Origin of the sequence: uncultured Veillonella sp., assembly GCF_963551295.1 — a bacterium.
Classification (GTDB): Bacteria; Bacillota; Negativicutes; order Veillonellales; family Veillonellaceae; genus Veillonella.
The window spans coordinates 1-51,785 of record NZ_CAUVFT010000015.1; the positions used below are offsets into that span (position 1 = coordinate 1).

48 protein-coding genes are annotated in these 51,785 nt (G+C 40.7%); 2 read left to right on the forward strand and 46 right to left on the reverse strand.

All coding sequences use genetic code 11. The features are described 5' to 3' along the window. From RYO55_RS05495 to rpsD, 46 genes are all read right to left on the reverse strand, one after another. A partial coding sequence (locus tag RYO55_RS05495; protein ID WP_314984511.1) for an aldolase/citrate lyase family protein occupies nt 1–370 on the reverse strand: 370 nt, incomplete at its 3' end. Continuing rightward, nucleotides 370–639 carry a citrate lyase acyl carrier protein gene (citD, locus tag RYO55_RS05500; RefSeq protein WP_004696923.1) on the reverse strand — a complete coding sequence of 90 codons (270 nt, stop codon included), beginning with the start codon at nt 637–639 and terminating at the stop codon, nt 370–372. The genes citD and RYO55_RS05495, both read right to left, overlap by 1 nt. Before the next feature lie 103 nt (nt 640–742). After that, nucleotides 743–2,167 (reverse strand): DASS family sodium-coupled anion symporter, encoded by a 1,425-nt coding sequence (locus RYO55_RS05505; RefSeq protein WP_314984512.1) that lies wholly within the window; start codon nt 2,165–2,167, stop codon nt 743–745. Between the two features lie 394 nt (nt 2,168–2,561). Next, on the reverse strand, nt 2,562–3,473 hold the full coding sequence (locus RYO55_RS05510) for a LysR family transcriptional regulator (protein ID WP_195394847.1): 912 nt from the start codon (nt 3,471–3,473) through the stop codon (nt 2,562–2,564). 13 nt (nt 3,474–3,486) lie between these two features. Beyond that, a complete protein-coding gene (locus RYO55_RS05515; RefSeq protein WP_004696809.1) occupies nt 3,487–4,230 on the reverse strand; it encodes a Bax inhibitor-1/YccA family protein in 744 nt (247 codons plus the stop codon). Nucleotides 4,231–4,265: 35 nt separating this feature from the next. After that, nucleotides 4,266–6,014 (reverse strand): pyruvate kinase, encoded by a 1,749-nt coding sequence (gene pyk / locus RYO55_RS05520; protein ID WP_314984513.1) that lies wholly within the window; start codon nt 6,012–6,014, stop codon nt 4,266–4,268. A gap of 93 nt (nt 6,015–6,107) precedes the next feature. Further along, nucleotides 6,108–9,515 carry a DNA polymerase III subunit alpha gene (locus tag RYO55_RS05525; protein WP_314984514.1) on the reverse strand — a complete coding sequence of 1,136 codons (3,408 nt, stop codon included), beginning with the start codon at nt 9,513–9,515 and terminating at the stop codon, nt 6,108–6,110. A gap of 12 nt (nt 9,516–9,527) precedes the next feature. After that, on the reverse strand, nt 9,528–10,295 hold the full coding sequence (locus RYO55_RS05530) for a SprT family zinc-dependent metalloprotease (protein ID WP_314984515.1): 768 nt from the start codon (nt 10,293–10,295) through the stop codon (nt 9,528–9,530). A gap of 161 nt (nt 10,296–10,456) precedes the next feature. Continuing rightward, nucleotides 10,457–10,846 carry a hypothetical protein gene (locus tag RYO55_RS05535; RefSeq protein WP_314984516.1) on the reverse strand — a complete coding sequence of 130 codons (390 nt, stop codon included), beginning with the start codon at nt 10,844–10,846 and terminating at the stop codon, nt 10,457–10,459. A 46-nt stretch (nt 10,847–10,892) separates the two neighbouring features. Next, nucleotides 10,893–16,925, reverse strand: coding sequence for a hemagglutinin repeat-containing protein (locus RYO55_RS05540; RefSeq protein WP_314984517.1), 6,033 nt, complete (start codon nt 16,923–16,925; stop codon nt 10,893–10,895). 44 nt (nt 16,926–16,969) lie between these two features. Then, nucleotides 16,970–18,667: a ShlB/FhaC/HecB family hemolysin secretion/activation protein gene (locus RYO55_RS05545; protein WP_314984518.1), complete on the reverse strand. Its 1,698-nt coding sequence runs from the start codon at nt 18,665–18,667 to the stop codon at nt 16,970–16,972. 201 nt (nt 18,668–18,868) lie between these two features. Then, nucleotides 18,869–19,258: a hypothetical protein gene (locus RYO55_RS05550; protein WP_314984519.1), complete on the reverse strand. Its 390-nt coding sequence runs from the start codon at nt 19,256–19,258 to the stop codon at nt 18,869–18,871. Nucleotides 19,259–19,281: 23 nt separating this feature from the next. Continuing rightward, nucleotides 19,282–19,713 carry a hypothetical protein gene (locus RYO55_RS05555; protein WP_314984520.1) on the reverse strand — a complete coding sequence of 144 codons (432 nt, stop codon included), beginning with the start codon at nt 19,711–19,713 and terminating at the stop codon, nt 19,282–19,284. 156 nt (nt 19,714–19,869) lie between these two features. After that, nucleotides 19,870–20,757, reverse strand: a complete 888-nt coding sequence (locus tag RYO55_RS05560; protein WP_314984521.1) for an immunity protein YezG family protein — start codon at nt 20,755–20,757, stop codon at nt 19,870–19,872. A gap of 45 nt (nt 20,758–20,802) precedes the next feature. Beyond that, nucleotides 20,803–21,183, reverse strand: a complete 381-nt coding sequence (locus tag RYO55_RS05565) for a hypothetical protein (RefSeq protein WP_314984522.1) — start codon at nt 21,181–21,183, stop codon at nt 20,803–20,805. Between the two features lie 20 nt (nt 21,184–21,203). Then, nucleotides 21,204–21,632, reverse strand: a complete 429-nt coding sequence (locus RYO55_RS05570; protein ID WP_302498946.1) for a hypothetical protein — start codon at nt 21,630–21,632, stop codon at nt 21,204–21,206. 304 nt (nt 21,633–21,936) lie between these two features. Next, nucleotides 21,937–22,398, reverse strand: a complete 462-nt coding sequence (locus tag RYO55_RS05575; RefSeq protein WP_314984525.1) for a helix-turn-helix domain-containing protein — start codon at nt 22,396–22,398, stop codon at nt 21,937–21,939. 46 nt (nt 22,399–22,444) lie between these two features. Next, a complete protein-coding gene (gene hemL, locus RYO55_RS05580) occupies nt 22,445–23,749 on the reverse strand; it encodes a glutamate-1-semialdehyde 2,1-aminomutase (RefSeq protein ID WP_314984526.1) in 1,305 nt (434 codons plus the stop codon). A gap of 9 nt (nt 23,750–23,758) precedes the next feature. Next, nucleotides 23,759–24,733 carry a porphobilinogen synthase gene (gene hemB / locus RYO55_RS05585; RefSeq protein ID WP_008602583.1) on the reverse strand — a complete coding sequence of 325 codons (975 nt, stop codon included), beginning with the start codon at nt 24,731–24,733 and terminating at the stop codon, nt 23,759–23,761. A gap of 9 nt (nt 24,734–24,742) precedes the next feature. Further along, the gene (cobA, locus tag RYO55_RS05590; RefSeq protein ID WP_314984528.1) at nt 24,743–26,251 is read right to left on the reverse strand and encodes a uroporphyrinogen-III C-methyltransferase; all 1,509 of its coding nucleotides are present in this window, start codon (nt 26,249–26,251) and stop codon (nt 24,743–24,745) included. Then, complete coding sequence (hemC, locus tag RYO55_RS05595) at nt 26,248–27,186, reverse strand: hydroxymethylbilane synthase (protein ID WP_314984530.1); 939 nt, start codon at nt 27,184–27,186, stop codon at nt 26,248–26,250. The genes cobA and hemC overlap by 4 nt, the downstream gene beginning before the upstream one ends. A gap of 4 nt (nt 27,187–27,190) precedes the next feature. After that, entirely contained in the window at nt 27,191–28,462 is a 1,272-nt protein-coding gene (hemA, locus tag RYO55_RS05600) for a glutamyl-tRNA reductase (protein ID WP_004695233.1), read from the reverse strand. Next, complete coding sequence (locus RYO55_RS05605; RefSeq protein ID WP_314984531.1) at nt 28,431–29,078, reverse strand: bifunctional precorrin-2 dehydrogenase/sirohydrochlorin ferrochelatase; 648 nt, start codon at nt 29,076–29,078, stop codon at nt 28,431–28,433. The genes hemA and RYO55_RS05605 overlap by 32 nt, the downstream gene beginning before the upstream one ends. A gap of 57 nt (nt 29,079–29,135) precedes the next feature. Beyond that, a complete protein-coding gene (locus RYO55_RS05610; RefSeq protein ID WP_314984532.1) occupies nt 29,136–29,921 on the reverse strand; it encodes a YlmH/Sll1252 family protein in 786 nt (261 codons plus the stop codon). Between the two features lie 2 nt (nt 29,922–29,923). Continuing rightward, nucleotides 29,924–30,718, reverse strand: coding sequence for a pyrroline-5-carboxylate reductase (gene proC / locus RYO55_RS05615; protein WP_004695227.1), 795 nt, complete (start codon nt 30,716–30,718; stop codon nt 29,924–29,926). A gap of 26 nt (nt 30,719–30,744) precedes the next feature. Further along, nucleotides 30,745–31,242: a cell division protein SepF gene (locus RYO55_RS05620; protein WP_004695224.1), complete on the reverse strand. Its 498-nt coding sequence runs from the start codon at nt 31,240–31,242 to the stop codon at nt 30,745–30,747. A 53-nt stretch (nt 31,243–31,295) separates the two neighbouring features. Further along, nucleotides 31,296–31,982 carry a YggS family pyridoxal phosphate-dependent enzyme gene (locus RYO55_RS05625; protein WP_314984534.1) on the reverse strand — a complete coding sequence of 229 codons (687 nt, stop codon included), beginning with the start codon at nt 31,980–31,982 and terminating at the stop codon, nt 31,296–31,298. 176 nt (nt 31,983–32,158) lie between these two features. Further along, entirely contained in the window at nt 32,159–33,013 is an 855-nt protein-coding gene (locus RYO55_RS05630) for a polyphenol oxidase family protein (protein ID WP_314984536.1), read from the reverse strand. Between the two features lie 9 nt (nt 33,014–33,022). After that, complete coding sequence (locus tag RYO55_RS05635; RefSeq protein WP_314984537.1) at nt 33,023–34,750, reverse strand: TIGR03960 family B12-binding radical SAM protein; 1,728 nt, start codon at nt 34,748–34,750, stop codon at nt 33,023–33,025. Nucleotides 34,751–34,864: 114 nt separating this feature from the next. Continuing rightward, nucleotides 34,865–35,569: a DUF421 domain-containing protein gene (locus RYO55_RS05640; RefSeq protein WP_295816383.1), complete on the reverse strand. Its 705-nt coding sequence runs from the start codon at nt 35,567–35,569 to the stop codon at nt 34,865–34,867. A 12-nt stretch (nt 35,570–35,581) separates the two neighbouring features. Beyond that, a complete protein-coding gene (locus tag RYO55_RS05645; protein WP_314984539.1) occupies nt 35,582–36,043 on the reverse strand; it encodes a DUF3290 family protein in 462 nt (153 codons plus the stop codon). A gap of 172 nt (nt 36,044–36,215) precedes the next feature. Further along, nucleotides 36,216–37,223: a ketol-acid reductoisomerase gene (gene ilvC / locus RYO55_RS05650; RefSeq protein ID WP_004695212.1), complete on the reverse strand. Its 1,008-nt coding sequence runs from the start codon at nt 37,221–37,223 to the stop codon at nt 36,216–36,218. A 141-nt stretch (nt 37,224–37,364) separates the two neighbouring features. Beyond that, nucleotides 37,365–38,150, reverse strand: coding sequence for an ABC transporter ATP-binding protein (locus RYO55_RS05655; RefSeq protein ID WP_314984542.1), 786 nt, complete (start codon nt 38,148–38,150; stop codon nt 37,365–37,367). A gap of 11 nt (nt 38,151–38,161) precedes the next feature. Further along, entirely contained in the window at nt 38,162–38,650 is a 489-nt protein-coding gene (gene ilvN / locus RYO55_RS05660) for an acetolactate synthase small subunit (RefSeq protein WP_004695208.1), read from the reverse strand. Further along, on the reverse strand, nt 38,650–40,359 hold the full coding sequence (gene ilvB, locus RYO55_RS05665; RefSeq protein ID WP_314984543.1) for a biosynthetic-type acetolactate synthase large subunit: 1,710 nt from the start codon (nt 40,357–40,359) through the stop codon (nt 38,650–38,652). Before ilvB ends, ilvN begins: the two co-directional genes overlap by 1 nt. Nucleotides 40,360–40,377: 18 nt before the next feature. Continuing rightward, complete coding sequence (gene ilvA, locus RYO55_RS05670; RefSeq protein WP_314984544.1) at nt 40,378–41,601, reverse strand: threonine ammonia-lyase; 1,224 nt, start codon at nt 41,599–41,601, stop codon at nt 40,378–40,380. 42 nt (nt 41,602–41,643) lie between these two features. Further along, nucleotides 41,644–43,314, reverse strand: coding sequence for a dihydroxy-acid dehydratase (ilvD, locus tag RYO55_RS05675; RefSeq protein WP_004695202.1), 1,671 nt, complete (start codon nt 43,312–43,314; stop codon nt 41,644–41,646). Between the two features lie 536 nt (nt 43,315–43,850). Beyond that, nucleotides 43,851–45,254, reverse strand: coding sequence for a DASS family sodium-coupled anion symporter (locus RYO55_RS05680; RefSeq protein WP_314984546.1), 1,404 nt, complete (start codon nt 45,252–45,254; stop codon nt 43,851–43,853). A 16-nt stretch (nt 45,255–45,270) separates the two neighbouring features. After that, nucleotides 45,271–45,714 carry a cupin domain-containing protein gene (locus RYO55_RS05685; RefSeq protein ID WP_314984548.1) on the reverse strand — a complete coding sequence of 148 codons (444 nt, stop codon included), beginning with the start codon at nt 45,712–45,714 and terminating at the stop codon, nt 45,271–45,273. Between the two features lie 68 nt (nt 45,715–45,782). Then, nucleotides 45,783–46,091: a heavy-metal-associated domain-containing protein gene (locus RYO55_RS05690; protein WP_004696910.1), complete on the reverse strand. Its 309-nt coding sequence runs from the start codon at nt 46,089–46,091 to the stop codon at nt 45,783–45,785. Between the two features lie 14 nt (nt 46,092–46,105). Continuing rightward, on the reverse strand, nt 46,106–46,348 hold the full coding sequence (locus RYO55_RS05695; RefSeq protein WP_004695192.1) for a twin-arginine translocase TatA/TatE family subunit: 243 nt from the start codon (nt 46,346–46,348) through the stop codon (nt 46,106–46,108). A 36-nt stretch (nt 46,349–46,384) separates the two neighbouring features. Continuing rightward, nucleotides 46,385–47,140 carry a 6-phosphogluconolactonase gene (gene pgl, locus RYO55_RS05700; protein ID WP_314984549.1) on the reverse strand — a complete coding sequence of 252 codons (756 nt, stop codon included), beginning with the start codon at nt 47,138–47,140 and terminating at the stop codon, nt 46,385–46,387. Between the two features lie 170 nt (nt 47,141–47,310). Next, nucleotides 47,311–48,102, reverse strand: a complete 792-nt coding sequence (locus RYO55_RS05705; RefSeq protein ID WP_314984550.1) for an enoyl-CoA hydratase — start codon at nt 48,100–48,102, stop codon at nt 47,311–47,313. A gap of 186 nt (nt 48,103–48,288) precedes the next feature. Next, entirely contained in the window at nt 48,289–48,681 is a 393-nt protein-coding gene (gene rpsI / locus RYO55_RS05710; protein WP_004695188.1) for a 30S ribosomal protein S9, read from the reverse strand. Nucleotides 48,682–48,701: 20 nt separating this feature from the next. Next, the gene (gene rplM, locus RYO55_RS05715) at nt 48,702–49,142 is read right to left on the reverse strand and encodes a 50S ribosomal protein L13 (protein WP_008714963.1); all 441 of its coding nucleotides are present in this window, start codon (nt 49,140–49,142) and stop codon (nt 48,702–48,704) included. 214 nt (nt 49,143–49,356) lie between these two features. Continuing rightward, nucleotides 49,357–49,944, reverse strand: coding sequence for a 30S ribosomal protein S4 (gene rpsD, locus RYO55_RS05720; protein WP_008602541.1), 588 nt, complete (start codon nt 49,942–49,944; stop codon nt 49,357–49,359). Between the two features lie 297 nt (nt 49,945–50,241). Between rpsD and RYO55_RS05725 the strand changes: the two genes are divergently transcribed. Further along, a complete protein-coding gene (locus RYO55_RS05725) occupies nt 50,242–51,141 on the forward strand; it encodes a LysR family transcriptional regulator (RefSeq protein WP_004695178.1) in 900 nt (299 codons plus the stop codon). A 222-nt stretch (nt 51,142–51,363) separates the two neighbouring features. Then, complete coding sequence (locus RYO55_RS05730) at nt 51,364–51,687, forward strand: YnfA family protein (RefSeq protein ID WP_008602538.1); 324 nt, start codon at nt 51,364–51,366, stop codon at nt 51,685–51,687. The last annotated feature ends 98 nt before the right edge of the window (nt 51,688–51,785 follow it).

Genomic DNA, 51,785 nt, shown 5'->3' on the forward strand with positions numbered 1-51,785 from the left:
CGATTTCAACTTCAGAAACATCTTCAGTTTTAGGTAAACGAATCATATCAGGTTTAGCTGGAACGATGACATCAAGATCGTCATAGCCATAAGGAGTTTGTGTAGGATGGTTGATACGAACAACTGTTTCTGCACGGAATTTACGGGATTTCAATGCTTCTGCAGTTAAAAGACGAGCTGTGTCTTTTTCTGTAATTGGCACGGAATCTTCAATATCGATCATGATGGAGTCAGCACCGTGAATATCTGCACTGTTAATCATTTTAGGTGTATTACCCGGTACGAACATCATGGAACGAGACAAGCGTTTTTTAGCAGCCTCTGTTAATGGGTTTGTTTTAACTTCTGGGAATGTTTTATCGTTAGCCATTATGCTTTGCTCCCCCTTTCCAATGCACCTAATACGCGAGCTTTAATTGTGTAATCCCAAGCATTTTTATCTTGTACGATTACTTTTACGCCATCATAACCAGCTTCTTTCACTGTGTTCAAGATAACGGATTTAATTTGGTCGCCGTATTGGCGGATAACTTTGGATGTTAATTCAATTTCGATACCGCTAGCAATCGGTTCAACCGTTACTAATGCATCATTTTTTTCGTCGAAGCCAGCTTGTGCAGCTTTTACTAATTGTGCCATGTTGCATCCTTTCACTAATAAATATATCAAATGGCAAAGACCAGACGTGTCGCGAATGTCTGGTCCGTGCTGTTAAAACAATAATGATTATAAGATTGTATGATTAACCAATCATACCGATGAAAGTCCACCAAGGGATACCTACTACAAAGAGTAGAATCCAACTCAATACCGCTAAGATAGCACCAGCAGTCCACCAATCTTTCAAATTGTTATAACCTGCAGAGTAAATGATTGGACCAGGGGATGCGCCGTAGTGAGTTACAAGACCACCAAACGCATTTGTTGCAAGTAATACAAGCCCAAACATAACTGGGTCTACACCTGATGCCATACCTACAGTTAAGAATACTGGAAGCATAGACGCAATATATGCAGTACTGGAGGCGAACAAATAACGAATCACAACACTGATAGCGGACAGAATCAATACGACTACTAGAGGCGAAAAATCAAGCGCCAAGTTTGTTTGCATAAATGTTGCAAGCCAAGCAAAGAATTTAGCTTTAGTCAACGCTGTGGACAAACCAAGGATAGCACCGAACCAGATGAATGTGTTCCAAACAGCTTTAGTTTGAACCATGTCATCCCAAGTGATGATGCCGCTCAAGAATACGATAGTCATAGCTACTAAGGCTACTGCTGTAGGGCTCAAGTCAAAAGCGATAGCTGGGAAAAAATATCCGATAGAAGGCCATGCCCAACCAAGAAGAGCAAGGATGAATACAACAGCCAAGATCTTCTCGGATACCTTCATAGGTCCCAATTTAGCGAGACCGTCGGCAGCCAATTTCTTATTGTCGATTTCCACGCTTTCAGGGCGGTCAATCCAGTAACCGATAAGAGGAACAAAGATCAACATTACAAGGCCAGGAAGTGCCAAAGCCACTGCCCATTCAACCCAGTTCATAGTAAGGCCGGTAATCTTGGTAACGAAGTCCAGTGCCAACACGTTCGGAGCCATAGCAGTTAAGAACATGAAGGATGTAATCTTTGTTACGAAGTAGCCATTCATCAAGATAAAAGAACCGCCACGTTTCGCCGTATCGCCGGGATAGGAACCGATGGATTCGGCTATGGATAAGTTAATCGGATAAATAATACCAGCCGCACGTGCCGTGTTAGAAGGTGTTGCGGGAGATAGAATCAAATCAAGAAGTGCCGTTACATACCCTAAACGCAATACGGTAGAACCGAATGCACGAATCAGGTGATAAGCCACGCGGTGACCAAGGCCGGTCTTACCAAACGCTACGCTCAAGGAGAACGCAGCGATAATCATCCACAATGCCGTGGAGCCGTAACCTACTAAAATTTCTTTCGCATTGTCCAAGAATAATGCGGAAGCGGATAATACAGCTAATAAAATAATTTGAATTGGATACGGTTTTAAAATCAAACCTAAGATACCTGCAATGTAGAAACCAAATAGGCGCCAGGCGGTATCTGAAAGTCCTTCCGGTGGAGTTGTGAACCAGAGGATAACAGGGATTAGCACAATAAGTGCTAATTTTAAGAATCTTTCCATGTTTATTCCTTTCTTAAAAACATAGGCATATATATCATCCTAACACTACCCCAGAAATTCTTAATACGCGACTATCATCTATTGAACTCTAGGATTTTTTGTCTACACTCATTATATATGTTTAAAAGAAATATGAATAATAGATTACCTTTATAGGGGTTATAAAAACTTTTATATCTACTAATCATACTTTTTATGCATTTTGAGCATAGAATTGTAGTTCTAAATGAAAAAAATGCATGTATACCTCCCCAAAGGGGATATACATGCACTTACATGGTACTATATTGGTCTTAATCTATATTATGAGTTATTATATCGAAAAAGTCCAATGCTGAAACAGCATGGATAAACAGTTGGTAAACCTCATAGATATACTCTATTATAATGCATCCTATGCTTTATATTCTCTAAATATACTGTCATCCACTACGGTATGTTCTTTATAGTAATTACGGACATATTCGATAAATGTTTTAACTACAACCAGATTTTCCGCATCTTTTGTGTACACCATATTTGTATCACGGGTAATATATTCACCATCTTTGCTACGCAATGGACTCACATAGATATCTTTATCCTTACAAGATCCAAGTCCCATATAGGTCAAAATAGACCATCCTAGACCTGCGCGCACAAAGTGACGACACGTACTCATAGAGTTTACATCCATCGCCACACTTGGGGGCTCGTCAAAATGTTCTGCACACCAAGTTTCGATAATATTTGCCACCGATGCATCTGTTTGATATTTAATGAATGGTACTTTTACCAAGGATTCAGGTGGCACTAATTCTTTATATACTAAACAATATGGTTCTGCTAGTAACAATTCAGACTTGCCAGACACATCATAACCACCACGAGCAAAGGCGACCATACAGTCACCGGTATTAAACATTTTTACCACTTGATGGCTGAAAGCAGTCTTCACTTGAATGTGAACATCTGGATATTGTTCTCGGAAAGATCTCAATAAGGCTGGTAGTTCATAGTCTGCAAAGTTAATAGATGATGCGATTTTCAATGTCCCTTGAATCTTGCCAGAAGCGGAATTCATAGCATTCTCCAAGGCCTCTTGTTCTTGCATCATTCGCTTGCAGTAATCATAGAAAATTTCGCCTTGTGCCGTGAGGGCAATCCCTTCAGCAGTTCGCAACAACAGAGAATGGCCCAAGGCTTTTTCTATATGGCGCAACCGATAGCTCAACGCTGGTTGCGATAAAAATAATTTTTCTGCAGCCCTTGTAATATTGCCTTCATCGACAACAGTAACAAAGGTTTGCCATTCTCTATCGTCCATACAAACTCCTTTGTTATCGCTTATTACCAAAGATGCGTAATAAGGATAAGAATAAGTTAATGAAATCTAAATAAAGGCTCAAAGCACCAGTGATTTCAATGCGGTCTAAAATTGTTTCATCCTCCATGAGCGCCACTTGTGTCACATTATTTTTAATGCGGTTCACATCAATAGCTGTAAAGATAGAGAATACTACAACACCTACATAACCTAGAACTAAACTAACAGTATCACTAAAGCCACTGAGTACAGTCCAGTTAAAGAAGCGGGCTCCCATCATGACCACAGATACGATAATCATACCAATTAAGGCAGCTAATACATATGGTGTAAGGGATGATAAATTGCGCTTAGTTGTAGCCCCTACCACAGCAAAGCCAATAAAGAATGCTAACGTACCTACTAAGGCTGGAATAACTACATCAAACACATCATATCGCAAAGATACCAAGGTCAATGTGAGACCATTCAAAGCACTATAGAGGAAGAACATACCACGTAACGTCATTATATTAGCAGAATATGCACGAGCACTAAATAGGAATACCACACCAAGCTCTACTAATAAAATAATATTAAAGTTTTGATACGCAAAACGTAACCAGTTTGGATTTGCTAATGCGGCAAAGCCAACACCGATGGTCGTAAGCAAACCTACAACCATCCACAAGAAAGAGCCTTTTAATCGTTGGGATACGATACTTTCAACCTGTGCAACCTCAGCTGCAGTAGGTCCTGTTACATTATATGGATTCATACTATCCCTCCTTATTTAATTATCACTCATAGCGATTATCGAGCATTGGCAATGCCTGCAAACACCTTCCCACGTTCTCCATCGATAGTCACTTCTTGACCTTCAAGGAGCACTTCATGGGCATTTTTAGTGCCTAAGATAACAGGAATACCATACGTAATCCCCGCAATAGCACTGTCCGATGTATAACCATCTTCCACTGCGATAATACCGCCAGCACGTTTAGCAACGGCCATCAATTCAGGCTCCATTGTACCTACCACGAGGATATCGCCGTCTTTGAAGCTATCATAATTGCCCTTATGATTAGCAGCAATGTACACATTACCTGTAACGGATTTGCGTAAAATACCATTACCAGACAGGAGCACTCGACCTGCAATATGAACGCGAATCATATTAGTCGTACCTGTTGCACCTGATGGCACACCAGCAGTAACAACTACGAGGTCACCAGACTCGATGGCGCCAGTACCGAGAGCACCGGTAATAGCTTGTTTAACCATTTCATCAGAGTTGATGATTTCATGCCCCTTGATAGCCTCTACACCCCAACATAATTGCATACGACGGATAGTTTCCTCATGAGGTGTAACAGCGATGATTTTACAATCTGGACGATGACGAGCCACACTAAGTGCGGTGTGTCCAGATTCAGTACATGTCAAAATAGCTGTGGCCCCGAGGTTTTGAGCTACGCGCACGCTAGCCAAACATACAGCGCTTGTGGTAGTCATTTCTTCATCCTCACGAGCGCGACTATAACTATCGTAAATAGCAGCCTTCTCCGTTACCTCTGCAATACGAGTCATGGTCGCAACAGCTTCTACAGGATAGGAACCATTGGCTGTTTCACCAGACAACATAATCGCATCAGTACCATCCAAAATGGCGTTGGCTACGTCACTTGCTTCCGCCCGTGTCGGACGTGGGTTTTGAATCATAGACTCAAGCATTTGTGTCGCCGTAATAACGGGTTTCCCCAAGTCATTACATTTTTCAATCATCATCTTTTGAAGTACTGGCACCTCTTCTGCAGGAATTTCTACACCGAGATCGCCACGAGCAACCATGAGACCGTCAGCTACTTCCAAGATTTCATCGATATTTTTAACGCCTTCCGCATTTTCAATTTTCGCGATAATCTTGATATCTTTTTTCTCAGACTCAAGAATCCGTCGAATCGCCACAATGTCTTTACCGCGTTGCATAAAGGATGCGGCCACAAAGTCTACCCCTTGTTGACAACCAAAGCGCAAGTCTGCTTCATCCTGTTCAGATACGGGTGGCAAGCTTAGTGCTACACCTGGTACGGCTACGCGCTTGCGGTTACCGATTTCTCCGCTGTTTTGAACAGTTGTAACGATATTATTACCTTCGATAGCATCGATAATAAGTGTTACAAGCCCATCAGCCAAGAGGATTTTATCCCCTACGGACACATCGCCTGTAAGACCTTTGTAGTTCACGGAGCTAATCTCTCTTGTACCTTCTACATCATCTGTAGTCAACGTAAATTGTTGACCGGCTTCGAGGAATACCTTGCCCTCTTTAAATAGACCAAGACGAACCTCAGGACCTTTTGTATCGAGCAATAATGCGATTGGTTTATTCACAATCATCGCCGCATCGCGCACCATTTGCATGCGTTCTGCTTGCTCTTCATGGGATCCGTGGGAGAAGTTAAAACGAGCTACGTTCATGCCAGCCCGAATCATATCTTCTAAGATACCAAATTTATCCGTTCCTGGACCTACAGTACATACAATTTTTGTACGTTTCATAATCCCTCCTATGAAAGCAATCCCTAGATAGGATAGTTCATTTCTTATTATATCAATGTTGGTGAAAGCTATCTGTGCCCCACGCAACATATGTTACTGCACCTCTACGGAGCCCTCCCCTAGAATAGCTTCAATAGCCTTGATGGATTCATCACTAGGGTCAAAGCACATATTCGGTGGTAAATTAATGCGTTTCCGTTGACGGTGTAAATATAACGATGTTGGCACGGAGCCTGCTGTATTTACTAGCACACGTTTTAAGGCTTCACTATTTTCTGGCGTATCATATTGACTATAAATATGGATGGCCACCTGTTTTGCCTGATTATAGTTTACCTTTAATGGAGTAATACGGTCTGCAATGATTTGCACGCCCTTTTCATCCGCATCAACGCGACCTTTTACCTTAACGATCATATCGACCGCAAGGAACTGTTGGCTTTGACTAAAGACCTTAGGAAATGCCACTACATTCGCCGCACCAGAATAATCCTCGATGCGAAGAATGGACATAAGCTCATTACGCTTTGTCATGCGGTCCGATTTATTTTCAATGAGCCCCCCAAAGGTAATAGTTTGACCATCATATTGCTCTGGATTTTCTACAAGAGCACCCAGTTCAAAGAGACCTTCTAATTCCTTCGCATAACCTTGCAATGGATGACCTGTAATATAAAAGCCAGTGTATTCCTTTTCATCCTTTAACTTATCGTCTTCCGATAGATCCTCCACATTGGGAACTGGAATAAACTCTACCGCCTCTTCCATATCACCAAAGAGACTCATCGTGCCCATAGCGGCATCCTTTTGCTCTTTAGCACCAACGGCTTGAGCGCTTTCATACATGTGTAGCAACTGATTCCGGTTTTCCTGGAAGCCATCCATAGCACCGCAACGGATGAGACTTTCAAGAAGTCGTTTATTCACAACTCGATTATCTACCCGTTTGCAGAAGTCTAGAATATCCGTATAGAGGCCGTGCTCATTGCGCTCGCGAATCAAGCGATCAATAGCATTATCTCCAACGTTCTTGATACCACCAAGGCCGAAACGAATGGCGTCGTCTTGCACGGCAAAACTGCGTTCAGAATAGTTAATATCTGGACCTAGAACCTTAACATTGTGCTTCTTACAGGAGTTGATGTAATACGTCAACTTTTGCATGTTCTGCATGAAGCTCGTCATGGTAGCCGCCATGAATTCAGGGAAATAATGGGCTTTCAAGTACGCCGTTTGGTACGCGATATACGCATAAGCCGCACTATGTGATTTATTAAAGCCGTAACCAGCGAAGTATACGAGCAAATCGAATACTTCATTCGCAACGGACTCGGTAATACCGTTCGCTACAGAGCCTTGAATAAAGGACTCCCGTTGTGCCTTTAGAACAGATTCCTTTTTCTTGCCCATAGCACGGCGCATCAAGTCCGCTTGACCAAGGGAGAAACCACCCATGGCAGAGGCAATCTGCATAACCTGTTCTTGGTATAAGATTACACCAAAGGTATCTTTTAAAATCGGTTCTAAAATTGGATGTAAATAGGTAACCTCTTTTTTACCATGACGGCGGTCGATAAAGTCCGCCACCATCCCAGAGCCTAGTGGGCCTGGACGATACAAGGCTACCAATGGAATTAAATCTTCAAAATGCTCAGGCTTAAGGTCCATTACAAGCTTTGTAATACCTTCCGACTCAAGCTGGAATACACCAGAGGTGTCGCCTTTTGTGAGAATGTCACACGCCGCCTTATCATCAAGCGGAATGGCATCTAAGTCTAGGTCAATACCACGGTTCGCCTTGATGAGCTTTAAGGCATCCCCCATAACCGTCAAGGTACGGAGGCCCAAGAAGTCCATCTTTAAGAGGCCTAACTCCTCGATATTATCCTTATCGTACTGCGTAACAAAGCCTTCATCGTTGGCATTTTGTACCGGCACGTGGTCATCGAGAGGGTCTGCAGAAATTACGACGCCCGCCGCATGCGTGGACGAATTTCGCGCTATGCCTTCTAGCTTTTTACCAAAATCAAATAATTCTTTAACGTTTGGATCAGCTTCGTATAAAGCTTTTAACTCTTTGCCTTGTAAAGCCTTATCTAAGGTAATCCCCAGTTCATTGGGAATCATCTTAGCGATGCGGTTCACTTCAGCCAGAGGTAAGTCGAGCACGCGACCTACGTCACGAATTACGGCACGAGCCGCCTCTGTACCGAACGTAATAATCTGAGATACACGAGCTTGACCGTATTTTCTCGTCACATATTCGATAGCTTGACCACGCTTTTCATAGCAAAAGTCAATATCGATATCGGGCATGCTTACCCGCTCTGGATTTAAGAACCGTTCAAAGAGCAAATCGTATTTTAATGGATCAAGGCCTGTAATGCCTAAGAGATAGGCTACTACAGAACCTGCCGCAGAACCACGGCCTGGGCCTACTAAAATATCATGTTCCCGTGCATACCGCACATAATCCCATACGATGAGGAAGTAATCCTCAAAACCCATCGTACCGATAACATCTAACTCGTAGTCGAGACGCTTTTGTAACTCTTCAGACGTTTCACCATAAAGGCGTGGAATTTCTCGTTCACAAACCTTACGTAAATACGTTTTAGACGTTTCCCCTTCTGGCACATCAAAGTGCGGCAAGTGATGTTCATCAAAATTAAACTCTACATTACAGCGGTCTGCAATTTTTAAGGTGTTTTCAATGGCCCCCGGAATATGTCCAAATAGCTCTGCCATTTCATCCCCAGACTTGAGATAGAACTCATCATTTGGGAATTTTAAGCGGTCTATCTCAGCACGGCGACGACCTGTAGAAATACATACCTTTATATCCTGCGCGTCTGCATCCTCTTTTAAGACATAGTGAAAATCGTTAGACGCTACAATGCCAAGACCATATTCCTTACTGAGCTTAATGAGCTCCTCTTGGGCCTTTGCCTCTTCTGGCAAACCATGATTTTGAATTTCTAAGAAAAAATTATCCTTGCCGTATGTCTCGATATACCATTCGATGGAACGCTTGGCGCCTTCCATATTATCTTGCAAAATATACTGCGGCACTTCACCTTGAATACAAGCACTGAGGGCAATTATGCCCTTGCTGTATTGGCGCAACAAATCGCGGTCTGCACGGGGACGATATAACATACCTTCTGTAGATGCTTTCGATACGATTTTAACAAGATTACGATACCCTTCCATGGTCTCAGCCAAAAGGATAAGATGTTTTAGTCTTTCACGACTGCGACCTTCTGGACGATCGAATCGATTATTTTCCGTTACATATACTTCACAACCGATAATAGGCTTAACGCCTTGGGCCATACATTCTTTGTAAAAATAAATGGCTGCGTACATATTGCCGTGATCTGTAATGGCAAGGGCCGGCTGATTTAACTCCTTCGCACGACGTACCATGTCAGGCAAACGACTGATGCCGTCTAGCAAACTAAACTCTGTATGACTATGTAAATGTACAAATGGCTGCATGGTACACCTCCTTTAAGGGCGATGAGCAAAATACACGTTCAATGACTTCTTACGAGTCTTCCAATCCGGCAAAAACTGTGCCACAAGATTGTGAAAGTTCTTGGAATGGTCTAAATATTTAAAATGAGCAAACTCATGAACCATAACGTACTCAATATACGCCTGTGGTCCCTCTAACAAACGGGTGTTCATCTTGACGAGCTGCTTTGCAGGCGTACAAGAACCCCAACGACTCTTCATTCGCTGCTGTTTTATGATTGGCATAGGCACATCAATACCTTGCTTGTGAAATCGCTGATACACGACCTTTGCCCAATGAACAAAGACCTTCTCCCCTAAATTACGCCAATAACTTTGCATTAATTTATGTTTAGCTTCAAAGGTCGTACCACGAGGTACAACCATGGTAAGAATAGCTTTTCCGTCAAAACCGATGTGAGGCTTTCCATCCTGCTCAACTAGGCGCAACGTAACGGGAATGCCGAGGATGGATAAGCTTTCACCATTCACATACTGCAACGCATCGACGCGCTTGGCATTCAATGCATCAATCTTATAGCGAGCCCGCTCAATGGAGGGCATATTTTCGATAACAAATTTATCTATCACATGATCCGGTATGTACCCATTCGCCGACACATGGATCACACCATCCCTGGTAATGCGCATGTTCATGTTCTTCACACGCTTGATGGTTAACTCATATTCAATTCTGTCGCCATTATAGGTAATAGACCTAGTTGTTGAAGTATTCATACCTTTTATTTTATCATAAAACACTCATAAAAACGTAAAATTCTAGTGATTTTAATAGAATGACTTAGATTTTAAGTAATACTGATTTTTTATTATTTTGTAATATAAAAATGACACCTATACCAAACCCTTGTGGGTGGTATAGGTGTCATTAAAATAAAACTTATAATATTTACCTCTAAATATTATTTAAAATTATCAGTTATCACATTAAAAATAATCATAAGCATAAAAATAACTATTATAGGTATTACAGAATAAAAATCTCTTTTTGCTTTTTTCAATAGAATAGGCATTTTCTCTAAAGTAAGTGAAGAGTCAGACTTAATGGCCAAAATTCTCAACCACAATTCAAATACCCAACTCAATATACCTATAACAGCTAAAAGGTGAATTAAATTATCACCATCATAAGGAATATTAATGAGTATAAAAACTAGACAGCCTATTCCTATTTCCGTATATAACATGGATTTAGAACGTTTAACTTGTTCCTTTTCTAATACAAAATAAGGGTTCTTAATAAAATATAGACAATATATACATAATAAAAATAATGAAAGACCAATCTTCATATATAGCTCCATTTAATATTTAAAATAATTAACCCCTAATCCTACATTACATAGTAGTTGTATGCAATGCCTCCTCAAACCTTTTATCCTTATCTTTCTGTACAGCCTCTTTAGATAAAGGTGGTGCTATCTTATTTTTTGCATTATTAAATTCATAATCACTAAAGTGTACACCTATCGCATTTACAACAGGCTTCACTTTTTTCCCTACAAATAGCATACCACCTATATACGCAACATCCATTCTTACTCGTGCTTCAGCACCTGTAATACCATATTTTTCAACATCGGAATCAGCAGCAACCATACCTATATAGTTAGTAATTGTACCAATAGGTAAGTATTTATCAGCAATTTTACTAGCTTTGTAATCCAATGCAGTAGTTACTCCTGTCCAACTTACACTTAAGGGATTCAAAGCCTCTTTTAAATGATTTTCCATAGTAAATCCTAGTGACTCAAATACTCCTTTTTTTCTTTCTGTAAAATTTGATATCATTGGATCCATAGGTCTAACCTTTTCATTAGTTGGATTAGCACTTCCCTTTAGATTTCTATACTCTTCTAAATCTAAGATTGTTTTACCATAAACAACCCAACTAAAGCTTTCTCCCTTTCCTTGCTCCTTAATTGAACCATTATAATAAGCATCAGGCTTACCATCCCGATTTATCATCATTGTATATCCAATACCAGTATTATATTCCTTCTCCACCCAAATAACTAAATTACGAAGTTTTATATCATCACGATTGATTTCATTTCCATATTCATCAACATATTTATATGATCCGTCTGCATTTAAATATGCGGCAATTGGATATTCACGTGGATTCCTTATACCTTCATAATTCCATTTTGTACCTAAGTAAGAGATTGAAGCACCAGTTGTACCTGATTTACCAATTACTTTATTAGCTGTCGCGCCTAGAATAGCACTTAGTATTTGTGCTTGATCAGGATAATCTTCTCCAACTTTATCAATTATCTTTTTAATTGCTAATTCATTAACGCCAGAAGCCAATGCACCCGATCCATTAGGATTACCCGCCAATTGTGCAGTAATTTCACCTATAGCAGCATGCAAAGCCACTTTCTCAGGACCGCCCTCTTTCCAATGATATTTATCACTTAATCGATGTACTTCTTCAAAAGCATTTTTAGCAAATAAGCGAGCTAATTCTTGACGTTCTTCAATTTTCTTTTTATCGAAAATCTTATCTAATTGATGTAATGTATTTTCTGTATTCGTGTTAATGGTTTTAGTATCAATTTCTTTACCATCTACAGTCAGTATACCATCAGAAATAGCAGATTGAGTAGTAGAGCTTGCTTTACCTTTAGAGCCTACGCCTAAGTTTGGAACTAGACCGATACTGTTATAAATCTTATCATAACCCTTTTTATCATTGGTCTTCATCTCTTCGAGTTTCTTTTTACTACCATAGTAGTTATAGCCGATACCATTGTTGCTATATGTATATTCAGCTTCGTTTTTGATGTCCTTCATCTCTAGAGATTTTGTAGTCAGTTTATTCTTAGTTTTTGGAGCGTTACTTTTAATTAGAGCACCTTCTAATGTAGTACTGTTACCTACATTAATGTCATAGCCTTCTTCTCCAGCATAAATGCCTGCTTGTTCTGTTACGCTCTTCCATTTACTATCAATTCGCCCTACGCTAGCATTTATACTGCCAGTTGGATCTTTTAAATTAGGTTTCGAGGATACAGAGAATCCAGCGGACTTACTATGTTCTTTAAAGTTATCTACATCTTGCAAACTTTGAATATGTAAATCACGGCCTGTATCTACTCCGACTTTTTTGCCAGATACAGTAGAACCAATAATATTCGTATCTCGTTTTGCTTTAAGTTGTGCTAGTTCAACGGCTTTAATTTTTGTTGGCACATAACTTTCTTGATGGGTATCTCCATTTTGTCGTGCCATATGAGCACTCGCACTAATATCGAGAAGTCCACCACCAGTTAAACTAATACTCGCGCCTGCACTCCAGCCAGAACTCTTATAGTCATTTTTCACATCTACTGTATTCTTACCAGCCTCTATATTAATATCGCTAGCGCTAGCCAGGCTAATAGATTCAGCAGATACGCTTTCACCAGTAAGGGTAATACCATTTTTCTTAGTATCACGAGCCGTTATACGAACATCGCCGTCACTAATAACAACGCCTCCCTTATAAGTTGCGGTATTTACAGTTTGACCTTGTTTCTGTGATGTACTACCAATTGATACAGATAAATTAACAGCATTATCAATATTTTTTGGACCTCGTTTAGCTTTACCATTTACTTTTTCGACTTTACCAGTCACTGCATCTCGTAATTTAGCTCCATGTAAAGCACTATCTACAGCTTCATATCCATCTTGTAACTGTTTACGAGCTTCATTAAGTTCAAGTGCTGTCAAACGTTTATCATCACGGCCTCCAGCTTGTTTAATAGTTCGCGTTGCATTCGTTATACTATCAGCTAATGCACCACCTAATGCCACCGTTAAGCCGGACTTTTTATAGCGATCATCATGCGTCATATGTTGCGTATCAGTATTACCATCAAGGGTTACTGTAGCCCCCTCAATCGTTGTACCGGTTTTACTTAATACATCGGCACTAGTAAGATGTACCGTATCATTAGCCGTAATGTTTACATGGCCCTTCGTACTAGCAATAGTATTACGTACGGTCTCCTCTTCACGATTGGTGTCATCTATATTTCGTTTTTCTGTACCAATAGTAAATCCGATACCACTTCCCATTAAACCTGAAGTCTTATGACGATATGTACTCACTTCTTTCGTTACATTCTTATCCGCACCGAGTTCAACCTTGCCAGCTGCTGACACTTGAACGCCTTGTTTACCCATCAGTTTAACGGATTGTCCCGTCACATCATGACCAGATTTAATCGCAACCTCTTTACCACTCACAACAGAACCTGTTACAGCCGTCACTTGTGCCACACTAGTTGCATCTGTACGTTCCCGTTTAACTAAACTTTTCTTCTTGTCCTTATACACATGATTGGCAGTACTTGTAGCCGCTGCAGTATCAAGTTTTACATTCTTACCTTCCACCTGAGCCTTATCAGCTGCCAAAATTTCACTACCACTAAGTGCTACATCAGCATTAGCAACCACAGTTACATTGTTACCTTCCACACTGCTGCCTACAGTGGTTACTTCATTCACTAAATCATGTGTTTCTGTAGTCTGAGAATGACCACCACCGGATTTTCCTTTGTCATAGCGATGTTCCTCTAATTCATGATTCGCTGTCATAGACTGCATGTTTACCTGACGTCCAGCTACTAGAGTAACATCTTTATCAGAAGTCACTTTACCACCCTGCATAGCAACATCACGACCTGCTGTAACTACAGCATCACCTTTCGCCGTAATTTGACCTTGATCTACAGCGGTTACGGTCTCACGGCGGCTATTGGCACTGTTCCATACAACCTTATTATTGCTAGCTTCATACTTGACGCCGTTATTGATAACATCACGATCCGCCGCCACAACAAGCTTTCCTTTTTCATCGGTTTGCTTAATCGTGCCGCCCTCATTCATCACATCATTCTTAGCATATACAGTCGTACGGTCACGTCCTTCTATCGTACCTTGTGTATTACGAATATCGGTATCTGCTACAACAGTCGTTGTACGACCTTTAATCAGTCCGTTATCATTGTGTATCGTATTACCATGTACGGTTATCGCGTCATCCGCCACTATGCTACCGCTGTTATGCATCGTACCTACTTGCAAATTAATCGATTGAGCCTGCATATTCGCAGCCCCCGCAACACGTTGTGTGGTCGGCGCCAAATATAATGTTGGTACGAGTAAGGTTTCAGTCTTACCGTTCGGCAATACTACCGGTTGACTGACAAGCATTACCACATCTTCCGTCAATTGCTGTTGCTCCGACTCAGTTAATCCTTGTCCAAGTTTCATGGACTTAGACTTCATTATAGTGAGACCCGCATCCATTAGTTTTCTATACTGCTCTTCTTCTGTTAATCCCGCTTGTAGTCTACTTTTACCTGTTTGACGTAAAATAGCCTGCATCACCAATTGTTGTTCATAGTAACCATCTCCTAATCGTTTTTGTGTACGCATAGGATTGAGTTGTAACCGATTGATGACATAATCAGAGGATAAGAAGCTTCTTCGATTGGTAAAATTTGGGTCAGTTTCCATGACATAAGTTGTATTCGGATTAGTGGATAACTGACTCATAGACGTCAATACCGACGTATCTACCGTAGCACCTGTTGTGCTGTTCGCTATATTGCTACCATAAACAGTTACCGGTATATCTATCGGTTGTACTACATCATTATGATACTCCGCCTCACGAATATTTGTGGAATCCCATCCATGATGTTTATGGCGACTATAACCAGTAGCAGTCCCATTCTCACTAATATATTCATTTCCTTTCGGATTAAGCGCTTCATAATGGCCGATTTTACCTGCCAAAGTGCCTGCTGCACTAATTTGACTGGCATCATTAGTCACAAGGTCCGCTTCAATCTGTAAGTTACCACCCGAAATAATGCGTCCTGGTTTAGAAGTATCTACTACTTCTTTTACTCGTGTACGGTCATATTCATATTTAGTCCAACTATCGTGATGATCTCCATTAATAGATAATTGTAAATTTTCAGAAGAATGAACTACAACCTTATCTTTTGGAATCGGATCATCGTGCCCATAAATACGTTCCTCAGAAAGCTGGTACCGCTTGATACTGCCTGCCGGTGCCACTTCATTTTTAACATGCTCCGTAGTTCCTGTAGTAGCCCGTTTCAACGTAACACCACCATTTTTATTAGCAATGGATTTGGCGAGAATCACTCCCTGCTGACCAGCCTCAATAGTAGCATCCACATTAGTTAATGTATCCATTTTGCCGGATATAACGCCGTTATAATCCATCGTCTTTCCAAGTTGTAGTACTCCTTCAGACTTCAGCACACTACCATTCGTATTTTTAATTGTATTGGTAGATACCGCTAAATTATTACGCGCGATGAGTACCGGTGCATCTTTCGTAACAGCATTACCGGTTTGTGTGAAAGCATCTGCTGAAATACGTGCCGAATCAGCATAGAATTTAGCCTTACCGACTTGTGTAAAGCCTTTTGCACTAATGCTTATATCCGGCGCCACCACAGTGCCACTATTTTGTACCTTGCCGGTACTGTCTACAGAAATATGATTTTGTGCAGAAAGAATCCCTTTATTATTCACGCCAAAACCATCATTGGTTCCTACTAAGTACATACTATTCGCATACATACCACCGATTTGAGAAACATCAAGACCTACTTGCTCTGAGGTACCAGTCTTCGTAACATTAGTCACCTTACCACTGTCATCGACAGATACCGTGTTTTTACCGGTTACAACATGGCTTTCATCAGACCATACCTTGCCGTTGAGCTGTACCGCTTCAGCCAAAATATCTGTACGAGATGTACGCGATGCATCGAGCCCTTGTCCCGATACCGTCACAGTACCTTGTTTCACATCATATCCAGAAATTTTTCCATCAGTAATAATAGGATTACCTGTTGTTAATGTAGCTGCACTGGCATTAATAAATGTCCCATTATTAACAGCAATCCCATTTGGGTTAGCAATGATAACATGTGCCTTACGCCCCGCAACCTCTAAAGCACCATTCATAGCAGTTGCACCCGTTCCAGTTACTTCATTTAAAATCGTCTTAGCTGCAGCACCTCTCAAGTTAGGATTACCCATCACATAGCCAGCTAGTTCTGTAGATACAGGTCTCCTTGAGTTATTTAGAATAACCCCTTTGTCATCTACATTAAACATATCATATTGATTGTGAGATAACCCATTAGCATTCGGATTATTAATATTGACAATGGGCGTTCCATTAGGGGCTTCATCCATAGTTGGACCCATTTTTCCTTGATTCGGTACAATAGATTGTGCCACTGCTAGCGGAATCCACGGTCCAGAATTTGTAACTAATAAGGCTGCACACAATGCGGTTGCTGTATACTGTTTAATTTTCATTATTCTTTCCTTATACTCTCTCATTTAATAACACACATTTTTAATTAAAATTGATGACTGGATCTGAAAGCCCATACGCTTGTATCAGTAGTAAAACCATCCGGCTTTTTAAATGGAGTCCCTAATGACACATCATAGCGAAATGCATCGCCGATATTCCCACGAACACCGATAACCCCACCTACTAAGGTATTACCAATTTGTGTCGCTGTGGACGGCCCCCATACATGACCTATATCTATACCTATATACGGAGTTATTCGTTGTCGTCTAAATGGTAAGGCCCATTCATTTTGAATGTAGTAACCGGAGTCACCACGTAATGTTTCTTCCCCACTGAAGCCACGTACGGAATAGCGTCCACCGATACTAAATTGATCAGTTCCAAACAATCGTTGATTGGTAAATTGGCTTCTAAAACGCATCGTATACACACCTTGTTTATGACCTATTCGTACACCGCTTTGAATTTCACCTTCTAGTCCCGCCATTTTATATAACGTAGTTGGATTATCTGCCAAACCTTCCCAACTGCGTACCGTAGCACCTAGGCCTCGTATGCCTTGACGATAAAAGAGATATACATCAGACATAGTATTCCCACTATACTGACGATGGGATAATCCTAGTTCCAATGCTGTGGTATGTTGCTCTTGTACACCGATTTCTATATCATCAATGTAACTATGGCGTGTTTTATGAATCACCTTAGCGACAGCAGCGGTCTTGGAGCGACTCGTCCGATTCAAAACCTGCTCTACAGAAAACTCAATCCCCCGAGTATTCCCAGAAGAACGGAATGCTTCTGGCATAAATACCAATTGATGATAACTATATTGATACGTGGATAAGCGATACATTCGATTTCCATCAGGTACGGCATAATTTATGGCATACTGCTTTGATCCATATCCATCACCATGATGACCAATATCCTTCGTTATACTAGCCGATAAAGTATCATTAAGCCCTGCCAACTGACTAAACGACACATACATAGTGCCTTGGTATTTCCCTGTCGATTCGTAACCTGCATTGTCTAAAATCAACGACCCATGCACAAATCCTTTTTGTTCTACCGTTAGCTTCACAATAGAGTGAAGTGGCTTTGTACCTGGCTCAATACTAAGCTTTACATCTTGTCCCGGTACATTTCGCATCTGGTCTATACCTTGCTCTAATGCTTGTCTACGCAGTACATATCCGGGACGAACAGGAAACGCACTTCGCCAATTCGTGCGAGCTTTTGGATTCGTGAGAACAATATCTTCCACATAGCCCGGTAAAATTTCAAAAGTGAGTGTACCAGATTGTAAATCCTGATTCGGAACTATCACTTGACTCGTTACATATCCATCGGCAAGAATTTGCTCTTGTAATTGCTTTTGCAGTACAACAATCCCCTCTGCCCCAATATTGTTATGATTATATATTTTCAATCGGTTCCTATACTTCTTAAAGACCGGTTCTGATGACGTAATCACAATCTGGTCAATTGGAAATGACACTGCTTCTTGTGGCAATGCATCCATAGGTGCGCCATTTAAATTGTCATAACTTGATTCTGAACGCGACAAAGCGGCCCTTGCCATCGGTGCCTCCGCGCGTTGACGCAAAGAAGCATCGGCTCGAGCCGCTTCTTGTTGAATAAATGAGGAAGGTACATCCGCTGCCAAAGTTGTCGTTGCACACATAACGCCAACTAAGCCCACACAACCGGCAGCGATTGATACTACTTTCATAATTCTCTCTCCTATATATTACTTTCAAATAATTATTAACTTATTAGTTCGATTATATCTCTCAGAAAACATAAAATCAATATTTTATGTATATATATGTTTTATAGAACAAAAGAGAGTTGATTCATACAATTCTCTTTCACTAATCAATCAAAATATACTTAATTTTAGTTATATTCAGTTTCATATTGCAATTTAAGATTATTTAAAATTATCAGTTATCACATTAAAAAGAATCATAAGCATAAAAATAACTATTATAGGTATTACAGAATAAAAATCTCTTTTTGCTTTTTTCAATAGAATAGGCATTTTCTCTAAAGTAAGTGAAGAGTCAGATTTAACCGCTAAAATTCTTAACCACAATTCTAACACCCAATTTAATATACCTATAACAGCTAACAGATGAATTAAATTAGCACTATCATAAGGAATATTAATGAGTATAAAAACCAGACAGCCTATTCCTATTTCCGTATATAACATAGATTTAGAACGTTTAACTTGTTCCTTGTCTAATACAAAATAAGGATTCCTAATAAAATATAGACAATATATACATAGTAAAAATAATGAAAGACCAATCTTCATATATAGCTCCATTTAAAATAAAATTATAAATGCAATCTTTCTAACCAATTATTACGGGCTAACACTACAATATATCCATCATTTACCGGATCCTTTGTTACATATACTCTATATGATTGATTTTCATATACATAACGAGACTCAGTTTGGTCAACTAAGGTCCAATTCCCACTCAAGGGTTTTATTGATTTTATATCTCTATGTAGTAAATCTTTCTTTATGTTTATTGATACTCCTCTAGATAATAGATTTTTTCTGTTCGAATCATATACATCTCCAGCGATCATATAGTGTTCTCGTGGAAAAGTTGCATTTAAAGCTTGCGTCAGTTCCATTCTAGACTGCTCAACAGTATCATTAAACAAAAACCTATAGCCTAATCCACAAATTAGCCATAAGCTAAAACAGCCTATAAATATATACCAAACAACAGAATAAATTGTTTTAAAATTCATCCCTAATTTTCCCTCTTACCTCATCAATATCACTAATATCAGAGTCAGTTCTATTAGTTGACTCTTTGTAGTATAGTATGTCACCCATCGATTCCGAACACCTAATGAACAGATGCGTAAAAGCTTATCTAATCAATTTCATCAACGAACTTAAAATCATTTATCTCCATAAGTTAGCTCTAAAGATACCTCACCATTAGATGTTAATGTATATACTAAACCAGAGAATGGGTTTTGATTATAGAATTTAAAGGTCTCAATCATTGCAAAAACTTCATTCTTTAAATCATACATAATCTCTGAAATAATAGCTGGTTCATCATCGTTATTCTCTACATATTTCAAAACACAGGAATCATCCTCAGTCTTATATACTAAAAGCTCTACAACAGGATTACTGTCATTAGTTTCAAAGTATAGTTTCGCACGACTCCAACTTAGAGGTGTTAATTTGTATATATTTTTGGCCACTTTATTATAATGTTTTTCAAGTTCCGATTCTAAGCTTTTATGCTTTAACTTAAACGCCTTATCGATGGCAGTATAATTTTTTGCTAATACACGAGATTCCATATCCTCCAATAATAAAACACCGCGAGGACCTTTTAGCATTTCTTTATATACATCCCGCTCAAATTCATCTTCTCTAGCTAGAACACCAAAATTCTGATATTCCCACTTACATCTATTTTGGAGCCAATAATCATCACTTACAGGATCATTATGAAATTCACAATGGGGCTCATAATCATCGCGTGAAATATACATTGTTCCCCAAGTCCACTTCTCAATCGATGCTTCGTGTAATAATCTAACATTCGTTAAAATATCATACATCCCCTGTTTTATTCGTTCGCTATTTTCATCAGAAAAATTATATATAAATTCACCATATTGAATAATAGATCCACCTGGCGTTTTTATATAATAACAACCTGATGTTGATCCTAACTCAGAACATTCAAAATACAAATAAATTTTATACCAATGCTTGGGCATTAAATCAACTAATATATCTCTTATTTTATTAATGTATATATTCATATGTACTCCTATTAATTTTCACTTTTCCAATTAAATTAAATCAATTTAAATCTTGATGAAATTAAATACAAACATACATGTTGCTATAAAAAATATTGGCAATGTAGAATAAAAATCTTTTTTAGCTTTTTTATTGAGCATTACTTTCACGTCAGGTGATAAACTACAATCCGATTCAATAGCAGGAACTCTTAACCACATTTCTAATAAAAACAGAATTACAGATGTCAATTCTAATAAAAACCGCACTAGTCTAGAATATCCTGCAAAAATAATATATAAGAAAATTATCACACCTAAAAACAACTCTGAAATTAACAAAGATTTTGAGCGTTTAATTTTAATATGCTGTAATGTGAAGTATGGATTTTTAATGAAATACAGACAAAATAAAAATGCTAAAAATCCTGCAAATACTACTATCATAACTTTCTCCTATATAATAATCAATTTCTTCTTTGTAATATTAAAATCACTTTATTAGAACCGCGTTCTTTAAACAGTTCGAGATAAATATTAGCATCATAATCATGTCCAACTATACGATTCTTATTGATTTCATTCCAGCCTATATTTTGTTTTGAAAGTATCCCTTTAACATCGTTAATTGTAAGAGAGTCATAAATAATTTCAAGATTATTATTTTGATAGGCTCGACCAGACGCATAGTACTTTTCACTTACTTTTTTAAAAGATATATCTTCTAATTTTTGTTCGTATAATTGAAGGCTTTGCATTTGCTCCGGCCTTTTAATATACGCATGTAAAGATACAGATCCTATTAATAAAAACCCAAACAAAACAAACCCAATATAAAATTTAACGGTTAAAGGTGCTCGATCTAATATAGATTTTACAACGCTCCATACTTTCATAATATCTCCTATAAGACCAGTTAATACTCAATTTACTTCTATATTTCGATTATATATTAAACCAAATTATATCACGAACGGATATTTTAATATTATTATCTTTTATTTATTTTTATATTTAGCCTTAACAAAGACTGCCAGAGCGTTGGCACGGGTATATACACTATATTAATACAAAAGCACCATCTACCAAGGACCGACTTATGTGTCGTTTCCCATTGGGATAGATGGTGCTTTTATAATTGATTTAATTAAATTGTTCTAATAAACATGTCCCATTCAATCTACAATGTAGTATATTGCACTACTTTATATTCCGTCGTGCCACTAAACTACCAGCGCTGCTAGCTAGTCCCGCCCGATTGATATGAGGGTTTCCATGTTTGTACGTTTTTGGCTTGCTACTTTTATCTTCTACCTTTGATTTCTCAAATTTAGTAAATAGATTACCTAGCTCACGCAAGAGCGCACGTTTTTGTGAGTCTTTCAACTCAAATACTTCACCCTTATAGGCGATGTATTTATTTTTTAGTACAGGACTGAGATCATAGATGGGCTCGTGTTCTTCTCCATTTACATCCAACAGCTCATCCAAGGTCAATCCATAATAGCGAGACAGGGCACAGAGTGTATCTAAATCCGGTTCGCGATACCCTGTTTCGTAATTTGAAAGCGCCGCATTACTGATACCTACGGCCTTTGCTACTTCGATTTGGCTTTTGCCCATGCGCACGCGAGCACGCTTTAAGTTCTTGTAAAACTGCATGTTCATCACCTGTATCGATACATAAACAACTACAAACTATATACTTTTATAATAATGTATCACTGATTTTTTTGAAAGCTTCATCAGCAACGGCTAATGTGCGTTCCACTTCACTGCTCTTATGGCAGATAGATACAAAATTACTTTCATAAGGGCTTGGCGCATAGTAGATACCATGGCTCAAATTATGATGGAAGAACATTTTGAATTGTTCTTCGTTGCAAGCTGCTGCATCATCAAAGTTCTTAACCGGTTTATCAGTGAAGAAGATAGTGAACATAGAGCCTACCCGTTGAACTACAACAGGCACATTGTATTGTGCTGCCAAACGTTCAAAGCCTTCACAAAGGGCAATTGTCGTATCTTCTACTTGTTTAAATACAGTTGGATCCCGTTGCAAAATAGAAAGCGTTGCAAGACCAGAGGTAACGGCAATAGGGTTACCGCTCAATGTACCAGCTTGGTAAATAGGACCCGCTGGTGCAATTTGGTTCATAATTTCACGAGAGCCACCAAATACAGCAAGTGGCATGCCACCGCCAACGATTTTACCAAGGCATGTAAGGTCTGGTTTAATCTTGTAACGCTTTTGAGCACCCCCACTGCTAGCGCGGAAGCCACACATAACTTCGTCAAAAATCAGTACAGCACCGTGAGCCTTAGTTACCTCGCGCAAGGTTTCGAGGAAACCTGGTACTGGAGGCACACAGCCCATATTACCTGCTACAGGTTCCACGATGATAGCCGCAATAGTATCGCCGATCTCGTCAAATAATTTACGAACCGCATCAGAATCATTGTACGGCAATGTTATGGTATTCTCTGCTACGCCTTGAGGAACGCCTGGACTATCCGGCACGCCAAAGGTAGCAAGGCCAGAGCCAGCTTTCACCAAGAGCGCATCACTATGACCATGGTAACAGCCTACAAATTTTACGATACGATCGCGACCAGTATAGCCACGAGCTACGCGCAAGGCACTCATGGTAGCCTCTGTACCAGAGTTTACGAGGCGGATAACCTCCATAGATGGCATGAAGGCTTGTATCTTTTTAGCCAATTCTGTTTCTAGTAGTGTAGGCGCACCATAGCTAGTACCACGAGGAATCGCCTCTTGCAAGCTAGCAATAACTTCAGGGTTCGCATGGCCCAAAATCATAGGGCCCCAGCTCAACACATAGTCGATGTATTCGTTGTTATCGATATCATAAATACGGCTGCCGCTGGCACTGCTGATAAACGGAGGGTTAGAACCTACGCTGCGGTAGGAACGAACCGGACTGTTTACGCCGCCCGGCATATAACGTTTAGCCTCTTCAAAGGCCTTTTCAGATTTACCGAGTTGGAACATAGTTCCTCCTTATTGTTGTAACCATTTAGCAATATCTAAGGCATGGTACGTAATGATAATTTTAGCACCGGCGCGCTTCATAGAAAGCATTGTTTCCATAACGAGGCGTTCTTCATCGATAAGACCAGCTGCAGCAGCGGATTTAACCATCGCATATTCGCCAGATACATTGTATACAGCTACAGGTAATTCATAGCGGTCACGTGTTTCACGAACGATATCCAAATAGGACAAGGCTGGTTTAATCATGATAATATCTGCACCTTCAGCGATATCGAGTTCGATTTCTCTGAAAGCTTCCAAGCGATTAGCCGGGTCCATTTGATAGGACTTGCGGTCCCCAAATTTAGGTGCAGAGTTAACGGCACCACGGAACGGACCATAGTAAGCGGATGCGTATTTTGCAGCATAGCTCATAATAGATACATTAGTATAACCTGCCGCATCAAGGGCTTCACGGATAGCACCTACACGGCCATCCATCATATCGGATGGAGCCACCATATGGGCACCTGCTTCTGCTTGGCTTACCGCAACTTTACAAAGCAATGGTAATGTTTCGTCGTTCAAGATTTCATGGTCATCAATCATGCCACAGTGACCGGTAGAGGTATATTGGCACAAGCATACGTCAGAAATAACCAAAAGATTTGGCACGGCTTCGCGGATGGCTTTGATGGCTTGTTGTACTGGTTGAGACATATCCCAAGCAGAGGAACCTTGCTCATCTTTATATGTAGGAATACCAAAGATTTCTACACCACGCACACCAAGATCATAAGCCTCTTGAGCTACTTTCACAGCCTCGTCAACAGACAAGTGATATTGACCTGGCAATGTGTCGATTTCTTTTTTAATACCTTCACCAGGCACGATAAATAATGGATAAATCAAATCAGTTACGTCGAGTGTCGTTTCGCGTACCAAATCACGCATTTCTGGATTGATACGCAAGCGGCGAGGACGGTATGTTAAATCGTACATGTAATCCTCCTAAATATCCTTTATAATAGCATTTACTAAGCCATCTGTTGTATATACATCGCTGATGATAGCCGGTTTAAGACCTGCACTCATAGCCGTAGCAGCCGTAATTGGACCGATGCAAGCCACTTTAGTTTTGCCTAATAGCTCTAATGCATTGTCGCCCAATAATTGAATTGTATTTGTTACAGTAGAAGAACTTGTAAATGTAATGTAATCTACATTGCCTTCTGTTAAAGCATTTACTAAAGCTTCTTGTTGAGATGTATCTTGTGTAGTTTCGTATAAACGCAAGATATCTACACTCATATCGCGGTGACGCAAGCAACGTGGAATCACATCGCGTGCTACCTTTGGTTGAATCAACAGTACAGAATCCCCTGCATTGAGTTCTTCTTCAAGAGCCTCTACAGCAGATTCAGCCTTGTAGTCTACAGGAATAATATCTGGTACAATGCCATATTTACGAAGCTCACGAGCCGTAGCACAACCGATAGCCGCCACTTTAGAATTACCTAAAGCACGTGTATCTTTGCCTTCTTTATATAGAGCATCAAAGAAGTAGCGAACCCCTTCACCAGATGTAAATACGATACATTGGTATTCTTTTGTATTGTTGATGATGCGTTTATCTTCCTCAAACAATTCCAATGGAGATGTTTTTATGGCTGCTGCTTCCACTACATTAGCACCTTGAGCCGCTAATTTTTCGCGGAATGCACTTGCTTGGGAGCGAGCGCGTGTGACTACGACAGTTTTACCGAATAAAGGTTTATTATCAAACCATTGTAATTTTTCACGAAGGTTGACTACATCGCCTACTACGATGATAGCTGGCGCTTTTAATTGCGCCTTCTCTACATCTTCCACAACATGTTCAAGGGTAGAAACCAATACCTCTTGTACTGGTTTTGTGCCCCATCGAACAAGCGCAACGGGTGTAGATGGCGCACGACCATGAGTCATCAATTTTTCCGCAATGACAGGCAAATTACCAACACCCATTACAAAGCAAAGTGTATCTACCGCCGTAGCAAGGCCTTCCCAATGGATACCGGATACCGCTTTTGTAGGATCTTCATGACCTGTTACCACCGCAAAGGATGTAGCCATAGCGCGTTGTGTTACAGGGATACCCGCATAAGCAGGCGCTGCGATTGGAGATGTTACACCTGGTACGAACTCAAAAGGCACACCTGCTTCGCCAAGAGCCATCGCTTCTTCACCACCGCGGCCAAATACGAGCGGATCACCGCCTTTTAGGCGAGCTACGATTTTGCCTTCTTTTCCTTTTTGTACTAAAAGCTCGTTGATTTCCCATTGATGCATCGTATGATCTTTACATTGTTTACCAGCATAAATCAATTCTGCATCGGGACGTGCCCACTCTAACAGATGAGCATCTGCTAAATAATCATATACAATTACATCTGCTTTTTCGATGCATTCGCGACCTTTTACGGTGATGAGTTTAACATCGCCAGGGCCTGCACCGATTAGATATACCATACCTGTCATTTTATGATTCCTTCCTCTATGAGAGCATCCACAATATGTTTGCCCCCTTCTTCGTATAAGGCTTTTGCAAGGTTTTTGCCAAGAATCTCTCCTTTTTTAGCAGGACCAGAGATTTCTCCTTCGTATACAGTCTTGCCATCGAGAGAGGCAATCATAGCCTTCAATGTGAGTTGACCTTTATTAATCGTACCATGTACACCCATTGGCACCTGACAACCACCATTTAATTGACGCAAGAAACTACGTTCCCCTTCAACGGCATAACGCGTTGCTTCATCATTGATAGGTGAAAGCATATCAAGCATTTCCATGTCATCAGCGCGACACTCGATAGCGAGTGCCCCTTGTCCAACGGCAGGAATCATTTCATCGGCCTTGAAGACTTGTGTAATTTGGTCTTCTAAACCCAATCGCTTAAGGCCTGCTTGAGCCAAGATAACACCGTCTAGCTTTTCCGTTTCAATTTTGCTCAAACGAGTCTGCACATTACCGCGAATAACCTCTACCTTTAGGTCAGGTCGGACATGTAATAGCTGTGCTTGCCGGCGTAAACTACTAGTGCCAACACGAGCGCCTTGTGGCAATTTGTCTAGTGTTTTATACACGGGACTCACTAGTGCATCATACGGCACTTCACGAACGGAGATGGCACCAAGAGTAAGGCCTTCTGGCAACTCTGTAGGCATATCCTTTAAGCTATGTACGGCGATGTCGATGTCGCCTGCATGCATAGCCTCTTCTAATTCAGCAGTAAATAAACCTTTACCACCAACTTGAGCCAGTGGTTTCTCTAGGATACGGTCACCTTTTGTATTAAAGTGAACCAGCTCTACCGTAATATTTGGGTACAGACGTTGTAATTCTGCACTAATATGTTCAGCCTGCCACAGGGCAAGGGCACTTTTTCGCGTGCCGATTCGAATATGATCTCTCATGGCATTAGCCTTCTTTCTCAAGATTAAACATATCTTTGAATAAATCCCAGTACAAGCCTTCTTCCTCTGTACCAGCGATTTCGTTGAAGTGAATCATCGGTTCACGCAACATTTTGCGGATGATCATGCGACTCATAGAGTCCATAACGCGGCGCTCTTTATCGGAAATATCTGGCAATTTAGCTAATGCGCGATGTAATTCACGACGGCGAATTCGCTCAGCCTTTTCCGTGAGCAATGCCATCATAGGACGCACTGTTAAATAGCTCAACTTATCCAATAACTCTTCAATAGCATCATGAATAATAGGCTCCGCACGACGAGCTTCTTCTTCGCGCTGCGCCTTATTTTCTTCTACTACACTTTCAAGAGAGTCAATATTAAATAGGTAAATACCGTCCAAATCTGCCACCGCAGGATCGATATCACGAGGTACCGCTATATCGATCATAACGATTGGTTCACCCTTGCGAAGAGTCGTAATTTTCTTCGCTTCTTTTTCAGTAATAATATAATGCGGTGCCCCTGTAGATGTGATAAGAATATCCGCATCTTTAGCATACTCTACAAAGTTATCGAGCTTAACAGCTTTACCATTAAAGCGTTCCGCTAACATTTCAGCCTTAGCAAAGGTTCTATTAGATACGAAAATCGTTTTTACACCCTTCGCTTGTAAATGAGTAGCCGTCAATTCACTCATCGTACCAGCACCCAAAATAAGTACTGTAGCTTCGGATAATGGCTTATCTAAACTGTCCTCCGCAAGATTGACCGCCGTGTAACTAACAGATACAGGCGTATTAGCAATGCCCGTATTAGTACGTACCTTTTTACCAACGCTAATAGCCCGTTGGAATAAAATATTAAAAATTGTTCCCGTACAGCCTGCGCTATAAGCCTGAATATAAGCCCCTTTTAATTGGCTCAAGATTTGGCCTTCCCCTAACACAAGGGAATCAAGACTAGCAGAAACGCGGAATAGATGCTCAATACAATCTCGTTCTTCGTAGAAGAAGAATGCATCTGCATCAATATGATCTGCTCCTTTTAAATCTTTTAACACTGCCAACATGTAATCCTTCGGGAATTCTACACCTTCTAAAGCAGCATAAATTTCCGTTCTATTACAGGTGGATAATATAACGCATTCTGAGATACAGTCAAATTCATAGAGGCGATTTAGTGCGGCAACTACCTCGTCTTTATCAAACGAGAAACGTTCACGCACCTCTACAGCGGCACTTCTATGATTTAGACCTAATACCACTAATTGCATGGTTTAGTTTCTCCTCTATAATCATCCACTCTCCCTTGAGAATGGCTTCAAATGTTTCTACCGTCAGATTGTCTCGCCAAAATTTCTGTCGAGCCTCTGGAGTAGGAAGCAGTAACTTTACTTCTTCTCTAAATATTTTAAGTCTAGGCATAGCCTTTTGCAACTGACCATAACGATTCATCATATCTTGTCGTACAAGACGATTGATACGCGGACCTACATTGTTAGCGCTAATAGCAATATGAAGATCGCCGAGCTCAAGGGATGACGGCACAGTAAAGCTGCACGCGCTCGGGTCATCACTGCGGTTGGTCCACACTCGATGTTTTTTTCCTAGCTCATACAAGGTATCGTTTAGTTCATGATTATCTGTGCAGATAAAGAATAAACTGCTCGAAATAATATGCTCTTCGTCGTCCATTGTGAAAGCTCGATCACACCAAGTGATACGATTTTCTTTTGCCCATTGGCCAATCCTATCCGTTACAGCAGGAGCTATAACTATAATTTGGCAAACCTCCTCAATAAAAAGCTGCATCCGTCGTTCTGCTACTTCTCCGCCGCCTACGAATAGGATTATATCTTCAGTTGTAGGTTGAAATGTTATGGATACCATGGCTGTCCTACTATATACAAAAAAATCGGCTTGATGGTCAAGCCGATTTTCAACTGCCTACATAAATCGTTTCAGATATACGCCGATACGCCCTTTACGAGAGGTACCTGTAATGGCTTCTACCTTCATTCGGCCACGACCACGCATGGAAATGACATCCCCTTCTTTAACTTCTTGGGATGCCCCCTTAGCTGGTTGCCAGTTTACTTGTAATAAGCCCGCATTGATAGCGCTCACCAATTTAGTGCGAGATACACTAAAGCCAGAGCTTGCTACCGCATCTAAGCGCAAGGAAGCGACTGTAGTGCGGACTTCTTTAATTTTTTCTTCTTTTGGTGCAATATCTGATAACTCAATAGACTCTACAGATACGGAAACCATAGCAATTTTCGTAAAGTTTTGAATTACGAAATCAGCCACGCTTTCATCCACCATAATCTGAGCGCCCCCTTGCTGGACGATAACGTCCCCAAATTTGGAGCGATCAATGCCAAGGCCCATCAAGGAGCCCAGTACATCCCGATGGGTAAGCAATCGGAACCGAGGGTCCCAATTCACCTTAAGAGCGCGAATACCCATGTCCACAGTCCCGTTAAAGTCGCTGTCTACAAAAGCGATACGAATACGTTCCGCCCCTTCATAGCCACCGTCAGTCTTAACGATAATCTGTGGGTAGTTAGCCTTGATTGCGTCTGCAATGACAAGACCTGCAGGGCTCGTAAAGTCCGCCACACGGTATGGGCGACCTTTTACAACCTGCTCAGCTAAGTCTAGCATGCGGCGAGCTTCCTCGCCACTGCCACTGGCTTCAAAATATCGTATTAATTTACTAGTATCTGCCAAAATTATTTCCCCAATTCATTCGACCGAGCAAGACATGCTACTACGCCGTCTTGGAGAGCACTGCGAAGTCCACCTTTTTCCATGGCACCAATACCGGCAATGGTAGTGCCCCCAGGGCTGGTCACTTGATCTCGTAGTACTGCAGGATGATTGCCACTTTCAAGAGCCATCTTACCTGCACCGTACATTGTTTGAGCAGCTGCCTTTATGGCTAGCTGACGTGGTAAACCAATACGAACGCCCGCATCAGCTAAAGCATCAAGGATAACGAACATATAGCCAGGGCCCGCGCCAGATAGTGCGCCTAAGCGATCTAAATCGGCTTCGCTCACCACTGCTACCTCACCTACAGCCTCAAATAAGGCTTGTACAGTACGACCTAGGTCAGTATTCACATCATCTCCGGCAAGTGCCGTCATGCCCGCACCGATAGAAGCCGGTGTATTTGGCATAGCTCTAAACCAGTTAGCTTGTGGAATCGCCGCATCAAGAGTATCTAATGTGACGCCTGCAGCAACGGAAATCATAACAGTCCCATAAGGTACTTCTTTTAAAGTCTCTAACACAGATGGTAACACTTGTGGTTTTACAGCCAATAGAATAGTGTTGTACTCGTTTACATTAGGCAATGTAGTAAAACCTACTACACCAAGCTCCTCTGCAAGAGCCTTACATTGTTCTTCGCGACGCACTAGAATGTGTGTATCACAGGCTTTCAACACACCATGCTGTAATGCACCGCGCAATAGAGCGCCCCCCATTGAGCCAACGCCTATACATAGGGTTTTACCTAACATAGTTATCACCACCATTTATAGAGAGATTATTTGTTTTCCCAAGAATATTCGTTTTGCTCAGTTGTGTTGCTTTCATTGTCATTATAATCAATGGAAATATTTACAGGTACACACATGAAAATGTCTTTACCTACTTTTTCCAATTTGCCATCCAATGCATAGGTCGCACCAGATACGAAATCTACAATACGAGCTGCTTCATGAGGGTCTGTATTTTCAAAATTAATCAATACAGGACGCATGTCGCGCAATTGATGTGTAATATTTTCAGAATCTTCAAATACTTTTGGTTCAATTACAACTACTTTCATAGCTGTTGGACGTTGTGTCATCGTAGATTGACCTCCTACCTTGCGTGGATGAAATTCAGATGCGCCGGACACGGGAGCCGCTGTTGCTACTGGGGTAGGTTCAGCTTCGTATTCCTCTTCATCTTCGTATTCGTAATCATCATATTCATAGTCATCATCAGTTCTGCCTAAGAATAAGTTTTTTGCTTTGTCTAAATAATCTCCCAATGCCATTTGGATTTCCTCCTAATACAATTAACGCTTCCGATTATCAGGTAACCCGAACCTTAATAATATACACGTTCCCCAAAAATTGCTGTGCCTACACGAACGATGTTAGCCCCTTCTTCCAAAGCGACCTCAAAGTCGTGAGTCATCCCCATAGATAAATATTGAATCTGCCCTTCTTCAAAGTAGCGTTTCATATCCTCAAACAAGGCATTCGCTACGCGAAAGATTGGACGAGCTTCCTGTGGATCATCGAAAAATGGCGCCATACACATCAAGCCCCTTATGCGTACATGAGGCAATGTTTTTGCATAATCTCGTATTTCCGGAAACTCTTCGACGGTCATTCCCGTTTTAGAAGCTTCGCGGGCCACATTGACTTGCAGTAATACATCTTGTATTTTATCGTGCTTTGCAGCAATCTTTTCGATTTCATCTAATAATTTACGGCTGTCTACAGAATGAATCAAATCAAACATAGGGACCGCTTGGCGCACCTTATTGACCTGTAAATGACCAATCAAATGCCATGTTAATTGTGGCCCCTTATAGGTTAGCTGTTTTTCTTTGGCCTCTTGTACTCGATTTTCCCCTACATGAGTGACACCGAGCCGTGCGACCTCTTCCACAGCCGACACAGGGTGGTTCTTTGTAACCGCCACTAATAATGCTGTATCTACGCGACCAACACGCGCCATAGCATCGGCCATGCGCTGCTGTATAGCGTGTAGGGATTCTTCAATCACGTGAATGCCCCCTTCAATCTATATATCATAATCATCAAATATATTTGTATAGACTATTTTATTATATAGTATTTAAGGTCAAATGTACATGATTTAAGGCTTATCCCTTCCACAAATCCAAGCATGTATATATATAAAATATCATACTTTATTATGATTCCTGTGAAAGTCGAATTTTATCGGTCTTGTAACATCGCAAATAAGGCCATACGACCTGTTTGCCCAGCCTCTCGGCGATAGGAATAACAGTCTACTTCCGTTACACTATCGGTACCACCAATCGTGATGTTCTCTGGAGGAACGCCATTTACAACGAGATCCTCACCAATAAAGTTCCATAAATTGATATAAGCCTTATCTAATTTATCACCAGGATAATTGACAACATCAGATGCATCTCGGTCTGTCATATCTCTCCAGGCTAATTCAAAGCGTTTACCTAGTTCTATATCTACTTCAAAGGACTCTGGTCCAATACTAGGCCCAAGATATATATAGCAATCTTTGAACTCGGTCCCATAAGCCTCTTTCATGGCCTCAATAGTAAGTACTGGTAAGCGGTCAATAGCACCACGCCAACCTGCATGTGCCGTTGCAATCGCATGATGTTTGGCATCGTAAATGCCTACACCAACGCAATCTGCAGTGAACAGAAATAATGGCACATGAGGTAGATTTGTAAATACCGCATCACAATCATCGATGGCTGTATCTTCTCCAAAAGCACCTGCTCCAATAAGGTCTTCTGTGATTTTTACAGCCTTTAAACCATGGACTTGATTGCCACAAGAAATACGGTTTGGTTCAACACCTAAATATTTCGCAATAATAGCTCGATTTTCTCGTACACTCTGAGCTTCATCGCCTACATGAAAGGCTAGATTTAATGACTCATAAGGCGCACTAGATACACCTCCATGACGATACGTATCTCCCATACTAATAGGGAATTGATCAGCCCAACTCGGGGCCTCATAAGACCACGTTCCATGGGGCCCTTTCACATCTATACGCTTTACCGATTGATTCATCAATTCCTCCTATTTACAAACACCGCATCGTTTACACCCTTGTGTGCATGGCGGTGTATATGCTTCATCGATGGATCGTTTCCATTCCATTTCGAGATAGCCCTCGTCCATACCCATATCTAAATGGCTCCACGGCAAGAATTCATCAAAACTGCGTTCGCGATAATTCATATCGTCCATATCTAAGCCAGCCGCCTTCATTTCAGACTTAAAAGATTTACTACCTCGATTGGCTGCACACGCTGCAATAACAGCACCTAAACGACGATCTCCACGAGCAAGAACCCCTTGAATATATGCCTCTTTAGGGGACTCTACGAGAACCTCAATACGGCGATTCTTTTGCAACGCTTTCTTTATATATTGTAACTTTTTCTCCACTACTTTTTGATTGTCCATGGCCATCCATTGGAACGGGGTAAAAGGTTTCGGAATAAACGGATTAATGCTGAGCGTTAAACGACCTTTACAACCTACTTTTTCCATATGAGCCTGCGTTCTTTCCGCAAGACCTACAATAGCTTCAATATCTTCATCGGTTTCCGTTGGCAGCCCAATCATTATATACAAGCGCATATGCTGAATACCTGACTTTGCAGATAAGGTGGCTGCATTTTGTAAATGCTCTTCACTGATACCCTTGTTAATGACGCGACGCAACCGTTCACTACCCGTTTCTGGGGCAATGGTAATCGTCTTTTGTCCACTATCCGCTAGTCCATCCACCACGGCTTGTGTTAACGAGTCAGCACGCAAGGATGCACAAGAGTAACGCATATCTTTAGAGCGAATATAATTAACGAGTTCATCTACCTCAGGATAGTCTGAGATAGCAGCACCCATAAGTCCCACCTTTTTGCCTAGCTTTTCTGCGCGTTCTACGCCTTCTTTCAAAATATCTAATGGACGTACACGAGGTACGCGGAAGCAATACCCAGCCATACAGAATCGGCAATGCCGACCACATCCACGGGCTACTTCGATGATATACATGGCACCAAACTCAGTATAATTCGTAGCTACTACCGTTTCACCACCGCTGGTGAGCATTTCAAAGTGACGTTTAATCCTCTTAGGTACGCCCTCTGTAATATCATAGCCTTTGAATTTACCGTCTTCACTATAAATGGGCACATACAAGGATGGGACATATACGCCCGATATATCCGCTAACTGACGTAAAATAGCATGGCGATCTAGCCCCTCCATTTTTCCATCTCGAATATTATCGAGGACATGGCTCACAAGGCCTTCCCCTTCACCGATAATGAAAGCATCGATAAAATCAGCAAAAGGCTCTGGGTTGAACGTCGCACAAGGACCGCCCGCAATAACGATAGGATCAAACTCTGTACGGTCTTTTCCCATAATGGGTACGCGACCATGACGCAACATCACTGGAATATGGAAATAATCCATTTCAAAGGTTACATCAAAGGCTACTACATCAAACTGATGCATAGGGCGCTGTGTTTCAACACTCATGAGAGGAGTCTTAGTCTTGTCGTATGCTTCTAACTCCTTTTTCTCAGGCAAGAAAATACGTTCACATACGCTATCACTACGTAAATTGATTTCCTCATAAATGATGTGCAGACCAAGATTACTCATGCCTACAAAATATGTATTCGGATAGACGATAGCTACCTTTTGCCCCGCATGAGGATTTACTGTTACCCGACTGTCTTCATCTTTATATAATTCTTGTAATCGATCAATTAAATCTTTACGATTCACTAATTTCCTTTCTATATAAGCCCACTACGAATAGTGGGCTTAATAAAACTAAATACTATGTATCTATTATTAAAATACTAATAGATTTATAAGTTTCATATTCCAAGCTATATATTAAGGCTTTAATTTGCTCTTAGTCTTATTTTTTATTGAGCTTACTAAATTAGGTTTCTCTCTTTTATCGTAAGGATATACAACAACTTTACCATCTTTATATTCAGCAATATATATGTCCTTAACAGAGTATCCTTGAGATTGAACTTCTTGTTCAAGCCACGCTCTATCTTTTTCAATTACATCGAGGGTAAATTGATTAATTTGACCATCATCGATAAGATCAAATCGGATATTATCTTCACCAAATTGAACCACGTTGAGCTGACCGTTTTGCTCCAATACGGCACGCTTAACATCCGTAACATATTGAACACCTGCAGCACGAAGTTTTAATTTAAGCTCAGCCGCTTGTATACCATAACGCATGCATTCTTCCGTTAAAATATGCCCTCGTTCAATTACGATAACGGGATGTCCATCAAGAATTGTTTTGAAGAAACGAAGATTCCCTTTTAAAAACTTAAGAGTCATTACGAGGATAGTCCATAAAATAAGGACTAACATGAACTGTAAAATACCAATTTGGTCATTGTAAATGATGGCACCGATAATACCACCAAGTACGTAGTTTTGCAATTGGTCCAAAGCAGAGGTTGGCGCTAAATTGCCCTTTCCCATTAAGTTGATTTGTAGAATAATCGCCAAGAGACCGATGGCGAGTTTTGCAAAGACCATCCCATAGACGGCCATAGCTTCTGTCATATATGGTCCTCCTTATGGTAATACATCCGCTTTATCATGAATTCGATCTGTATGGCTCACCTTATACACACGGGTAATCGTATAGGTTGAAAACTCTGGGTTAAATTGAACCTCATAGTAAGCATCACTTACTTTTAAAATCATACCATTACGAATCTTTAAGGAGTTAACCGCCAATTGATCGCTCGGTACGGAACGATTTGAACTAAAAGAATGTAAAAATTGAGCCATACGAGAGGAGTCCTCAGAATAGGTTTTCATCCGATTATACTCTTGGTATTCAAGCCCTAAGAAGAACACTACGATTAAAGACAATATAACCATCAGATCACGATAGCGACTAGTAAAACCATTTCGCAATATTTGTACGCCCAAAACGAGCAATGCTAATAGAACAGCTACAATTATAATAAAGCCCCATGTTTGGCCCGCTGCAGCCTGACTTTCAACATAGGCTAACGTGTAAAAATCCATGCCACACTCCTTTCAAATATACCTTTTATTATACCATATTTGATTCCAATATTTTCGATGTAATCGTCAAAAGGGCCCCAAATAATGTAAGAAAAGATAAAAAATAGCGACCCCTTACGGGGTCGCTTTTAATAAGCATATAATCTCACAAAAGATTACCTAAGTAATGCTCTTATTTTAACCAGCTCATCAAGTTGCGAAGTTCTGCACCAACTGGTTCGATTGGATGGTTAGCAGCGGCTTCACGGTGTTCTTTAAGGAATTTTTGACCATTTTTGGAATCTGCCAAGAATTCATCAGCAAATTTACCAGATTGGATATCAGCCAAGATTTGTTCCATAGCTTTTTTAGTATCTGCAGTGATGACGCGAGGACCTGCATGGTAGTCGCCATATTCAGCAGTGTTGGAGATGGAGTGGCGCATTTTTTGGAAGCCACCTTCGTAAATAAGGTCTACAATCAATTTCATTTCATGTAAGCACTCGAAGTAAGCGTTTACAGGTTCATAACCAGCTTCTGTTAATACTTCGAAACCAGTTTTGATCAATTCAGTTACGCCGCCGCACAATACAGCTTGCTCACCAAAGAGGTCAGTTTCAGTTTCGGATTTGAAGTTAGTTTCCAAAATACCAGAACGGCCACCACCGATACCAGATGCCCATGCTAATGCCACTTCTTCAGTATCGCCAGATGGGTCTTTTTCTACAGCGTACAAGCAAGGAACGCCAGAACCTTCTTGGTATGTACGACGAACTAAATGACCAGGACCTTTAGGAGCTACCATGAATACATTGATGTCTTCACGAGGTACGATTTTACCAAAGTGAATGTTAAAGCCATGAGCAAATGCCAAGTACGCACCTTGTTTCAAGTTTGGAGCAATATCTTGTGCATATACGTCTGCTTGCAATTCGTCTGGAATCAATACCATAACGATATCAGCGCCTTTAACGGCTTCTGCAGTTTCTTTTACTGTAAGACCTGCTTCTTCAGCCGCTTTCCAGCTAGAAGAACCACCGCGAAGACCAATTGTTACGTCCATACCATTTTCTTTCAAGTTCAATGCATGAGCATGACCTTGGGAACCGTAACCTAACACTGTAATTTTTTTGCCTTCCAATTTGCTTAAATTACAATCTGCATCATAATAAACTGTAGTACCTAAAATTTTACCTGCCATATTAGACAACCTCCAAACATATTCAATAGAATATAGATTATATATACTGTACACAATCTAACAAATTTTTGCAAGATGTGGCGTACATTAATTTATTATCAGTAAGCCAAGTTTTAAGCCTCTGATAAAAAAATTTGATAACTACCAAACCATCACCCATGGACGATCATCTTTCCATACAACTTGTACGGAAAGTCCAAAGACATCAGATAAAATATCATCAGTTAGTACCTTCTGTTTAGGACCTGCATGAATCATCTTACCCTCTCGCAAGATAGCTACATGAGTAATAAACGATAGTATCTCTTCAATTTGATGTGACACATAGATAATCGGTGTCTGCTGCTCAGCTACCAAAGTGGATACGGTGCGTAAAAACTGCTCCCTCGCTGGTAAGTCCAAACCAGAGCAAGGCTCATCCAAAATCAATAATTCTGGATTTGCCATAATAGACCTCGCTAACAATACCCGGCGCTGTTCGCCAGCAGATAAGGTGCGAAAACGATGACCTTCCAAATAGTCTAGTCCAAATTCAGATAATAATTGCATACCTCGTTGGCGCACCTCAGGTGCTACCTCTTGGTATATACCAATGCTACTAAATGCACCAGAAATAACGATATCTTCAACGACTTGTTTATCCAAGGTTGACTGAAATTGCCCAAGCGCAGAGCTAACAAATCCTAGTCTAGCCTTGATTTTGGGCCACGCATATTTACCAAATTCCTTGCCAAACACACGCAAAGTACCCGTTGTGGGAATTTGATAAGCAGGTATCATGCTGAGTAGCGTTGATTTACCAGCCCCATTAAGCCCTAATAAGGCCCAATGTTCACCGTCCTCTATATGCCAATTTACATTATCTAAAATAGATCTACCATCACGGCGAAAGCAGACATTTTCATAATGGAGTAATTCACGCCCCACGTTATCAGCTCCTACATTTTTTCTCCGCGACTCATAGCGGTGATACCTGTTTTGGCAATTTCAAGAATACCATAAGTTTCCATAATTTGAATGAAGCCACGTAATTTTTCTACACTGCCAATGACTTCAATGATCATAGATGTAGGAGAAATATCTAACACATTACCACGATATACATCGGCAATCTGTACAATTTGTGATCTTGTGGAAGCAGATGCTTTTACCTTGATAAGCATTAACTCACGGCATACCACATCATGATCTTCAAACACTTTAACCTTAACAACATCGATAAGCTTGTAGATTTGTTTTTGCACTTGATCGAGAATTCGGTCATCGGCCTCTACAGTAATAGTAATACGTGCATAACCTGGCTGATTTGTAATGCCAGATGTCATTTTTGTAACGTTAAAACCACGACGGTTAAAGAGTGCCAAAATACGTGTACCAATACCTGGTGCATTTTTTGCAATGATTAAGACTTGATGTTCTTTCGCCATTATAGCACCCCTTTCTTCCCCATCATACCGCTTATCGTGCCGCCTGCTGGAATCATTGGTAATACATTATCCTCTCGTTCAACGCGACAATCCAAGACAATGCTTTCATCCGATGTAATGTATGATTTAAATTCTTTATTGAAAGTTTCAACATTATCTAGACGAGCTGCTTTCAAATCAAATGCATCTGCGAGTTTCAAGAAGTTCGGACTCACTTCCAAATCTACATAGGAGTAGCGTCTATCATTGAATATTTCTTGCCATTGACGAACCATACCAAGATAGCCATTATTAATAATAACAATCTTAATTGGCAAATTATATTGGCGCACCATCATGAGCTCTTCACAAGTCATTTGGAATCCACCATCACCGACAACAAGGATAACTTGCTTCTTAGGCGCCCCTACTTGAGCACCGATAGCCGCTGGCAAGCCATACCCCATGGTACCAGCACCGCCAGAGGTAACGATAGTATGAGGTTTTTTATGAGTTAAGAATTGAGCCGCCCACATTTGATGTTGACCTACATCACTTACGATTATGGCATCATCCTTGGCAATTTTATTAAGCTCAGATAACACATATTGTGCATGTAATACACCATTTTTAGACTCAGGGATTACCATAGGATATTCCGCTTGCCATTCTCGAATTTGCTCAAGCCACGTGTCATGAGTTGTAGGTTCTACAAGAGCATTAAGCTCCGTTAATACCTGTTTTAAATCCCCTACGATAGGCACGTTGATTGTAACATTCTTATCAATTTCAGCTGGGTCGATATCAATATGGATGATTTTAGCTTTTTTACAGAAGAAATCTGGATGGCCTGTGATGCGGTCATGGAAACGAATCCCTGCAGCAATCACGAGATCTGCCTCATCTGTACTATTATTAGCGGCTACAGAACCGTGCATACCAACCATGCCAAGAGCCAATTCGTGATCTCCTGGGAAGCCACCAAGACCAACTAATGTATTCGTCACCGGGATTTGAGCCTTTTCAGCTAATTCTTTAAGCTCATCCATAGCTCCAGACTTCAATACACCTGCCCCAGCAATGATAAGTGGGCGCTTTGCGTTTTTGATGAGAGTAGCTGCTTTTTTGATTTGACCTTGATGACCTTTATAGGTTGGATCATAGCCTTCAAGATGAATAGGTACTTCGTACAATTTGTTGTATTCCGCCATGGATATTTTTTCTGTTTGAATATCCTTTGGAATATCGATGAGTACAGGGCCTGGGCGACCCGTGCCAGCAATAAAGTACGCCTCTTTAATGATGCGAGGCAAATCATGAATATCTTGAACAAGATAGTTATGCTTGGTTATAGGCATCGTAATACCTTGGATATCCGCCTCTTGAAAGGAGTCCTTACCGATAAAGGGCCGTCCAACCTGACCAGTAATGGCCACCATAGGTACGGAATCCATGTACGCAGTCATAATACCTGTCACAAGATTCGTTGCGCCAGGACCAGACGTAGCAAGACATACACCTACGCGACCAGATACGCGAGCATAGCCATCTGCCGCATGTGCAGCACCTTGTTCATGGCGAACAAAGTAATGTTTAATTTCAGGGAAACTATATATTTCATCATAAATTGGAATTACCGCGCCACCTGGATAGCCGAACATATCGGTTACACCAAGGCGATGCAATGTTTCAAGGACAATGCGTGCCCCATTGATTGTTTCTGCGCTCATAGGAAACCTTTCACCCAGCTATTCAGACAATATCTCGCTGGAATTTAAACGTTTAATAATGTAGCCATTATGTTTGAAAGTATCAATAATGTGTTGGATGTGCTCTTCACCATTTGTTTCTACCGTTACTTGCAATTCCACTTCATGGAAACGATCAAGGTTTTTGAACTGATTATGGTCGAGTTTAATAACATTTGCATCTGCATCAGCTAACATTTGAGATACAGCCACTAACTGGCCCGGTTTATCAGGAAGGTTAACGGAGAAGGTAAAGATACGACCACGCAATACGAGACCTTTATTAATCATGGACGATATAGTAAGTACATCGATATTACCTCCACTAACGATAGCTACCACCTTTTTACCGCGGCACTCTAATTTCTTGAGACCAGCAAGTGGCAAAATACCGGAATTTTCTGCTACTAATTTATGTTTTTCAACAAGCAACAGGAATGCTTCCATCAATTCGTAGTCTGAAACAGTAATAATGTCATCTACATATTGCTTGATATATTCTAATGTAGTTTCACCAATTTGGCGTACTGCCGTACCATCAGCAATCGTCGCCACTTCATCGAGTGGTACCGGATGATCAGCCTTTAATGCAGCGATTGCACTTGCGGCGCCTTCAGGCTCTACACCGATAATCTTAACGCGCGGATTTTTTAACTTTGCCGCTGCCGCAATACCAGATACGATACCACCGCCCCCAACAGGAACAAGAATTACATCTGCATCAGGAAGTTCATCGAGAACCTCGAGAGCAATTGTCCCTTGCCCTTCAATTACATCTTCATCATCGAAGGGATGGACGAACACATAACCATGTTCTTGTTGGAGTTCCATCGCTTTTTGGCAAGCTTCATCATAGATTTCACCATGTAATACGACATCTGCGCCGTACTGTTTTGTTGCATTAACCTTTATAAGAGGCGTGTGTTTCGGCATAACAATAGTCGCTTTAATGCCAAGGCGTTTCGCAGCAAGGGCCACGCCTTGTGCATGATTACCAGCAGACGCAGCGATAACACCGCGCGCCTTTTCCTCTTCTGTCAGCTTTGCAATTTTATTATAAGCTCCACGAACCTTAAAAGAGCCTGTTATTTGTAAGTTTTCTGGCTTGATATATACATCATTGTCACACTCGTCGGAGAACACATAGCTGTGAAGCAATTTCGTTTTCACCGTGATTGTGCTTAATCGCTCTCGAGCCTCCATAAAATCATATAATTTGTGCATGTACACTATCTCCTCTAGTTAGTATTAAATGAAAGTCTAGTATTAGTCTTCAAATACTTCGATAGCACCTTGTGCAGCAGAGGATACGTGAAGAGCGTATTTTTTAAGATATCCAGTTACATTGGATTTGAACGGTTTCAATGCAGCTTTACGACGAGCTATTTCATCATCAGATACAGCTAGTTCCAATTTACCGTTTGGAATATCGATATTGATAATATCACCATCTTCAACGATAGCAATGGTACCGCCTGCAGCTGCTTCTGGAGATACATGTCCGATGGATGCACCACGAGTAGCACCAGAGAAGCGTCCATCTGTCAACAATGCTACATCTTTATCGAGACCCATACCAGCAATCATAGATGTTGGTGTCAACATTTCACGCATACCAGGGCCGCCTTTAGGGCCTTCGTAGCGGATAACTACAACATCACCTTTTACGATTTTACCGCCTGTGATAGCTTCAACCGCTTCTTCTTCACTATTGAATACCTTTGCTGGACCAGAATGAACAAGCATATCTGCATCTACGGCACCGGCTTTTACAACGGAACCATCTACAGCAAGGTTACCTTTAAGAACCGCGATACCACCAGTTTCATGTACTGGATTATCCCATGGGTGAATAACATCTTCATCCACAACATGAGCTGCCGCTGCAATTTCACCTTGTGTTTTAAGAGCAACAGTTTTGCAATCTGTATGAAGGCGACCATTTTCTGCTAAACGTTTCAACACCGCAGATACACCACCTGCAGCGTACAAGTCTTCGATGAAGTATACACCAGATGGTGATAATTTAGATAATTGAGGTGTATTTTGGGCGATGCGATCGAAATCGTCTAAGGATAATGGTACACCTGCTTCGTGAGCAATAGCCGGTAAATGAAGCGCCGTATTAGAGGAGCCACCCAAAGCCATATCAAGAGCTACCGCATTTTCAAAGGCTTCACGAGTCATAATATCTTTAGGGCGAAGGTTTGCTTTTAATACCTCTACCGCTTGCATACCAGCTAACTTAGCTAACCGCAAACGTTCAGAATATACCGCTGGGATTGTACCATTGCCAGGAAGGCCCATACCGAGAGCTTCTGTTAAGCAGTTCATTGTATTTGCCGTATACATACCAGAGCAAGAACCACATGTAGGACATGCCGTATTTTCGATATCAGCTAACTCAGCATCATCCATTTCACCAGTTTGATGTTTGCCTACGGCTTCGAATACGTCGGACAAACCAATTTTTTTACCTTTATGTACACCAGCTAGCATGGCCCCACCAGATACGAATACAGATGGGATATTAAGGCGAGCAGCTGCAATCAACATGCCTGGTACTACCTTATCGCAATTTGGAATGAATACCATCGCATCGAATGGTGTAGCCATAGCAGTAGCTTCGATAGAATCTGCAATGATATTACGTGTAACTAAGGAGTATTTCATGCCGATATGGTTCATTGCCAAACCATCGCAAATACCGATAGTATTGAACTCGATTGGCACACCACCTGCGTTGCGGATACCGTCTTTTACGGCTTGTACAATATTTTTCAGGCCTACGTGACCAGGGATGATTTCATTGAAAGAGTTGGCAATACCGATGACTGGTCTACCCATTTCTTCATCAACAAAACCCAGAGCTTTTAGTAAAGATCTGTGTGGTGCACGTGCTACGCCTGTTTTCAAATTGTCACTTCTACAACTCATGTTAATCTCCTCACTTTTGAAAGCATCCACTTGGACAGCTTTCACGACGCATAAAAAAAAGACGATTCCAATGAATCGTCTTAAAAGTTTACAAATGATATTCCTTTTGTTTACAGAATTCCTATATACATAAATAATCCTATGTACCCCTTGGAAAATATACACATAAGAAACAAACCATATAGTCAAATCTTATTGATTGTATATTAAACCATTCGCGGAACTTCTAAGACAAAAACGTGTTAAGTTGTTGTTCATAATTCGAATGTCATTAATAATCACGACTAGCGCAATAATCAATAAGCTAATGACTAAACCTAACATGTTTCCTCCTAAAATATTCTGTAATAATAATCACGGAATAATAATAACACGTTATATTATCCCGCGCAAGATAATTCACAATAAATTCTATAGATTCATCATAGTTTTTTTATTAAGTTCACCATACCCAAAAACTATAGCAAACCTAGTAAGGTATAAAAAATATAGATATAACAAGAAAAATCCCTCATCGTAGTGAGGGATTGAATATATTATAAAATACCAAAGAGCCACATGCCAAAAGTGCCGCCCCAGAAATGAATGAGGAAACTTACCACAGAAATGGCAAGGCCTACGCGCCACCACGTACCTTGTGGCACATAACCAGCACCGAAGAAGATCGGTGTTACACCTGAACTATAGTGAGTCAATGTACAGCCAGGGCTGTTCATCAAACCAAAGAGCAATATTGTAAACGGAATAGGAGCCCCCATCGCCACTAAAATAGCTGCAAAGGCAGAGAACAGAGCCGTAATACGCGCCGTACCACTGGCAAAGAAATACTGAGAATACACAAAGGTAGCGGAAATGATAAAGGATGCCCAGAACCAATCGAAGCCAGCTAAATGTTGACTTATAAAGTCTGCAAACACAGCTACTACACCAAGTTTACCAAGAAGTCCAGCCATGCCGACAAGCGTGCCCATCCAGATAAGGATATCCCAACCGGTGCGTTCACCCAAGATATCCTCCCACGTAAGAGAGCCAGTCACAACACACGCCAGAACCCCCATCATCGCAACAGCTGTAGGATGAAGCTTAGTCCAAATCGCTGTCGCCCAAAGCAAAATGCAAAGTACAAAGATAATAGCAACAGAAATTTCAGCCTTCGTAATAGGTCCAAGAGCCTCTAGTTCTTTTTGAGCCATTGCAGCAGCCTCTGGTGTTTCCTTGATTTCTGGTGGATAGATTTTATAGATAAACCAAGGCATCAAAATCATACAAATCACACCTGGAATCACACCTGCTTGGAACCATTCCCACCAAGAAATATCATAGCCGAATAATTTGGCCCCTAAAGATGTAATAAGCAAATTACCACTACATGCGGTCAAGAAGATCGTTACTGTAATAGTGTTAATAGTATGTGCCGTTGTCATCAAGTACGCCCCAATGCGGCGAGCCGTATTGCCATATGGTTCAGAGTCAAACGCTAAAGAAATATTTTGTACGATTGGGAATACGATACCGCCCCCACGCGCCGTATTAGATGGCGTCGCTGGAGAAATAATCAAGTCCGTACAAGCTAATGCATAGGCAAGCTTTAATGAGCTTGTGCCAAAAGAGCGAATCAATGTATACGCAATGCGCTTACCAAGGCCAGAATTAATAATGCCTCGTGAAAAGAATACGGCCGCTACGATAAGCCACACATTAGCCTCTGCATAGCCACCTAGAGCCTGTACCATAGTGATGGAATTAGTGGCTACGGCTACAACAATACCAAAAAGCGCCATAATGCCCGTTGGCCAAGGTCGCAAGATAAAACCCACAATAGTAGCCGTAAAGATAGCTAATAAATGCCAACCTTCAGGCTTGATTGCCTCTGTATGAGGTAAAAACCAAATGACGAGGCCCACTAAAACGGTAAGGGCCGCTCGTGTAAAAGTATTCATAGAACCTCCACCAGACTCAACAACTTTCCAAGAATTCTTTGATTTTAGGATTTGCTCGTAACATTTCCATCTCTTCAGGGGATAATAATTTCACCTTATCCCGGTCTTGATTTACCAAACAAAGAAAACCAATATAATCGTTCTTATTAGCACGGAATTGATGAATTGTTTTGCCTGGAATTTCGATAAAGTCACCAGCTTCTACATCGTGGATTTCATCACCCAATAAGACTTGCCCTTTGCCGCGGAATATCATAACCATATGAGTATGATCGTGATACTCTAAGGTAGAATATCCCCCTGGCAAACATTCAAAATAGCGGAATTGACAGGGAATATCATAAGCACCATCGTATAATACTTGACGTGTTACATCTTTAAAAGGACTACCATCTTGTTTATAAACCAAGGTTTCAATACCATCCCACTTAAAATTTTTAGCATCAAACTTACGTATCATCGTATTACCTCTTTAAACAAAAAAGGGCTGCATCGAAACAAGGTTTCAATACAGCTCCATCGGTTCGATTATTTGAAGAGACGTTTCAAAGTGCCTAGTAATCCATGACTATGTTTTTGTACACCGTCTGTAACGCCTGCCACTTCAAAGCCAGTTCGTTCAATGGCTTTTGTAATAACTTCTACAGATGCTTTTGTTGGATCAAAAGAAACGGTAGCCGTCTTTTCTGGCAAATCTACTTCTGCACTTAATACTCCAGGTAAACCTAGAGATGCCCCTTCAACTGTTTCTTTACAGTTGTTGCACATCATCCCCGGAACGGTAAATACCTTTGTTACAACGCCATTATCTTCGCCACAACCACAATCTTTGCACATAGTGTTACCTCCTATTAATCGTTAGCTTCTTTATGTTTATCGTCGTTCTTAGCCCCTGCTGTTACATCGATAGTAGTCGCTTTCTTAACGGCTTCTTTCGTTTCATCAACAGCCTTTTTAGGCCCCGAAATAGCATCTTTAAACTCATTGATGCCTTTACCAATAGCTTTACCGACTTCAGGCAATTTACCAGGTCCGAAGATAACTAGAGCAATCACTAATATAACTATTAATTCAGGTGTTCCTATAGACCCCATATGTATCTCCTTTATTAATACTACTACTTATACTCTTTAGTGTACATCATCATAGGCTGCCTTGTCCACATACCAAGTCATAGCTTCTTGTGAAAGCACCGCTCCAGGCAATACACGACCAATGCGTTTTTCCCAAGGTAAATCCTCGTAATCTTCGCGTTGATACAATACCTTTGTCAAAGCAGTTCGCTTACTTTCACCAGTTACGGTAAACCAAACCGCATCAGATTTTGCTAGGAATGAAAAGGTCATAGAAATACGTTCCCATACCTTTCCATCCTCAACGGCTACCACGTCTTGATCTGTGACACGCAATGCATGAGAACCTGCAAATAGGCCGGCTGTATGACCATCTTCGCCAAGATCGAGCAATGCCAAATCTAGGCCACTTTTTTTACAAGCCTTGAGAACAGTCTTAACCTCTTTCTCGTATTCCGCTGCCGCTTCTATTACAGTTTTAGAATCTGTATTGATTGGCAAGAAATGAGCCGCCCCTTTCGCCTTGCACAACAAGTAAGGTTTCACGCGATTGAAGTAATTATCCTCATGAGATTGCGGCAAGAATCGCTCATCAGTCCACACAAAGAATATGCGTTCCCAATTGAGACGCTCTATATATTCTGGGGAATTAAGCAATTCTAATAAACCATTAATAACAGTCCCGCCCGTAATACCAACAACACACGTTTCAGTGCGATTGATTTCCTCGTTGGTGAAAGCAATAAAATCCTCTGCCAATGCTTGAACTACATCGCTAGAGCTGTCATAACATTTAATTGTATCTTGAGCCATGTAATAATGACCTCCTAAAACTATTTCAATAGTTCTATTATATACACTTTTTCGGTGTAAAGAAAGCAAAACCGATGTAACTCAATAGTTGGAGCCACATCGGTTCTAATTATATTTGTATTTACCTATGAATTACAGAAAATTCCATTCCATATATTCATAAATCAATACTATTGTTGACCAAATTTAGGACGGCGACGCTCTGTGAAAGCACGTACACCTTCTTTAAAGTCCTCTGAAAGACCTAATGCACATTGGTTTTCTACTTCAAACTTCTTGTACTCTTCCCACCCCGCTAAGAAGCTATTCCACATCATTTCCTTCATAACGCGGTAAGATTGTGCAGGCCCTTTTGCCAACTTCTCAACAAGACGTCTTGTAGCAGTCTCTAGATCCTCTAATTCACAAACCTTATACACAAAGCCCAGTTCCTTACCTTTTTCAGCAGATACGGCTTCACCGGTCATGACAATATGCATAGCACGGTTCATACCAATAGAGCGAGTCAACAAGAACAAACCGCCCGCATCAGGAGCAAGACCTACATTTACGAAGGCTTGAATAAAGCGTACATTATTAGCAGCTACAACAAAGTCCGCCGCCAAAGCCATATTGAAGGCAGCACCTGCCGCAGCCCCTTGAAGACTCATGATAACAGGTTTTGGCAAGCGTTTCATAGCCATAGAAATCTGAGCTACCAGTTCAACGATTTCAAATAAAGACTCTGTATCCCCTTCGTTTACAGCGCGCTCCATCTCTGTTAAATCGCCACCCGCAGAGAACACCTTTCCCTCTGCATTGATGAGCAACGCTCGAACGCTTTCATCATTATGAGCTTTATCTAAGACCTCAAGGATCTCCTTACACATCTCGATATTAAAACCATTGGCTACTGTTGGACGATTAAAGGTCAACGTACCAATACCGTTGTCCACTACGTACTGAATTGTATTATAAATCATATGAGTTCTCCTATATGAAAATCTATTTTCGAAAAAATTCGATTATTATATATCTATTATAGGAGAATTAAATATAGATGTAAATGAAAGAATGAAAATTAAACTGACTTGAATATTAAAATTATCTAATAATGCAAAAACACCTGCAGACATTGTCTGCAGGTGTAATAACCTGTTGTCCAAATATTAACGTTTGGAGAATTGGCTTGCTTTGCGGGCTTTTTTAAGACCGTATTTTTTACGTTCTTTCATACGTGGGTCACGAGTCAAGAAGCCAGCTTTTTTCAAAGATTGACGAAGTTCGCCATCTACGTCCAATAACGCACGGGAGATACCGTGACGAATTGCACCAGCTTGACCGGAAGGACCACCACCAGCTACAGTTGCGATAACATCGTATTGTTCAACTGTGTTAGTCAAGTTCAAAGGTTGTTTTACGATCAATTCCAAAGTTTGGCGACCGAAATAATCATTAAGTTCACGTTTGTTAACAGTGATTTTACCTGTGCCCGGTACCAGACGAACTCTAGCAACGGAAGATTTTCTACGACCAGTGCCGTAATATTGTGCTACTGCCATTATATATTCCTCCCTCTAGATTATCGTACGGAAATTTCTAACACTTCTGGTTTTTGAGCTGCATGTGGATGCTCAGGACCAGCGTATACATTTAATTTACGGTATTGTTGTGCACCCAATTTATTTTTTGGAAGCATACCACGAACTGCCATCTCAACAACACGTTCAGGTTGTTTTTCAAGCATCATACCCAATTTAGTGAAACGGGAACCACCTGGGTAACCAGAGTGACGGAAGTATTCCTTTTGTTCCAATTTTTTACCAGTTACGCGAATTTTTTCTGCGTTTACAACAATCACATGGTCACCAGTATCTACGTGTGGTGTGAAAGTTGGTTTATTTTTGCCCCGAAGAACTTTTGCAACTTCGGCAGCAAGGCGTCCTAAAGTTTTACCTTCAGCGTCAACAACATACCATTTCCGTTCGATTGTGTTCGGATTGGCCATATATGTAGTTTTCATGCTGCATATCCTCCTAATAACGTCATAATTCTACCAAAATCAGCTTGTCCTTTGCTTCCGGGGCTAATGGAAACACGACTAAAGCTTACTCAAAATAGTATACAGATTTTGGTTGTCTATGTCAATTGTTTTTTGCACTGTCATAGCCCTTTGACACTAATATTCATAAAGAAAAAACCACCCAATTCTGAGTGGTTTTCCCAAAAGCGCCAAATTATTTGGAGTACAATTCGACGATAAGTGTTTCGTTAACTTCGATAGGAAGTTCTTCACGTTGAGGAAGACGAGTGAAAGTAGCTTTGAAGCCGTCCAAGTCTTTTTCAATGTAAGGAAGTTCGAAAGAACGAAGTTCTTGGAAATTAGTTTTGAACATTTCGTTGTCACGAGATGCTTCGCGTAATTCGATTACATCGCCTGGTTTGCAGGAGAAGGAAGGAATGTCTACACGACGACCGTTTACCAAGATGTGGCCATGGTTTACCATTTGACGAGCTTGACGAATGGAGTTACCGAAACCGATGCGATATACAAGGTTATCAAGGCGTTGTTCCAAAAGGATCAACATGTTTTGACCTGTAACACCTTGCATTTTTTTCGCTTTATCATAATAGCGTACGAACTGGCGTTCTAGCAAGTTGTAGTAAGCTTTAACTTTTTGTTTTTCTAATAATTGTGTGCCATACTCAGACATTTTCTTCTGACGTTGGTCTTTTTTGACGCGATTCAAGGCTTTTGCGTGACCGAATACGTTCACACCAAAGCGACGACAAAGTTTGAATCGAGCCTCTCTTCTCGTTGCCATGTGATTATCACCTCATAAGATTAAAATAAACTTGTACCTACACATAATGGTACCCAAGTATAATATCATTTTCATCTACTTATGTCAATTATCGATACTTGTGAAAGTTATTGAAATAAGTGCATAATCACATTTTTTGATTACACTTTTTTACGATAATACTACTCTCTATATCGATTGTGCATGTTTCATCATATTTTATAGATTTAGATGAAAAATCAATTATAGTATGCTACAATATGAATAAGTAAGGTAATAGGTATCATTGGATTCTTATAACTAAATTGGGGGAATAGCATGAAAGAGTTACCTACAATGCAAGAGCTACAAAGTTTTATTACCTATAATAAAACAGGAAGCTTTACACTAGCTGCACAATCTATGAATATTACACAATCAGCTTTCAGCGCTCAAATGAAAAAGTTGGAGCGTTTAGTTGGTGTGAAATTAATCTCCCGTTCTACAAGAGGTAGCCGTTTAACACCAGAAGGTGAGTTATTTCTACCAGAAGCAGAACAAGTTCTCGACACGTTGGAACGAGCTATCCAATCCATTCGTTTGGCCAGCAAGGTTGAACGGCCAATTCTAAATATTGGCGTATTACGTAGTCTCGGGGATATCCGTCTAAACGGTTACGTTTCCCACTTCTTCCAAAATCATCCTGAATTCTCTGTCAGCATTTACGACATGGAAGAAGAAGAATTGATGCTCGACTTGCGCGAAAATCGCATCGACATTGCATTACTCTATTTGCCAAACAATAAGGATATGTCCGCATATGAATCCACCGCTCTTAGAGAAGACGAATTTGTATACTATGCACCAAACTTAGTGAACGGTATGGAAACGGCTAGTTTGAAAGCTATCCAGCAGCAACCATTGCTCATGTATCCTCCTAAATACTTTATGTACCGCACATTAAAAAACTATGTTGGGAACGGTCAACAAAACCTACATATCCGCGGTAGCCGCCTGTCCAATCCATATACAATGATCGACTATTGTCAAAAGAATAAATCTGGCTGCATTGTAGCACGTCAAATTTTAAGCTCCTTAAATATCAATGATGGCTTTGTACCTTTAGAAAAACCATTCAAACTACAAGTGTGCTTCGCATTTAAGAAGAACAATTCTAAAACAGAAACAATGCATACCTTCATGGATTATGTACAAAGCGAATCACCACCACGTTTATAAAAAATAACAAAACCTCGTATACTTTTTTAGGTGTACGGGGTTTTGTTATTTTCACAACACGACTCAATTCCATCACTACTAAAATCTATATTTAAGTAAATTTTCTCTTTCATTCTAAACGATTAATAGTCTAAGGGTATAAAATAATTGCTCTCTTCTAACTCAGGTTGTACAATAGAGAATAGATTTCAATTAATACAGTAAGAATACAGTGAGGTTACTATGCTCTTATCTATTCTCTTCTTTATATTGGCAGGACTTGCGGAAATCGGTGGTGGCTATCTCGTATGGCTCTATATGCGCGATGACAAAGGACCGATTTACCTGATCGCAGGTGCATTTATATTATTTTTATACGGTATTATCCCTACCTTTCAACCAGAAGCTAGTTTTGGTAAAGTTTACGCCGCCTATGGCGGTGTATTCATTGCCCTCTCTATTCTCTGGGGCTGGCTTGTGGACGGCTTGCGACCAGACATGTACGACATCATCGGTGGTATCGTATGTCTTGTAGGTGTATATATCATCATGTACGCACCGCGATAATTTTACATACTAAAAAACGGTTATCCGAAGATAACCGTTTACTTTGGTGGACGATGACAGGATCGAACTGCCGACATCCTGCTTGTAAGGCAGGCGCT

What these genes read in the sequence shown, in the direction of transcription:
- RYO55_RS05695 (WP_004695192.1), bottom strand. Translation starts at nt 46,348, where the DNA reads ATGGGGTCTATAGGAACACCTGAATTAATAGTTATATTAGTGATTGCT.
- hemC (WP_314984530.1), bottom strand. Translation starts at nt 27,186, where the DNA reads ATGAGAGATCATATTCGAATCGGCACGCGAAAAAGTGCCCTTGCCCTG.
- rpsI (WP_004695188.1), bottom strand. Translation starts at nt 48,681, where the DNA reads ATGGCAGTAGCACAATATTACGGCACTGGTCGTAGAAAATCTTCCGTT.
- pyk (WP_314984513.1), bottom strand. Translation starts at nt 6,014, where the DNA reads ATGAAACGTACAAAAATTGTATGTACTGTAGGTCCAGGAACGGATAAA.
- RYO55_RS05575 (WP_314984525.1), bottom strand. Translation starts at nt 22,398, where the DNA reads ATGCAGTTTTACAAGAACTTAAAGCGTGCTCGCGTGCGCATGGGCAAA.
- RYO55_RS05550 (WP_314984519.1), bottom strand. Translation starts at nt 19,258, where the DNA reads ATGAAGATTGGTCTTTCATTATTTTTACTATGTATATATTGTCTATAT.
- RYO55_RS05725 (WP_004695178.1), top strand. Translation starts at nt 50,242, where the DNA reads ATGAAAGAGTTACCTACAATGCAAGAGCTACAAAGTTTTATTACCTAT.
- hemB (WP_008602583.1), bottom strand. Translation starts at nt 24,733, where the DNA reads ATGTACGATTTAACATACCGTCCTCGCCGCTTGCGTATCAATCCAGAA.
- RYO55_RS05540 (WP_314984517.1), bottom strand. Translation starts at nt 16,925, where the DNA reads ATGAAAATTAAACAGTATACAGCAACCGCATTGTGTGCAGCCTTATTA.
- rplM (WP_008714963.1), bottom strand. Translation starts at nt 49,142, where the DNA reads ATGAAAACTACATATATGGCCAATCCGAACACAATCGAACGGAAATGG.
- RYO55_RS05640 (WP_295816383.1), bottom strand. Translation starts at nt 35,569, where the DNA reads ATGACAGAAGCTATGGCCGTCTATGGGATGGTCTTTGCAAAACTCGCC.
- RYO55_RS05545 (WP_314984518.1), bottom strand. Translation starts at nt 18,667, where the DNA reads ATGAAAGTAGTATCAATCGCTGCCGGTTGTGTGGGCTTAGTTGGCGTT.
- RYO55_RS05510 (WP_195394847.1), bottom strand. Translation starts at nt 3,473, where the DNA reads ATGGACGATAGAGAATGGCAAACCTTTGTTACTGTTGTCGATGAAGGC.
- RYO55_RS05560 (WP_314984521.1), bottom strand. Translation starts at nt 20,757, where the DNA reads ATGAATATATACATTAATAAAATAAGAGATATATTAGTTGATTTAATG.
- RYO55_RS05505 (WP_314984512.1), bottom strand. Translation starts at nt 2,167, where the DNA reads ATGGAAAGATTCTTAAAATTAGCACTTATTGTGCTAATCCCTGTTATC.
- RYO55_RS05705 (WP_314984550.1), bottom strand. Translation starts at nt 48,102, where the DNA reads ATGATTTATAATACAATTCAGTACGTAGTGGACAACGGTATTGGTACG.
- ilvN (WP_004695208.1), bottom strand. Translation starts at nt 38,650, where the DNA reads ATGGCGAAAGAACATCAAGTCTTAATCATTGCAAAAAATGCACCAGGT.
- RYO55_RS05565 (WP_314984522.1), bottom strand. Translation starts at nt 21,183, where the DNA reads ATGATAGTAGTATTTGCAGGATTTTTAGCATTTTTATTTTGTCTGTAT.
- RYO55_RS05555 (WP_314984520.1), bottom strand. Translation starts at nt 19,713, where the DNA reads ATGAATTTTAAAACAATTTATTCTGTTGTTTGGTATATATTTATAGGC.
- RYO55_RS05645 (WP_314984539.1), bottom strand. Translation starts at nt 36,043, where the DNA reads ATGGATTTTTACACGTTAGCCTATGTTGAAAGTCAGGCTGCAGCGGGC.
- pgl (WP_314984549.1), bottom strand. Translation starts at nt 47,140, where the DNA reads ATGGCTCAAGATACAATTAAATGTTATGACAGCTCTAGCGATGTAGTT.
- hemL (WP_314984526.1), bottom strand. Translation starts at nt 23,749, where the DNA reads ATGTTCCAACTCGGTAAATCTGAAAAGGCCTTTGAAGAGGCTAAACGT.
- hemA (WP_004695233.1), bottom strand. Translation starts at nt 28,462, where the DNA reads ATGCAATTAGTGGTATTAGGTCTAAATCATAGAAGTGCCGCTGTAGAG.
- RYO55_RS05730 (WP_008602538.1), top strand. Translation starts at nt 51,364, where the DNA reads ATGCTCTTATCTATTCTCTTCTTTATATTGGCAGGACTTGCGGAAATC.
- RYO55_RS05535 (WP_314984516.1), bottom strand. Translation starts at nt 10,846, where the DNA reads ATGAAGATTGGTCTTTCATTATTTTTATTATGTATATATTGTCTATAT.
- ilvD (WP_004695202.1), bottom strand. Translation starts at nt 43,314, where the DNA reads ATGAGTTGTAGAAGTGACAATTTGAAAACAGGCGTAGCACGTGCACCA.
- RYO55_RS05620 (WP_004695224.1), bottom strand. Translation starts at nt 31,242, where the DNA reads ATGGCATTGGGAGATTATTTAGACAAAGCAAAAAACTTATTCTTAGGC.
- rpsD (WP_008602541.1), bottom strand. Translation starts at nt 49,944, where the DNA reads ATGGCAACGAGAAGAGAGGCTCGATTCAAACTTTGTCGTCGCTTTGGT.
- RYO55_RS05515 (WP_004696809.1), bottom strand. Translation starts at nt 4,230, where the DNA reads ATGAATCCATATAATGTAACAGGACCTACTGCAGCTGAGGTTGCACAG.
- cobA (WP_314984528.1), bottom strand. Translation starts at nt 26,251, where the DNA reads ATGACAGGTATGGTATATCTAATCGGTGCAGGCCCTGGCGATGTTAAA.
- RYO55_RS05605 (WP_314984531.1), bottom strand. Translation starts at nt 29,078, where the DNA reads ATGGTATCCATAACATTTCAACCTACAACTGAAGATATAATCCTATTC.
- RYO55_RS05525 (WP_314984514.1), bottom strand. Translation starts at nt 9,515, where the DNA reads ATGCAGCCATTTGTACATTTACATAGTCATACAGAGTTTAGTTTGCTA.
- RYO55_RS05685 (WP_314984548.1), bottom strand. Translation starts at nt 45,714, where the DNA reads ATGATACGTAAGTTTGATGCTAAAAATTTTAAGTGGGATGGTATTGAA.
- RYO55_RS05570 (WP_302498946.1), bottom strand. Translation starts at nt 21,632, where the DNA reads ATGAAAGTATGGAGCGTTGTAAAATCTATATTAGATCGAGCACCTTTA.
- ilvC (WP_004695212.1), bottom strand. Translation starts at nt 37,223, where the DNA reads ATGGCAGGTAAAATTTTAGGTACTACAGTTTATTATGATGCAGATTGT.
- ilvB (WP_314984543.1), bottom strand. Translation starts at nt 40,359, where the DNA reads ATGAGCGCAGAAACAATCAATGGGGCACGCATTGTCCTTGAAACATTG.
- ilvA (WP_314984544.1), bottom strand. Translation starts at nt 41,601, where the DNA reads ATGCACAAATTATATGATTTTATGGAGGCTCGAGAGCGATTAAGCACA.
- RYO55_RS05680 (WP_314984546.1), bottom strand. Translation starts at nt 45,254, where the DNA reads ATGAATACTTTTACACGAGCGGCCCTTACCGTTTTAGTGGGCCTCGTC.
- RYO55_RS05690 (WP_004696910.1), bottom strand. Translation starts at nt 46,091, where the DNA reads ATGTGCAAAGATTGTGGTTGTGGCGAAGATAATGGCGTTGTAACAAAG.
- RYO55_RS05630 (WP_314984536.1), bottom strand. Translation starts at nt 33,013, where the DNA reads ATGAATCAATCGGTAAAGCGTATAGATGTGAAAGGGCCCCATGGAACG.
- citD (WP_004696923.1), bottom strand. Translation starts at nt 639, where the DNA reads ATGGCACAATTAGTAAAAGCTGCACAAGCTGGCTTCGACGAAAAAAAT.
- proC (WP_004695227.1), bottom strand. Translation starts at nt 30,718, where the DNA reads ATGTTAGGTAAAACCCTATGTATAGGCGTTGGCTCAATGGGGGGCGCT.